Genomic DNA, 56939 nt, shown 5'->3' with positions numbered 1-56939 from the left:
CCCCCAACCCCTCCCCTGAAGGGGAGGGGCTTGCTAGAGCCGCGACCGTCGTGTCGACTAAGTCGACATAGGCCAGCCCCTCGGCGAGCTTGAGCGCGGTCTCGAAGCTTTCGGCCAGGCGGGTGGCGATTTCGCCGCCGACCACGAGGCGGTCGACCACGACCTCGATGTCGTGCTTGTACTTTTTGTCGAGCGCCGGGGCTTCCTCGATCAGGTAGGTCTCGCCGTCGATGCGGACTCGCTGGAAGCCGGCCTTCTGCCACTCGGCGAGCTCCTTGCGATACTCACCCTTGCGGCCGCGGACTACGGGCGCGAGGAGGAGCAGGCGGGTGCCCTCGGGCAGCGCGAGGACGCGGTCGACCATCTGGCTGACGGTCTGCGCGGCGATCGGCAGCCCGGTCTCGGGCGAATAGGGGATGCCGACGCGCGCCCAGAGCAGGCGCATGTAATCGTAGATCTCGGTGACCGTGGCGACGGTCGAGCGCGGATTGCGGCTGGTGGTCTTCTGCTCGATCGAGATGGCGGGGGAGAGGCCTTCGATGTGGTCGACATCGGGCTTCTGCATCATCTCGAGGAACTGGCGCGCGTACGCGCTCAGGCTCTCGACATAGCGGCGCTGGCCCTCGGCATAGATGGTGTCGAAGGCGAGCGAGGATTTGCCCGAGCCCGACAGGCCGGTGATCACCGTTAGCGTATCGCGGGGGATGTCGATGTCGACGCCCTTGAGATTGTGCTCACGCGCGCCGCGGACGGAAATGGTGGTAAGTGCCATGCCGGTGGTTCTAGCTTTGTTCTGCGAGGGATTCCAGTAGGGGATGTAGGAACGCCGCGGGCCATGCGCCAGTTGCGAAGGTCGCGGAGGCGACCGGCAGCGATCCCGCCGCGTTGGCGCGCGTGTCTCTAGTGACGCGCTAGCGGACCGCGTCCGCCGCCGCGCCGATCGTCTCGCGCGCTTGCGATTCGGCGCCCTGCAACTGCGCCTGATAGCGCTTGAGCCGAACCTCCATCGCGTCGTGGCGCTGTTTCATCAGCGCGCGCGCCGTGTCGGCGTAAGGCAGCGCCTCGTCGCGAAGCGACCGACCAGTCAAGTCGTTGCCCATGCGAAGGTTTTCGCCGGTGACCATGTTGCTGATGCAGAGGGCAGCGTGGGTCGACGCGTTGGACGTGCGCAAGGCGTTGCCCGTAAGCGCGTTGCTCTTGCGCAGGGAATTGCCGGTCTGACGGTTGGATTCGCGCAGTCGCGCGAGCGTCTCGTCATATTCGGCGCGGCTGTTGACGTTGACGAAGCTGCCGCCGCCCGCATCGGAGACCGATTTCAGCGCTGCTGCCTCGCTAGAGGGCAGGCCGAAGCCGATCACATTGACGATCGCGCGCGTCATGCCGCCGTTGATCCGCCGGGCGACCGCCACCGGATCGCCTCCGCAGGTCTCCTCGCCATCCGAGACGACATAGATGACCTGCTCACCTGGAGTAGCGGAGCGGGCGAGCAGCGCCTCCGCCTTGGCGAGACCGGCAGCGAGCGGCGTCCAGCCCACCGCGCGCACGCGGGAAACAGCGGCGCCGAGCTGCGCACGGTTGTTCGACATCGGGGCGAGCAGGTCGACGGCTGCGCAGGATTTGGCCTTGCCCGCCTCGCTATTGTCGCCCTGCTGCCCGAAGACGAGCAGCGAGGCCTCCACGGACGGGGGCAAGCCGTCGACGAAGCGCGTCGCCGCCTCGCGGGCAAGATCGAGCTTGGTCTGGCCGCCGATGCGGCCGGCCATCGAGCCGGAACCGTCGATGGCGACGACCACGCGAACCGGCGGCGCGCGCAGCCCGATGCCTTCATCCGATCGCCGCTCCAGCGTCGGCTGTTCGAGCCCGACCTCCGTGTAGCACTGATCCGGATTCTCGGTGGTGAATTGGCCGACATAGGCGCGCGCCTTGGCGATCTCGCCGGCGCTCGCGCCGCCCAGCGACGCCGAAGCATCGTTTTTGGTTTCCTTCCCGCCACCGCCGCATCCGCAGACCGCCAGTGCGAGGAGACCGGAAACGCAGCGACGAGCGATATCCATCGGACAAGGTTAGCACCACGTTTTGCGAACCGCAAAACGCAGTTGGGCGAGTCTCCGGCGACAGGGTTCTTGTCGCCAGGGTGACGGGGCGGGGGTACGGCCGGGCGCCACGCTTGCCGCGCCAGCGGGGGCCACTTCGACCCCGAAACCGCGGGTTACGTAGCGTTGCTGTTCCTGCGCGCCTGTGCAGCTGCTATCTTGCCGCCGAGGCGCCGGGGCAGGGTTCGGCGCAATGAGGGGGGTTGTATGCGCATTGGATATCGGCGCCTTCGCGCGCGCGTGCTGAGTCAGTCGTCGGTGGCTGTACTGGTGCTGGCTGCGGGACTTACCCTTGCCGACAGTGCCGCCGCGCAGACCTGCGGCTCGGGGACGGCGAGCGGCACCGCATCGACCGCCTGCGGCACATTGTCAGAGGCAACCGGCAACGAATCGACAGCCCTTGGATGGCGGGCCACCGCAAACGGCAATGATTCGACGGCGGTGGGGCACCAGTCCTCTGCCGACTTCGACCGGGCGACCGCGATCGGCGAGGGCGCGGTGGTGAGCGGCGACCGGGGGACTGCGGTGGGGTCCGTCGCTTTCGCCGGCAAGAACGCCACCACGCTCGGCACCGCGGCCGAAGCCTCCGAATCGGCAATCGCGCTGGGTCGGCAGACGCAGGCATCCGCCCAGGCGATCGCGATCGGCAGCTGGTACGATTATAATTCGGACGGCTTCATCTTCGCCGAAGAGATTACGGGCGCCTACGGCACGGACGCGATCTCGGTCGGCAACCGATCCTATTCGCTCAAGCAGAGCGTCGCGATCGGGGGGCTGGCGCTGGCCGGCGACCAGACGGGCGAGATCAACGCCACGGCGCTCGGCTACGCGGCCAAGGCATGGGCGGGCAACAGCACGGCGCTGGGGGCGCTGGCCGAGGCATCGGGGGCGAATGCGCTCGCGGTCGGTTATGACTCCGAGGCAACCGGATTGCGCAGCATCGCGCTGGGCAATGCCGCGCACGCCGTTGGGCAGGACTCGACCGTGCTGGGCTCGGGCGCCTGGGCGGTGGACGCGCTGGGCACCGCGGTCGGCGCGACTGCGGTGGCCAACGACGCGCGGACGACCTCGGTGGGCGCCTTCGCGCAATCCTTCGGTCAGAATTCGGCGGCGTTCGGCGTCGGCGCGATCGCCAATGGCGGCAATTCGACCGCGATCGGCACGACTGCGCGTGGTGCCGAGCGCGCGGTGGGCATCGGCACCGAAGCCAATGCGATCGGCAATGGCTCGGTGGCGATCGGCAATGTGGCGCGCGCGAGCCAGACCAATGCGATCGCGATCGGCGGCTGGGCGGACCTCGACGGCGACGGGGTGGTCGAGTCGGACGAGATCGTAACGGCGTCTGGGTTCAATGCCGCCGCGCTGGGCACCCGCGCAATGGCGTCGGGGAACGACGCGATCGCCTTTGGCAGCGATGCGCGGGCGAGCGTGGCGGATGCGCTGGCATTCGGGCGCTCCGCGAGCGCGTCCGGGATCGACGCGCTGGCGTTGGGGCGGATGTCGAGCGCGACCGGAATGGGCTCGGTCGCGCTGGGCGCGGGTTCGGTGGCGAGCGCGAACAATGTCGTCTCGGTCGGCAATGCGAGCCAGCAGCGCCAGATCGTCTACGTAGCGGCCGGCGCGGTGACGGCGGGCAGCACCGACGCTGTGAATGGCGGGCAGCTTCACACGACCAACCAGAATGTCGCCGCGGCGCAGGCGACGGCGGACAATGCGGCTACGGCCGCGGCAACCGCGCAGGCCACCGCCATTACCGGCGTTGCCAACGCGGCGACTGCGCAATCGACCGCGGACACTGCGCGCGCGGAGGCGGCTTCGGCGCAATCCACCGGGAATAGCGCGCTGGCCAATGCCGCCGCTGCGCAGGGTCGCGCCGATGCAGCCTTCGCCAATGCCGCGACGGCGCAATCGAGCGCGGATACCGCGCATAGCGAAGCGGCGGCGGCGCAATCGACGGCGAACGCCGCGCTCGCCAACGCGGCGACGGCGCAGAGCCGCGCCGATTTCGCCGCGGACCAGGCCGCGCTGGCGCGGGGCGAGGCGAGTGCGGCGCAAGTGCGCGCCGACGCCGCGCGTGCCCTCGCCCAGCAGGCGTTGGACAGCGGCGCAGTGACGGCGCAGACGGCGCGCGCTGCGCTCGACAATGCCGCCGTCGCGCAGCAGGCGGCCGATACCGCGCGCGGGCGTGCCGATGCGGCGCAGGCGGCGGCGGCGAATGCGGCGGTCGATGCGCAGGTCGCACGATCGGTGGCGGACAATGCCACGGTCAACGCCGCCGCTGCGCAGCAGACCGCCGATCTCGCGCTGGCGCGCACCGACTATATGGCGATGAACATGCGCGGCGCGAAGCCGGTCGCCGGCGGCGCGAATGCGATGGCGATGGGAAGCGGCGCGCAGGCGCGGGGCGACAATGCCGTGGCGCTGGGTACCGGCGCGGTTGCCGAGAACGGCGCGGCGGTGTCGATCGGCGCGGGCAACCGGGCATCGGGCGCCGGGGCGGTGGCGATCGGCGATCCCAATGTCGCGGCGGGCCGCGGCGCCGTGGCCATGGGCGCGGACAATAGCGCCACCGGCACCGGCGCGGTGGCGATCGGGGCCGACAGCGTGGCGAACGGGCAGTCCGCCGTCGCGCTGGGCTTTGGCGCGAAGGCGCAAGCTGCGGGCAGCGTCGCGATCGGCGAGGGTGCGGTGGCGAGCCGGGCGGGGCAGGTCGCGCTGGGCAGCGCAGGATCGACCTATACGCTGCCCGGGATCGCCTCGACGGCGAGCCGGGCGGCGCAGGCGGGCGCGGTGCGCTACGTCACGTCCGACGGTGCCGGCAATCTGGCGGTTTCGGATTTCGGGCCCGATGCGCTGGCGGCGCTCGACCGTCAGCTCGGCGTCGACCGGCGCGAGATGCGCCGCGGGATCGCCACGGCGGTTGCGATCGGCACCGCGCCGATCCCGTCCGAGCCGGGGCGCACCAGCTATGTGCTGAACGGCGCCACATATCGCGGCGAGCAGGCGGTCGGCGGCGGCTTCGCGCACCGGCTGAACCTCGAGGATCCGGTCGCGCTGACCGCCGGCTTCTCCTATGCCGGCGGCGGCAATACCGCGCTGCGGCTGGGTGTCGCCGGCGAGTTCTGAGCGCGGGCGCTGCCTATTCCAGCGCGCAGCCCTGCAGCACCGTCGTACCCGCCAGCGCGCCGACGCTGCGGCAGGAGACGGTGATGCGGTCGCCCTTGGCGAGTTCGGCGAGCTGCCCGCGGGTGCCCGAGGGGAAGTTGACCAGCACGAAATTGAAGCGGGTGCGCCCTTCGAGCGACAAAGCCGGGGTCGGGCCGGGGGTGACCATCGTCGCGATCGTCCCCGAGACGGTGACCGGTCCGTCATAGCGCGCGCGGGCGCCGTCGGGATCGGCGTGGAAGGCCGAATCGAGGCTGGCGGCGGTGGTGGTCGTGGTGTCGGCATCGGCTTCGGCGGGCGTGGCTTCTGCTTCCGCGGGCTGGGCGTCGGCGGCCTTGTCGCTGGCGGCGACTTCGGCGCGTTCGGATCGCTCCGCGCGCGTGGTGTTGTCGCCGGCGATCGGACGGGCGCCGTCGCGCTGGGTCCACCAGGCGATGGCAATGACCGCCAGCGCGACGACGATCACGATCGGCAGGATCAGGCCGCCCCGCCCCGGGCGCGAGGCGGGATGGACGGCGGGCTGGGGCGCAGGTCCCGGCATGGGCCGCGCGGCGGCGGCCGGGGACTCGGCGGCCGGGGTCGCGGTGCCGCATTTGGGGCAGAAGCGCGCGTCATCGGGAAGCGTCGTGCCGCATTGGCTGCAAAAGGCCATCTTACCCTCCGTCCAAGTTGCCGCGAAGGACGCGGCAGGAATTGAATCGTTCCGTACTCGTATTGAGCGAGGCCGGTGCGCCGCCCGCAGGCAGGGGCTCAGTTGGCCAATTGAGACAAGCCCTGGAAGATTTCGGCGGCACTTTCCCCGGTGAGCCGCTTGCACCACCGATCGAGTATCCACACCACGAGCAAGCCGAACACCGCGATGCCGATCAGGCCCATGACCTGTCCCAACCCGCTCAGCAGCACGAAGCCGAGGAGCGCGCCGGCGATTCCGCCGAAGAACTCGCCGATTGCGAACAGGATCAGCAGGAACCACCGGCCGCGGCGCACGGGGGCGGGGCGGGGCTGCTTGTAGCTGCGCAGGGTGGCGCGGGGGCGCTCGCGGGCCGGGCGCGGCGGCGCCAGCGCAGGGCGGTCCGCCAGCGCGCGCGCGGGCGCGAGCATCGCCCAGCGCAGCGAGCGATAGAGCGCGGAGACGATTGCGATCAGCAGGCCGGCCATCAGGAGCATGCCGCCGGGCTCGTCGCCGCGGGGAAACCAGGTCGTCGTCACAAGTGCGGCGGCGATGACCGCGAGCCCGAATGCGGCGGTGTGGAGCAGGAAGCTCACGCCGCCCCGCGCGATGTAGCGGTCGATTTCCGGCTCGGTGACGGGCAGCGCCGGCCCGGTGCCGTTGGCTCGATAGACGAAGCCGTCGCCGAACCGCTCGAACTGCAGCGCCATGCCGGTGCCGAACAAGGAGAGGATGCCCATGATCGTCCTCCATCTTCCCGCGCGTCACGCGCGGGGTTGAATCAGGTGCCGGTCTTGCCGGCTGCCGCGATGCTCTCGCGCACGCGGGCGAGCGCCGCCGCCTCGACGTCGCGCTGGCCCATCGCCGCCCAGGAGCCGCTGACGTCGAACATGCAATGGCCGTGGACGGTCGCGACCAGCGAGCGCGCCAAAGTGCCGATCGCGTCGTCGGGTGCGCGGCCGAGCGTTGCCGCCACTTCGCGCACCACCACCTGCATCAGCCGCGCCCGGGCCTCGGCCTGGTCGGGCGAGATCGCCTCGGGCGGCGCGCGGTGCTCGTAGATCGCCGACCAGCGCAGCGGGTTGCTCCGCGCAAAGGCGAAATAGGCGGCGACCAAGGCGGCGATCCGATCGGTGCCGGCCTCGACCAGCCGGGCCTCGAGCGAGTCCGCCCACAAGGCGAAGGTGCGGGTGTTGATCGCGGTGACCAGCCCGTCGACATTGCCGAAGACATTGTGGACCGTTCCGACCGTATAGCCGACGCGCTTGGCGACCTCGCGCGCGGAGAAGCCGGAAAAGCCGGTCTCGGCCATCAGCGCCTCGCCCGCCTGCAGGATCAGTTCGTGCAGTTCCTCGCGGCTGTGATCGGATCGTCTGCCCATGAAGTCTCGCTCGTCGGTCTAAGGGTCGACCGCCGCCGGCGCGACGGCCGGCGGCGATCCCGTTCGTGGCAGTTTAGCGTGCGCGGCGGAACAGCACACCGCTGCGCGGCGTCGTCCGGTTCGACGCACCCAGGCCGCCGAGCGAGGTGATGATCCCGCCGCGCGTTCGGGTGAGGGTGAACAAGGGCGCGCCCGAACGATAGCGGCCGCCGATATTGCCGGTGCCGAATTTGTAGAATTTCACCGTGATCGAATTGGCGCGCGGCGTGACCGTGCACTGGATGCGGCGGTTGGTCTGGAAGCCCTGGCCGGTCAGCGTGCAGCCGGTCGAGCCGTTGCCCGGGCCGATCGCGAGCGTGTAGGTGATGAATGCGGCGATGCTGTCCGACGGCGTCGCGCCGCCGTGACGGCCGACCTCCTCTTCCCAGACATAGCGGCCGGTCCAGCCGGCGACCTGGGCGCTGGCGGCGGCGGGGAGCGTCACCGCCGCGGCAGTGAGGGTGAGGGCGATCGATTTGGTCCAAATAGGAAGCTTCGTCATGTTGCGTCTCCTTGGATTGCGTGGGTGAACGTTTGGACGGGCGCCCGGCCTCAGCGGCTGAGCAGCGACATCCGCCCGGTGAGCGGGGTGATCGCGAAATCGGCACCGCCGCGCGGCGACGGCCACATCGCGACCTGGAAGCGCTGCTTCGCGGCGCAGGCATTGACGGTCCAGATCTCGTAATGGCCGCCTAGCGCGACGGCCGGCCGGGTCGGCCGCTGGGGCGCGAAGCTGCGCGGCATCACGTCCATATGCGCCGAGAACAGCATCGAGCAGCCGCCGCTGCGCTTCGAATAGGCGGCGATCTGCTGGAGCATATCGCTGGCGAGCTGCTGGCTGGCGAGCGTGCGTCCGGTGACTTTGACCGGGGACGCGGCCGCCGGCTGGCTCAGCGCGGCCGTAGCGATCGCGGCGGCGGCGATGAAGTGCGTGCGCATCATGGTCCTTCTCCTTCGTCACGCTCCGCTAAGGGGCGGAGGCGGTGACCGGCTTGGCCACGAGGAGATAATTGATCAGCGCTCAGTTTGGTTCAATTGATCGGCGATCAATTGTGTGTGGGACGCGGTGGGGCGTTGTTCGTGGGCGCCCCCTCACGCCGCCGCGGTCAGTGCCTCGGTGACTTCGCGGACCTTTGCGGCGCGCTCTTCGGCGGGACACAGCTCGAGCGCGTCCTCGAGGTCGGCGGCGCGGGCGCCGAGGGCGGCTTCCTTGAACATGCCGGCCGAGCCGGCGAGCTTGTGGAGCAGGCCGCGCAGCTCGGCGATCGAATCGTCGTCGAAGCGCTCGGCGGCGGCGATGCCTTCGGCGCAGGCGCGCAGCTCGGCCTTGCGCGATTCGTAGCGGGCGCGAAGGTCGGACGAGATGGCGAGTTTCGGGGCGGGAGCCGACGGCGCGTCGCCGGCGGGCGCGGAGGTGGCGCGCGTCCAGCGGCGGATCAGCTTGGCGAGGTCGGCGAGCTGGACCGGCTTGGCGATATGCGCCTGCATTCCCGCGGCGAGGCAGGCGGCGACGTCGTCGGCATAAGCGTTGGCGGTCAGCGCGAGGATCGGCAGCGTCTCGGGGGTGAAGCCCGACTTGCGAATCTGCCGCGTCGCCTCGATGCCGTCCATCACCGGCATCTGCATGTCCATAAGCACCAGGTCGAAGGGCATGCCGGCATGTGCCGCGTCCTTGACCGTCTCGCAGGCCTGCGCGCCGTCCGGAACGGTGACCGATTCGTGGCCGAGCCGGGCGAGCATCGCCTCCATCAGCGCCTGATTGACGTCGTGATCCTCGGCGAGGAGGATCTTGAGCGGGCGCTCGGGCTGGTCCTCGCGCGCGTCGCCCGGCGCGGCGTGCGCGTCGGCGGGGTCGGCGAGACGCAGCGGCACGCGCAGGGTGAAGCGGGTGCCGACGCCGGGCTCGCTGGTCAGCGTCAGCGAGCCGCCCATCAAGGTAGCGAGCTGGCTGCTGATCGCGAGGCCGAGCCCGGTGCCGCCGAAGCGCCGCGCGGTCGACTGCTCGGCCTGGACGAACTGCTCGAAGATCGCGGCCTGGCGGTCCTTGGGAATGCCGATGCCGGTGTCGGCGACGGTAATCTCGATATTGGCGCGGCGATCGTGCCAGCCACGCCGCGCCTCGATCGAGACGCTGCCCGCCTCGGTGAACTTGACCGCGTTGCCGAGCAGGTTGAGCACGATCTGGCGCAGCCGCAGCCCGTCGATCAGGACGAACATCGGCAGCTCGGGCTCGACATCGAACCAGACGCGCAGGTTCTTCTGCGCCGCGGCGGGCTCGATCAGCTTGACGCAATTGCGCAGCGCGTGGCGGAAATCGACCCGCTCGGGCGCGATCTGCATCTGCCCGGCCTCGATCTTCGAGATGTCGAGGATGTCGTTGAGCAGCCGCATCATCGCCTTGCCCGAATCGACGATGAGCTGGGCGTGGCGTTCCTGCTGCGGGGTGAGGTCGCTGTTGAGCAGGAGATCGGCGAAGCCGAGCACGCCGTTCATCGGGGTGCGGATCTCGTGGCTCATATTGGCGAGGAAGCTCGACTTGGCGCTGGCGGCGGCTTCGGCGCGGTGGCGGGCGATCTCGAGCGCGAATTCGAGATGCTTGCGCTTGGTGACGTCGCGCAGCGAGGCGATGACTTCTACGGGCGCATTGGTCTGGGTGTCGCGGACGAGGCCGCAATTGGCTTCGATCCAGGTCTCGCCCGGGGTGCCGCGCTTGTGGATGCGATTGGTGGTGACGCCGTGCTCGATCTCGCCGCGGACCAGCCGGCCGTAAAAATCGAACAGCGAAGGCTTGTCGTCGTCATGCACCAAGGTTGCCATCGACGCGCCGACGGTGAGCTCGGGGGCGACGCCGAGCACCGGCTCGGTGGAGGGCGAGGCGTAGGTGATCGTGCCGCCGAGATCGATGCGGAACACCGCATCGGTGGCGTTCTGGGCGAGCAAGGCGAGCTGCGCCTCGGCGATCTCGCGGCGCGCGATGTCGCGCTCGAGCTGGTCGTTGGCGGCACGCAGCGACAGCATGCGCTCGCGCCGGTCGCGCACCACCAGCAGGGCGAGCAGCAGGACGAGGAACGCGCTGCCGAAAAAGGCGATCTCGAGGGGAAGCTCATAGGCAGCGGCGCGGGCCTGGCGCTTGTCGAGCAGGCGCTGCTCTTCGCCTTCGATCTCGCCGATCACCTGGAGCAGGCGGACGCGAGTCTCGCGGGTGGCGGGGCGGCCCAACAGCTCGAGCGCGTCGGCGGTGCGGCCGGTGCTATGGAGCCAGATCGATCGTTCGGACCCGGCCAGCCGCTCGCTGATCAGCGCTGCCAGCCGCGCGACACGAATGCCCTGGCCGGGATTGTCCGAAGTGCTGCGGCGCAGCGCCTCGACGTCGCCGGGAAGGGCGCGGCTCGTCGCGGCAAGGGTGGCGCGGTCCTCGGGGTCGCTGGTGAGCAGATAGCCGCGGCGCGACATCTCGGCGCGCAGAGTCAGGATGCGGACCTTCGACAGACGCTGGCCGACCTCGAAGGTATGACGGACCCAATTCTCTGCATTCTGCTTCTGCCAGGCGAGCCAGAAGCCCGAACCGGCACAGCAGATCAGCAGAAGAAACACCGCCGCGATCAACGTCCGCGACCGGCGCCGATTGGCATCCGTCATCATTGGGTTCCCTGAAACGCCCACCTTTACATATAGAGCATAATCTCCAAACTTCCGATTAGCGGTGACAACTGCCGGTCCCCGGGATTTCTCCCGGGTTGCGACCCGAAGGGAAAACTGGGCGTTATAATGGAGAGGAGGCGCCGTGGCGCCGGCGGAGGATCGAGGAACTGGAATGGCGCGGATCATCATCGCGGACGACGACGAACTGGTGGGCGAGATGGCGCGCGACGCGCTGATCGCGGCGGGGCACGGCGCCGGGCTGGTGCATAACGGCGCCGACGCGCTCGCGATCGTCAAGGCGCGCCGCCCGGACCTGCTGATCCTCGATTGCAACATGCCCGAGATCTCGGGCGTGCTGCTGGTGCAGGAATTGCGCAAGATGCCCGAATATGCCGATCTGCCGGTGATGATGCTCACCGGGCGGCGCAGCGAGCGCGACGAGGAACTCGCGCGCTTCGCCGGCGCCAACGACTATATGAAGAAGCCCTTCGACCCGGACGAACTCGTCTTCCGGGTGGAGGAACTGCTGGCGGCGCAACGCTGATGGCGCGGATCATCTATGTCGAGGACGACGAGCTGGTCGGCGAAATGGTGCAGCAGGTGCTCACCGAGGCCGGACACCTGATCGGGGTGATCAATCACGGCACGCTCGCCTTCGAGACGATCGCGTTCAAGAAGCCCGACCTCGTCATCCTGGATCGCGGGCTGCCCGGGATGAACGGCGTCGACATCCTCACTGCGCTGCGCCGGCTGCCCGGGCTGTACCTCACGCCGGTGCTGATGCTCACCGCCAAGGGCGGCGAAGCTTCGGTCGACGAGGCGATGGAGGCAGGCGCCAACGACTATCTGGTCAAGCCGTTCGAGCCCGAGGAGCTTGTCCGCCGCGTCGACGAGGTGCTCAGGAACAATCTGTTCCGGCGCAGCGGCTAGGGTCCGTACTCAACACCCGCAATGGTCGTGACGGAGCCGATTTTGGCGCACAGGGAGGAATGAGGAGGGAGCGATGCGATGTCATCGTGACCGACGAGTGACGTGGCTGTGCGCCAAAAGCGGCCCGCCGCTTCGCGGTCGCCCGGAGACGAACGCTGGACTGCGTCAGTTCACTTGCACGGGCCACCAGCCCGCGCCGCGCGACCTTCCTTGCCAGCGCCCGTCTCCGGGCGATCACGGCCGTTGTGGGTATTGAGTACGGACCCTAGACTGCACTTTCTCTCAGGTTTTGCTGTCAATTCGTTGTAAGCGACAGTCATCCGTTGTTCAGCGCCTCGGGCGGATGCTGGCGGCAGAACAGGAATGGGAGGCGGGCATGCACTGGGCAATCGCGGCGCGGCTGGGCACGATCGGCGGCGCGCTGGCGCTCTCGGCCTGCATGATGCCCTATGACGGCGGCTACGAGGCACCGCCGCCCGCCGCTTATAGCGCAGTCGAGAGCCCCGACCTCTACGCGTTCATCGACCGGGCGGACTCGATGTGGGAGGCGATCGGCAACGCGCCGCCCGATTACGCCTTTTCCTTCGAGGGTGCCGAGCCCTGGGCCTGGGAGCTGCAGGACGGGCAGCGCATCGTCGTCGAGGAGACCGCCGACGGCATCCAGAGCTATTATTTCTCGCCCGACGCGCGCGGGCCGTTCCTCGCGGTGCGGCCGGGGATGAGCTTCGGGTTCGACGGCGAGACGGTGGCGGTGGTCTATGGCCCCGATGGCGGCGCGATGCCGCGCGAGGCCGGGGTCGCGAATCTCGGCGAGGGCGCAGCGCTTTACGCGCGGGGGCGGCAGCTGCTGCGCGCGATGCTGCAGTCGCAGCGGCGCGAGGTCGACAGCCAGGCGTGGATCGACACCGGCCCGATCCTCTGGGGTAGCGTGGCGCTGTGGGACGAGGGTCGCCGCCGGCATCCCGGCTGGGGCCACCACCGCGACGGCGCGCGCGACGCCGAGTGGCGGCATCGCTTCGAAGCCGAACGGCTGCGCCGCGCGGCGCTGGCCGAGCAGTTCCGCCGCTGGCGCGAGGGCGGCTTCCAGGGCCCGCCGCCGGGGCATTTCCACCGTCCGGGCGAGGGGCATGCGCCTGGTGCGGGCAGGCCGGGCACGCCGGGCCGGCCGTGGACCGGCCGGCCGCCACAGCCGGGACAGCAGGGCGGCCCACCGGGCGGTCAGCCGGGCGCGGGCAGGCCAGGCGTTCCGGGGAGGCCGTGGATCGGTCGCCCGCAACAGCCGGGCCAGGGCCGGCCGCCCGGCGCGCAGCCGGGGCGGCCGCCTCGCCCCGAGGGCGGGTGGCCTTGGCGCGGCGGCGGGCGTCCCGACCGCCCGAACCCGCCTGCTGCAGGGACCCCCGATGCACCTGCCGTGACGCCGGTGCCGGCGCCGGGTGCCGGCGTGACGCGGCGCCCCGGCTGGGTCGGACGTCCGCGGTTCGAGCGCGGCGATGGCGAGCGCGGTGGGCAGGGCCGCCCGCAGGCGGCGCCGGTCATGGACGGTTCCGATGTCGGCGTGCCGCGACCCCGGCCCGACGGCCCGCGGCGCTGGGGCCGTCCCGGCGGCGCGGGCAGTGGCGACGCACCGCCGCGTCCCCGGCCCGAGGGGGTGTGGACCCGACCTGAGCGGAGCGCACCCGCCGTGGCACGGCCCCCCGCTGCGGCGCCGGCACCGCGCCTCGCGCCACCCGAGCGCAGCGCACCTGCCCCGCGACTCCAGGCCTCGGCGCCAGCGCCGCGCGCTCCGTCACCGCGCTCTTCCGACAGCGGGGTCCGCGAACGGCGCGTGCCCGAACCGGACTAACGGTTCTAGTTGCGGGCTGTGGAAAGCGGTCGGTCGGCTGACGCCCCAATCTCGGCCGTCTAGGCCGCGTTACCTAGATCGCAATTGCGGACGCTCGTGCTCCCGCTTAGGCATGCGAGATGCGTGCGAATTATCAGACAGTTTTCGATCTAACGCTGCAAACCGACTTAATTCATCCGGCCTATTGGTTCATCGGCATCTTCGTAGCTGCCGGCATCCTTCTTGTCGCTCTGGCTTGGTTGGCAGTCCGGAAACGTTGGCGTTGGCGTCGTTCACTTCCGTCCTTTGCAGCCTTATGGATTATCATCTGCACGTTCATAATCGTAACGGATGTCCGTGACACGGCAGCCATCCGAAGGGCCGTAAAACTTGGTGAGATTCAAACAGTGGAGGGCTGTTTAGACTATTTTCGTCCCGGAACTCCGTCCGGGACGAAGACGACGGCGGGCAATGAGGAATGGAGCGTAAATGGGCTCGTATTCAGCTATGGAGCTGGAGAGCGCCGGCCTTCCTTTCACCTTGTCTCAACTGCCGGAGGCGCAGTTCGAGCAGATTCCAGAGTGAGGGTCGGCTTTGTTGTGAGCCCCGAATATGGGAGGCGCGAGATTATCAAGCTTGAGCTTGCGTCCCGCGCGTGTCCAGCAGCACGTTTAGTTGAACCGCTCGCGCAGCCGTAACGCAACTTCCGCTTTCCCTCATTTCGGGCCGGAAGCAGACTTACGGCTTCCCACCCGAACCCGGACGCTCCAAATCTGTGTGCGGGCGCAAAAAAAGCGGAGTGGCAGCCTTTTCCTGATTGCGGCCGGCTTTCTTCAAGCCCTCTCCCGCTTTTGCGGGAGTGGGTTGGGTGAGGATCTTCTTCTTTTGCCTCGTCAGCCCAGCCGATCCGCGTTCAGCGCCGCAGCGAGCCCCAGAGCAGGGGCTTGGCATCGGTCGCGTCCTCGCGGAGCTTCGACGCACGGCGACTTGTCTGTCGGCAGACGGGCGTGCGCATGCGACACGAGTAGAAGAAAGAAGACCCTCACCCAACCCTCTCCCGCGAAAGCGGGAGAGGGCTAGAAGGCAGCTAACCACCCATTTGCCGCGGTTGCGCAGCGCTCTGCTGAGTGCCTGTCCCCGCCCGAACAGCGTGTCGGCGCCCGATCACGCCGGCTTGAACGGGATCAGCGTCTCGTATTGCGCGAGCGCCGGGGCTGCCGGGATGATCGCGCGGTGCCGGAGCAGATAGGTGTGGCGGACGATCTCGGCCTGTTGCTCGAGCCCGTATTTCTCAAAGGCCTGGCCGGGCTTGAGCGCGTAATCGTAGCGGCAGAAGGGGTGGCGCTTGATCGGCAGGAAGATGCCCTTCTGGTGCTGCCAGATATGCGTCATCTCGTGGACGAACAGTCCCTGCACGCCGAGCGGCGACTGGCTGAAATCGTGCGTGTAGATGCCGCTCTTGGGGTGGAAGTGAATCGTGCCGCGCGGCGCCATCGTGGTGTTCGACGGCTGGAAGAAGATCCACTTCTTGTTGGCGACGCGCGCCTGCGCATAGTCGATCGCGGCGCCGAAGACCGAGGCGCACATGCGGATTTCGCCTTCGGTGAGGGGGCGGCTGGTCATGCGCGCAGCATGACGGCTTGCCCGATGCTTGTCACTGGCGTTTCGGCACGCACCCGCGGCCGTCAATCCGCAACCTTGCGGTCATTGTCCGTCACGGAACGGCAACCCCCACGTCACCGGACTGGCGCAAAACGCTTCTAACGCGCCCCTCGGCTGCACCGGATCGGGCAGCAAAAGGGGGAAGACACATGGTTCGTACGTCGGTTTCGCTGCTGGCCCTGACGGTTTCGCTGCTAATGCCCGCCGCCGCGATGGCGCAGGGGGCCGAAGCCTCCGATCCGGCCGCGTCCGGTGCCGCCGCGGCGAACGAAGCCGACGACACCTCGCCGATCGTGGTGACGGGGCGCGAGACGCGCACCTCGGTGGTGTTGCCCGGCGCCGAGATGCAGAAGATCCTGCCCGGCGTCAGCCCGTTGAAGGCGATCCAGACCTTGCCCGGCGTGCTCTACATCACCGCCGATCCCTGGGGATATAACGAGCAGAACGCGCAGACCTTCATCCACGGCTTCGCCGCCAACCAGCTCGGCTACACGATGGACGGCATCCCGCTGGGCGACCAGAGCTACGGCAATTACAATGGCCTGTCGCCGCAGCGCGCGGTGATCTCGGAGAATGTCGGGCGCGTCGTGGTGTCGACCGGCGCGGGCGACCTTGCCACCGCGTCGAACAGCAACCTCGGCGGCACGGTCGAGACCTATTCGTCGGATCCGCGGCCGGCGTTCGGGCTGGAGGGCGCGCAGACCTTCGGCAGCTACAGCACGTCGCGCAGCTATCTCCGGCTCGACACCGGCACGTTCGGGGGCAACAATTCGGCCTATGTCTCGGCGGCGCGCCAGCATGCCCGGGCGTGGGATTTCGACGGGATCCAGGGCGGCTGGCAGGCCAATGCCAAGTTCGTCCACGACGATGCGATCGGCAAGCTGACGCTGTACTTCGACTATAACGACATGACCCAGCCGAACGAGGACGCGACCGTCTTCTTCAAGCCTTCGGCCGGGGGGACGGCGACGCCGGTCCAGCTCTACACGCCCTATACCAAGCCGTTCTCCTATCCGGACTTCGACTTGTACCGGACCAGCTATCTGAACGCGCTGGGCAACTCGCCGGCGGCGGAAGGCAGCAACTACCGCAATTATTATTCGGACGCGCAGCGCACCGATTATCTGGCCTATGGCCGCTATGACGCGAAATTCTCGGACAATGTGACGCTGTCGACCACCGCCTATTTCCACCACAATGACGGCGCGGGCGTCGTCGCGGGGCCGCTCGGCCAGTCGATCACCACCGCGCAGCCCTATCTCGACCCGGCCTATGCCAGCCTGCCGGCCAATTGCCGGTTCGGCGGCAATGCCAATGGCGTGCGTCCGGCAGCGTGCACCGCGCTGACCAACGCGCAGGCGGCAGCGGCCGGGGCGGCCCTGGTCGCAGCGACCGGCGGCTCGGGACTGATCACGCGCACCACCGAATACCGCATCGATCGCTACGGCGTGCTCTCGGCGCTCAACCTGGAGCTCGGAGACCATACCATCGAAGTGGGCGGCTGGTTCGAGCATAACAGCACGACGCAGTGGCGCCGCTGGTACGGCGTGAATGTCAACGATCCCGATTCGAGCACGCCTTACATTCGCCCGCTCGACGCCGCGAAGCCGCTGTTCACGCAATATCAGGGCGAGGCGCGGATCAACCAGCTGCAGCTCCATGTCCAGGACAGCTGGCAGGTGATCGATCCGCTGCGCGTCCAGTTCGGGTTCAAGACCAGCGCGCAATGGGCCAATGGCTGGTTCCCGGTGCAGCCCAGAGCGGGCTCGCTATCGGGGCTGACCGGCGGGCTGCCCGAGGGCAAGATCGACACCAAGAACTGGTTCCTGCCCGCGGTCGGCGCGACCTGGGACTTCAACGGGCACGAGCAGGTCTATTTCAACGTCCAGAAGAATTTGCGGCAGTATCAGGCGTATCTGGCGGGCGGCGGCGGACCCTGGTTCACCGGCAGCCAGGCGGCTTTCAATGCCTTCGCCGACGAGGGCAAGCCCGAGAGCAGCTGGACCTACGAGGCGGGCCTGCGCACCAACCGTACTTTCGACGGCGATATCGGGCTGAGCGCGCAGATCAATTACTATCACGTGGTGTTCAACAACCGCCTGCTCGCGATCTCGACCAACCCGGGCGGCATCGCCGGCGGCGGGATCACCGGGGGCACCTCGATCCTGGTCAATGTCGGCGACGTCCATACCGACGGCGTCGACGCGGCGCTTACCCTGCGGCTCGGCCGGACCTTCTCGCTGTACAATGCGACGTCGTACAATCTCTCCGAATATCAGAGCGATTATACGTCGACCGCTTCGGGGATCGGCGCGGCGACGGGGACCTGCATTGGCGGCTATCTGGTCACCGGCGGGGTGGTGCCGACTTGCGGCAAGCGGCTGCCCGGCACGCCCAAATGGATGAACAAGACCGTCGCGACTCTGTCGGTCGGGCCGTTCGAGGCGCAGGCGATCGGCGACTATGTCGGCCGCCGCTACGCGACCTTCACCAACGACGTCAGCGTGCCGTCCTTCTTCCTGAACTCGCTGCGCCTCGCCGCGAAGCTGCCCGACGGCACGCTGCCGCTGCGCAAGGCGGAGATCGCGCTCAACGTGACCAATTTGACCGACGAAAAGGGCGAATCGACGCTGTCGATCGGCTCGGCGACCAATGGCTGGTCGGCCTATCCGATCGCGCCGCGGCAATGGTTCCTGACCTTCTCGGCGGCGTATTGAGGCTGCCGGGGGCGGCAGAGCCTCCCGCTTGTTCGGATAGGGGCGGGGGCGCCCAGCGACCTTCTAGACCTCCCGGCGCGGCGAAGGAGGAAGACCGTCACGTAACCCTCTCCCGCGGAAGCGGGAGGGGGTTAGAAGCCGGGCCAGCTATATGAGCCTATGCCTTAGTTGAGCAGCACGCCGGGCAGCGCATTGGGCTTGGCGGCGAATATCGGCGCCGCGAGGGCCTGATCCCGAGTGACGAACCTCGCCGCCTGTTCGGCGAGTGCGGCGACTTCGGCGCTGAGATTGCGGGCGGCGGCCGAGCTTTCCTCGACCATCGCGGCGTTCTGTTGCGTCGCCTGGTCCATCGTCCCGATCGCGGCGCTGACCTGGGTGATCGCGGTCGATTGCGCCTGATTCTCGGCGGCCATGCCGCCGATCAGTTCGTGGACCGCGCGGACGCCTTCCGAAATGTCGGCGAGCGAGCCGTCGACCTTCTGGACCATCGCGACCGCCGCGCCGATCTCGGCCTGGGTGGCGGTCAGCTGGTCGCGGGCGCGGCCGGCCTCTTCCTCGGCGCGCATCGCGAGCGCCGAGACCAGGTCGGCGACGACCGCGAAGCCGCGACCCGCCTCGCCGGCGCGCCCGGCCTCGACCGCGGCGTTCATCGCGAGCACGCGGGTCTGGAAGGCGATCTTGTCGAGCCCTTCGATGACGCTGTCGATGCCGCGCGCGCTGTCGCTGACGCGAGTCATTGCCTGGACGGCTTCGTCGGTGACTGCGCGGCCGTCCGACACGATCGCGATCGCCCCGTCGGCGCGCTCGACGGTGCGAGTGGCATCGCTGGCATTATGCTTGAGGCGGTCGTCCATCCGCTGGATCGCTGCCGAAGTCTCTTCGAGGCTGGCGGCGTTGGTCTCGGTGCGACGGGCGAGATCCTCGGAGGCGCGGGCGATCTCGGTGGCGCCGGCGCGGATCGAGGCGGCGCTGGCAGTGACGGTGCCGATCAGCGCGCGCAGGCTGGCCAGCGCGTCGTTGAAATTGGCCTTGAGCGCGGCATAGGCCGAGGGGAAGTCGCTGCGGATCTCGGCAGTGAGGTCGCCATGGCTGAGCGCTGCGAGGCTCTCGCTGAGCGTGGTGGTGACCGCCGCCTGCTCGCGCGCGAGGCGGGCGTCGGCGGCGGCGCGCTCGACCGCGGCCATGCGGAACTGCTCGACCGCGAGCGCGATCGCCCCGAGCTCGTCGGCGCGGTCGCGGTGCGGGACGATCGCGGTCTCGCCCTTGGCGAGCCGCGCGGTGACTTCCGAGACTTCGACCAGCGGGCGGACGACGCGGCGCAGCAGGACGAAGGCGCAGGCGGCGATCAGGCCGAGCAGGAGCGCGGCGAGGATTCCGAGGATCACGATCGTCGTGGTCAGCAGGCTGCTCGCGTCGCTTTCTACTCCGGCCTGATAGGCAGTGGCATCGGCGACGAGCTTGTCGATCTGGACGCGGTGCTCGGCGTAACGCTGCGACAGCGCCGCATAGCTGCGCGCGGCGGCGGCGCGGTCGCCGCGGGCGATAGCGGGCAGGTAATTGTCCTCAAGCTCGCGCCAGAAGGCGGCGGCGGGGCCGTGGGTGGCGCGCGTGACGCCCTCTTTCAGCGCGGGATCGAGGTTCGACTCGGTCCAATAGGTGTGGCGGGTGTCATATTCGTCGTGGAGCTTGCGCAGGCGCTTGCGTGCCTCTTCGAGCCGCTGCGGCTGCTGGAGCAGCAGAGTCGCCTCGAGATAGGATTCGATGACATATTCGGGCGGCGGGAGGATGTCGGCGATCAGGTCGGCGGCCTGGCGCGACTTGACCTGCATCGCGCCGCCCATGCGGATCGCATCGACTCGCGTCGCGGCGATCACGCCGCCCAGCAGCAGCAACGCCAAAAGCGCGGCACTGCCCGCGCGGACCATGTTTGCGATCTTCATCTTCGTCGTCCGCTCCCCCGGGCACCGATATCGCCATTATAGAGGGCGTTGCGGCGGACTGTGCCGAAGGGGTTGTTTTAGCCGCGGCAGGGCGATTCCGGGTTGGTGCGCGACACGTGCGGGCCAATACTTGCAATAGGATCGTCACAATTGTCAGGTCGCGGTCTTTGCAAGTATTCCGTGACGACATCGATTAATCGTGCAACAACCACGGATGAATAGTGCCGCTTAACTGCGGATCGCCAGTATCGGATTGCTCGCTCTGCGCGGGCGGGGACCATGCATTGGGAGCGATCGACGATGAGGGCCTATACCACCAGCTTCACTTATGTTTCGCCGCCGGTCTCGACGGCCGCGGACCCGATGGATTTCGACGATCTGCGCTCGGGCAATGTCAGCCCGACGCAGATGTACAACAACTATTTCACGGGCAACAACGATACGGTGGACGGATCGAACAAGGCCGATGTGATCAACGCGCAGGGCGAATCTGACGCGGTCTATGGCCATGGCGGCAACGACATCATCTTTGGTGAGAAGAATCCCGATTCAGGCTATCCGGCCGCGGGCGTCGCTGGGAACGACCTGTTGTACGGCCAGGCGGGCAACGACACGCTTTCGGGCGGGCTTGGCGATGACATCTTGTACGGCGGATCGGGCAACGACCGGCTGTACGGCAACGTCTCCTACGACTCGGCGAACGAGCTGGGCAACGACACGCTCTATGGCGGATCGGGCGACGACTGGCTGTACGGGCAGAATGGCGATGACGTGCTGATCGGCGGCACCGGCGCCGACTTGATCTATGGCGGCACGGGCGCCGACCGCTTCGTCTATTCGAGCGCAGCGGATACCGGCGACTGGCTGCTCGACTTCGCGCGCGGCACCGACACGCTCGACCTGAGCGCGTTCGACCTGGATCCGCTCAATTTCGTCGGCGCATTGGCGTCGGCGGGCGATGTCGCGCCGGGGCAGGTCGGCTATTTCCCGGGCTATGGCAGCGAAATCTATCTGTACGTCGATACCGATGGCGTGGCGGGCGCCGATCTCGAGATCCGGCTGGTCGGAGTCACGCAGTTCGCGGCATCGGATATTTTCTGGTGAACCGGTCTTACGAGAGAGACGCTGCGTAGAGGCTCGCGGACAGGCCCCACCCAAACCCTCCCCTGAAGGGGAGGGGCTTTACCTGATGATTGCCGTGCAGTGGACGCGTGCTGACCTAGGCCGCCCGCAACCAGTCTTCCGCTTTGTCGAGCGCGGCGGGGTCGTCGACGTCGATCCAGGACAGGTCGCTGCAGTCGATCGTGTGCGCGGCGCCCGCCGCGGCGAGGACGCGCATGCCTTCGGTGAGCGAGGAGGATTCGAGGCTGTTCAGCGCGGCGAACAAGGCCGGGCCGATGGCGAAGACGCCGGTGTCGAAACAGTCATAGTCGGGCAAATGCTTGCCGATCGCCACGATCGCCTCGCCCGCCGTGCGCACGCAGGTGACGTCGTCCAAATCGACCAAGTCGCTTTCGATATTGCGGTCGATCGCGAGGCGGGCGCCGCCGCCGGTGCCCGCCGCGGCGACGCGCGCATAGAGTGCGGGGTCGACGAGATGGTCGCACATCGCGAGCAATGCGTCGGCACCGGCTATCGCGTCCTCGGCGGCAAGGACCGAGACGCCGTTAGGCTGGCGATAATCGGCGGTGCGCACGGTGTCGACCGCGAGCGGCCAGTCGCCCGCGGCGAGATAGGCCTCGATCGCCTCGGCCTCATAGCCGAGCACTACCACGACCCGAGCCAGACCGGCCGCGGCAAAGCCGTGAAGCGCGTGCGCGATCAGCGGCTTGCCGCCGACCGGGCACAGGGGCTTGGATGCCGCTGCGGAACGAAGGCGGCTGCCTTCGCCCGCGGCGAGCAGGATCGCAGTGGTGATCACGCGGTCAGGCGGCGGCGATGAACTGCTCGACCGCGGTTTGCGCCAGGTCGTCGGTCATCTGGGTACGGGGATGCTTGCAGAAATAGGCCGAGGCCGCGTCGATCGGGCCGGCGAGGCCGCGGTCCTTGGCGAGCTTGGCGCAGCGGATCATGTCGATCGCGACGCCGGCGCTGTTCGGGCTGTCTTCCACCGATAGGCGCAGTTCGAGGTTCATCGGCACGCCGCCGAACATCGAGCCTTCCATGCGCAGGAAGCAGACCTTGTTGTCGTTCTGCCACGGCACGTAATCCGACGGGCCGATATGGACGTTCTCGTCCTCGAGCCGCTCGGCCGCAACCGACTGGACGGCTTCGGTCTTGGAGATCTTCTTAGACGCCAGGCGGCGGTGGTTCGACATGTTGAGGAAGTCGGTGTTGCCGCCGGTGTTGAGCTGGTAGGTGCGATCGAGCTTGACGCCGCGCTTGGCGAACAGGTCGGTCAGCACGCGGTGGACGATCGTCGCGCCCAGCTGCGCCTTGATGTCGTCGCCGATGATCGGGACGCCCGCGTCGGTGAAGCGCTGCGCCCATTCGGGGTTGCTGGCGATGAACACCGGGATGTTGTTGACGAAGGCCACGCCCGCCTCGAGCGCGCACTCGGCGTAGAATTCCGATGCTTCCTGCGACCCGACGGGGAGGTAGTTCATCAGCACGTCGGTCTTGGTCTCGCGCAGGACGCGGACGACCTCTTCCTTGGTAGCTTCGCGATCGTTGGCGACGACGAAGGTGCGGTCGTCGTTATAGTCCGACATGTGTTCGGCGACGCCGTCCATGACGCGGCCCATCTGGACCGTGGTGCCGGTCGGCTCGATGCTCTCGCAGAACACCGCGGTGCAATTGGGCTTGGCGAAGATCGCCTCGGCAACGTCCTTGCCGACCTTGCGCGCATCGACGTCCCAGGCGGCGACGACGTGGATGTCGCTGGGGCGGTAGCCGCCCAGGTCCCAGTGCATCAGGCCGACGGTGTCGTTGGCGCCGTCGCGATAGTGCGACAGGCCCTGGACGAGCGAGCTGGCGCAGTTGCCGATGCCGACGATCGCGATGTTGATGCTCTTCATTGCAGTTCGGGTCCTCTGGATGAATGATGGGATTGGGTTGCCGCCCCGAATTCTCGGAGGAGGCGGATTTCGACGGCACGATGCCAGATCAGGCCGATCAGCAGCACCAGCGTGAGGGGGACGATCTCGAACCACCAGAACAGCCGCGGATCGGCGGCGAGGCAGGCAGCGAAGATCGCAAAGACGCGGGCATTGGCGGTGAGCAGGCGCATCCAGCGCATCGGGCCGAGCGCGCGCGCGGCATAGGCCTGGCCGAAGGCGACCGGATCGGGCGCGCGGCGCATCGCCTCGTCGAGGCGATAAGCGATGCGATCCATGCTGCCGGCGACGGCGTCGTAAAGCTGGACGAGCGGGTTGCGGCTCGGCTCGGGCGGAGTCGGCGCGAGGCCCTTGCAGCGGCGGTGGAAGCGCGCGCGCTCGCTCTCGTAGAGGTTCGACTGGACCGCGTGGAAGATCGCGGCGACCACGGCGAGGATCCAGCCCTCGCGCGTGCCGAGCGAGAAAGCGAGGACGAGGTAGAGCAAGGCGAAGACGCCGTGATCGCACATCCCGTCGAGCGCGCGGCCCAATGCGCTGGCGGTGCGGGTGGCGCGGGCGATCATTCCGTCGAGCCCGTCGGCGATCAGCCAGCCGACCGAGAAGAGCAGGCCGAGAAAGGCGAATCGCCAATCGTGCCACTGGGCATAGGACGCGGCGGCGAGCCCGCCGAGCAGCAGGCCGAGCACCGAAGTTGCATTGGCCGAGATGCCGCGCGCGAGGAACCAGGGAAGCAGGCGCCGCCCTGCCGGGTGAATGATCCAGAGGTTGGTCGGATCCTCGATCCGGCGATCCCGCGACCCGTCCGGCGGAGGAGTTGTCATCGGCTCGTCACATACAGCGCGCGCTGTGCAATCAGCAAGTCATTTGCGTTGAATGTGCATGTAATACGGAACGCGGGAGGGGTGGCGGCGGTTTTGACGCGCCCGGCGTAACTGTAACGATCACTGTCATAATTCGACGGGGCGGGGGCTAGGGCTGTCGGACATGGCGCCCGGCGGGGGCTAACCTCTGCGTGGGGGGCTCGGCGGATGGCGCGACCAACCTCGGGTGCTACAAGCTGCCCTAGATCGTAGACTCATAAAGCCGACCGACAGCTGTCGCCCTAAGCCGGCCGTTTAGCCCAATGCGAGCGAAGCCTGAAAGGGCCGTCCGTTGGCACATTGCCTGACGAGCGATGGCAGCGCCTCGATGATGCTTTAGGAAGCGCTGCCGGCCCTCCCAGAGGCTGCTATTTGTTGATGTACGTCTTGGCTCGTACCCAGTAGAAAACTTTCGCCGACAAATAGCAGTCGAAAAAGAACATGATGCTCGGATAACTTGAACAGGAGGCGCTTGGCCGAAGCACTTGCCATGGGGCAAAGGAGCGGCGCCCAAGCGCGATTTCGTCGCGACAGACCTAACGAGAGCCTGCGCTTGCTGTGGCACTCCGACAAATCACTATTTACTGTGGCTTCGTGGCGGGCCTCGGTGTGGCCTTCGTTTTCGCAGCTCTCTCAGCAGCGCGCTGCTGCTCGACTATCGCATCGTTGCGCGCCTTCTCTTTGACCGCTTTCGCCCAGGCATCTTCCTGCGCCTTTCTCGCCGCTGCCTTTGGATCCTGATAATCCTGCGCCGAAACTGGCAGAGCCGAGTTGGCTCCTAGCGCCGCGAGCGCAATCAAGACGAATTTGATCTTCATTCCTGCCTCCTCAATTTATGCGGCCAACCGGCCGGCGATGAGGATGATTACAGGGAGGAGCCCGCTTGGGGCGTGACGGACGTCACGCGAACTATACAACCCGGACAGGAAAGGCAGGCTAAGCTACAGCCGATACTGGGGATCCACCTTCAGTTGTCCTAAGAAAAAACTCGTTCATACTAGTTGGCGCTGCGCACCATCATTTGAATGAGCACTCTGAATTCCGGTCCACGAAATCATTGGCGCCGGTAGTTTCATTGGAGAAGGTTCTGCTTCGCGTTGCCACATGCCGGCGCCTGCAACGAGCGGTAGCAGTCATTCATGCCAGCCCCTCGCCGAGATCCTCGTGGACCATGTCGACTTCGCGGACGCCGCGGGCGCGGCGGGCGGTGTTGACCAGGGTGCGCAGTTCCTCGCGGCGGGCGCGGGCGCGGGCGACGTCGCGTATCACCAGCGGGCCGTCGCGCGTGGTCTCGTCGGACGAGGTGATGCTGATCGTGCCGAGATCGGCCATCTGGTTGACGATGCTGAAATCGATGCGGACGTCCTTGATCCGGTATAGCTCGATCTCGTCGATCGATTTGCGGACGATGCCCTTATGGAGGATCAGCCGGTCCTCGGTGACTTCGTAGGTGGTGGCGAGGTTGGCAAACCATTTGCTGAGCAGCAGGCCGAGCCCCGCGACCAAAGCCACCGGGAACAGCCACGCCCAGGCGGCGACCGGGCGCTGGGCGAGCGCCCAGATCGAGCCGGCGAGCCCGGCGAGAATGAGCAGGATCGTCCCCCAGCCGGCAAGCGAGCCGCGCAGCCAGCCGAGCGTGGACGAACGGAAACGGTCTATGGCTTGCGGCATGATGGGCCTCCCTTGCAGGAGGAGGATAGCGCGGATCGCCGCGGCTTCAACTCAGGCGGTATATTTGTCGCAGGTCGAGCGCGTCGCGGCGGGAGCGGGGTTGAACAATTGCGAGAGATCGCGGCGGTCGCGGACCAGGAAGGAGGCGACGTAGCGGATCTTGGCCGGGCTCATGAAGGCGCCCCCGAACAGCCGCTGATAGTCGTAATTGACCTCGACGAAGATCAGCGCCGCGCCGCTCACCGACGTAACCATCGCGCCCGGATCGCCCATGCCGGCGGAAGTGGTGCCGGCATTGGCCTTGGTGGCATCGGTGCCCGCGGTGACGCTGGTGGTGCCGTAGCTGGAATCGTAGCCGGCACCGCGCTTCATGCCGAAGCAGCGTTGCCAATGGATGCGCTGGACGGGCGCGGTGTCGTAGCTCTGCTGGATGTTCTCGAGGCTCGACATCGTGACGCGACCGTTCGTGCCGAGGCCGAAGGATTCACCCTGCAGCCGTGCGGCCTGGAGCGCGTTGTTGATGTCGAGCTCGCGCAGCTGAACGGTGGAGAGCGAGGTCATCGCGCCCATGCGCGAGCCGTTGTCGGCAAGGCCCGAGGCGATCTGGCTGACCCGCAGATTGACGATCGCGAGGTTCGCGGTCTCGATTCCGTAGCAGCCGAGCAGGAGCACCACCGGGAGCGCGAGCGCGAACTCCATCATCGCGACGCCGCCGGTGGCGGCGGCGAAGCGGCGGAGCGGGGCGAGGAACGACCGGCGCTTCACTTGCAGACCGTGGGCGGGTTGTTGACGGTCTGGGTGGCGTAGGGCTGGTTCATCAGCGTGGTGCTCGCGCTCAGCGTGGCGGTGCCCGGCCAGCCGAACCAGCGGGCGACGGGGAAGAGCCGGGTATAGTCGATGGAGGCGGTGTAGACGGTGACGTCGTTGGCGCCGCCCTGGCCGGTCCTGCCGGCATCGTCGTCCCAGCGGCCGTTGCCGTTGACGTCGGTGAAGCACTCGCCCGGGTCGCGGACGCCGCTATTGTTCGAATCGACGAAGGGCTCGGGCGCGATCGCACTGAAGTTCGAATAATTGAGGCGCGTCGGAAAGCCGCTCGAGAAGGAGGCGTTCCACGCAACGGCCCGGACGCGCTCGAGCACCTTGGCGTCGATCGACGCCGGCGTCGCACCCTGGATGCCGCCGTCGCGGCCCGCCTTCTGCACCGCGCCGGTGAGCACCGCCTGGACATAGGCCTGATAGCCGAGCTCCATCAGCCCCATCATCAGCGCGAGCATCACCGGCGCGAGGATGGCGAACTCGATCGCAGCGACGCCGCGGCGATCGCGGGCGAGGCGGGCGCGCAGGCGCCGTGCCGCGATCATTGCGACACCCGCAGCATCGCCACCTGCTTGGCGATGTTGGCGAAGGCAGTGGCGAGTCCCGAACCGGTGGTGGTGTAGAGCGCCTGGCTGCTGGTGGTGGCGCACGACTTCATCTCGGTGGTCGCGCTCGAATCGATCGTCACCGTCCAGACCTGGATGTTGCGCGCCTTGGCCGCGGTGCACTCCGCCAGGAAGCGGGCATTGTGATAGGCCTTGAGGTTGGTGAAGTCGCCATTGCTCACCCGCCGATCGTAATATTCGTTGCCGTACATGCCGTAGACGCCGGTGTTGGGCGCCATGTCGCCGTCGGTGAGGAAGACGATCACGCGGTTGGGCGCCTGGCGTGCCGGCCACGCCGCGGTGTCGCCACCGAAGATGCCCGAGGGCGAGATCATCCGGGTGCCCCAGATCATGCCGACATCGTGATAGGTGCCGCCGATCGGACGGAAATCGGCCGCGTTGACGAAGTTCGACACCTGGGTGCGCGTCATCGTGTCGAGCCGGGAGACCGGCTTGCCGCAAGAAACGAAGCCCGACTGGAGGTAGGCGGTGGCGCCGATATTGGGGTGGCTGCTGCTGTCGCCGGTCGAGGTCGCGGTGGCGGTGCTGCCGTAATTGTTGCGGGCGTAGAAGAGCTCGGGCCACATCGGACGCCACTGCGTGTCGATGCTGCTCCCCGGCACGAGATCGGGATCGAGATCGGCGGGCAGCGAGGTCTGGCTGAAGGTCATCGCCCCCGGCGTGGTGGTGCGCTCCTCGATGCACCCGGTCCAGCGGCTCGTCGCGCCGTTGGTCTTGCTGGGATCGGGGACCGCGACGCCCGACACGAAATTGCGCACGTCGAAGTTCGACTGCTGGTAGCGCCAGGTCGGCGTGCCGAACGACGTGCCGGTCTGGATGCGCGATTCATAGTTCCACTGGCTGTTCGCGCTGCCCGTGCCGCCGACCATATAGGCGGGCGAGACCGACAGGATCGCCTTTCCGGCGTTCACGGTCGAGGTATAGGTGACGAAGCCGTAGCGGATATGGGTCGACGGGTCGGCCGCGGAGGCGAGCGTATCGTAGAAGCTCAGCACCGCCGAGCGCAAAGCGGCGATGCGCGAGCCGCTCTTCTCGGGCACGTAGTAAGCGGTGCTGCCGGGATAGCCGGCGACGCTGTCATTGCCGCTGGCGGTGCCGTCCGCCGGACGCGCATAGCTCGTCGTGCCGGCCGAGCCGACATAGTTGTTGCAGGTATTGTCGTCGTCGCTCGGCAGGCAGGCCATCGAGCCGGTGGTGTCGAGCACGAAGATCACGTCGGTGTCGGCGACATCGTAGCTCGCCTGGCAGGTGACGTTGATCTGCTGGTTCGAATAGCCGAACATCGTCATCAGCGTCATCGGCACGGTTGCCGTGGCGGTCCCCGCGACCTGCGCGTCGGCGGTCTTGGTCGGCGTGAAGCTGGCCGTGGCGGTCTTGAACCAGCCGGTGCGGAAATTGTTGTTGAAGAAGGTCTGCGCCTGGGCGGCGGCGGTCGCATCGAGCGTGGTGTTGGTGAGCGAGGTGTCGGTCATCGACTTGCGGCCGGCGAGCACGCCGGCATCGCAAGCCTGCTGGAGCCGGGTCTTGATGACCCACAGCCGCGCCGTGTCGATCGCGCAGCCGCAAAACGCCGCGAGCGGGATGAGCATCGCCGCCATCATCGCCAAGGTCGTGCCCCGGGTGTCGCGCGCGAGCCGCGTCATGAACCCCGAATGCTGTTGCCGATCTTGCTTCAAGACTCGCTCCGCACTGGGACCGGTTAAGGTCCGCTACTCGGAGCGCGTTCTGCGCTGGAACTAAAAACAGTTCGTTTCCAGGTGTTTAAGGAGTTTTGCCCTGCGGGACTCTACGTATGCCCCGTTAACGAGCCGGCGGCGGATCGCCTGCGCCGACCACTTCTGCCTGAAGTGCCAGCTTCTTGCCGCCGGCAAAGGCCAGCGCGAGCGGTACGCGGGTTCCCGGCTTCACTGCGGGGCCGAGATCGAACAGCATCACGTGGCGGCCCCCGGGAGCGAATTCGATTCTGTCCTTTGCCGGCACGGCGACGTCGCGGAGGGGGCTCATCGACTTGACGCCGCCCTTGTCGCTGGTCTCGTGAAGCTCGGCGCGCAGCGCCGCGGGGGTCGAGACCGCGAGCAACGTATCTGCCTCGGCGCCGCCATGGACCGTGAAATAGGCCGCGCCGGGACGGCCGGCGACCGCGGGGAGACGCACCCAGGCGTGGTCGGCGTCCAGCTCGGCAGGCTTGCCGCAGCCGGCGAGCAACAGCGCCGCCGCAACGATCCCCGGAAATCCACGCATCCGCCCGTCTCCCAATTCGGGAAGGTTCCTAGAATTGCGACCTTCTTGCGGCAAGCGGAAGCGCACCTATATCGCTTTCGCAACTGCTCATCCTGCGTTGCCGACACGGGGCGCGGGGCAGGCAAGTTTTTGATTTTAAACACTTGAGAATCTGGGGGCCAACGAGGGACCATGGCTAAAGTTATCGGAATCGACCTGGGTACGACCAACAGCTGCGTTGCCGTGATGGAAGGCGGCAAGCCCAAGGTCATCGAAAATGCCGAGGGCGCGCGCACCACGCCGTCGATCGTCGCCTTCGCCAAGGACGGCGAGCGGCTGGTCGGCCAGCCGGCGAAGCGCCAGGCGGTGACCAACGGCGACAACACCATCTTCGCGGTGAAGCGCCTGATCGGCCGCCGCTTCGACGACCCGGTGACCAAGAAGGACACCGAGCTGGTGCCCTATTCGATCGTGCGCGGCTCGAACGGCGACGCCTGGGTCAAGGCGGGCGGCGAGGATTATTCGCCGTCGCAGATCTCGGCCTTCACGCTGCAGAAGATGAAGGAAACCGCGGAGAGCTATCTCGGCGAGACCGTGACGCAGGCGGTGATCACCGTTCCGGCCTACTTCAACGACGCGCAGCGCCAGGCGACCAAGGATGCCGGCAAGATCGCGGGCCTTGAAGTGCTGCGCATCATCAACGAGCCGACCGCGGCGGCGCTCGCCTACGGGCTCGAGAAGAACGACGGCAAGACGATCGCGGTCTATGACCTCGGCGGCGGCACGTTCGACATCTCGGTGCTCGAGATCGGCGACGGCGTGTTCGAAGTGAAGGCGACCAACGGCGACACCTTCCTGGGCGGCGAGGATTTCGACTCGAAGGTCGTCCAGTTCCTCGCGGACGAGTTCCGCAAGGCCGAGGGCATCGACCTCACCAAGGACAAGCTCGCGCTGCAGCGCCTGAAGGAAGCCGCCGAGAAGGCGAAGATCGAGCTGAGCTCGGCGCAGACCACCGAAGTGAACCTGCCGTTCATCACCGCGGACGCCAATGGGCCGAAGCATCTGGTCAAGGCGATCAGCCGCGCCGATCTCGAGCGCCTGGTCGACGACCTGATCCAGCGTACGCTCGAGCCGTGCCGCAAGGCGCTGGCCGATGCGGGGCTCAAGGCCAATCAGATCGACGAAGTCGTGATGGTCGGCGGCATGACCCGCATGCCCAAGGTGCGCGAAGTCGTGAAGCAGTTCTTCGGCAAGGACCCGCACACCGGCGTGAACCCCGATGAGGTGGTCGCGATCGGCGCGGCGATCCAGGCGGGCGTGCTCCAGGGCGACGTGAAGGACGTGCTGCTGCTCGACGTGACTCCGCTGAGCCTCGGCATCGAGACGCTGGGCGGCGTGTTCACCCGGATGATCGACCGCAACACGACGATCCCGACCAAGAAGTCGCAGGTCTATTCGACCGCCGACGACAATCAGGGCGCCGTGACGATCCGCGTGTTCCAGGGCGAGCGCGAAATGGCGGCGGACAACAAGATGCTCGGCCAGTTCGACCTGGTCGGGATCCCGCCGGCGCCGCGCGGCGTGCCGCAGATCGAAGTGACCTTCGATATCGACGCCAACGGCATCGTCAACGTGTCCGCCAAGGACAAGGGCACCGGCAAGGAGCAGCAGATCCGCATCCAGGCCTCGGGTGGTCTCTCGGACGCCGACATCGAGCAGATGGTCCGCGACGCCGAGCAGTTCGCCGAAGAGGACAAGAAGCGGCGTGCCGGGGCGGAAGCCAAGAACAATGCCGAGAGCCTCGTCCACACGACCGAACGCCAGCTCGCCGAGAATGGCGACAAGGTCGACGCGTCGCTGAAGAGCGAGATCGAGGCGGCGATCGCCGAGACCAAGACTGCGATCGACGGCGGCGACGCCGACGAGATGCAGGCCAAGGCGCAGAACCTCGCCCAGGTGGCGATGAAGCTGGGCCAGGCGATCTACGAGAAGCAGGCTGCCGAGAACGCGTCGCCGAGCGCGGACGGCGGGGCTGCAGCGGGGAACGAGGCGGGCGGCGAGGAAGTCGTCGACGCGGAGTTCTCCGAGGTGGACGACAACAAGGCATAATGTGATGCGTGCCCCCGCCACCCCCGCCCCGGCCGGGGTGGCGGCGAGGGCGGGGGCCTGAGTAGATGACCACCGAAGTCGATTATTACGAGTTGCTCGAATGCGAGCGCACTGCGGACGATGCGACGCTGAAGTCGGCGTATCGCAAGCTCGCGATGAAATACCACCCGGACAAGAATGGCGGGTGCAAGGACCACGAAGAGAAGTTCAAGGCGGTCAGCGAGGCGTATGACTGCCTCAAGGACCCGCAGAAGCGCGCGGCGTACGACCGCTTCGGCCATGCCGCGTTCAAGAACGGCATGGGCGGCGGCGGCGGCCACGGCGCGCAGGATTTCGGCGGGTTCAGCGACATCTTCGAGAGCGTGTTCGGCGAGTTCATGGGCGGGCGCGGCGGCGGCCGGCCCAATCTGCGCGGCGCCGACCTGCGCTACGACATGGAAATCAGCCTCGAAGAGGCTTGGCACGGCAAGACCAGCGAGATCACCGTCGACGTGTCGGGCGTCTGCGACAGCTGCGCAGGGTCCGGCGCCAAGCCGGGGACGCAGGCACATGCCTGCAAGCAATGCAACGGGCACGGCAAGGTGCGCGCCCAGCAGGGCTTCTTCATGGTCGAACGGACCTGCCCGGTCTGCCACGGCGCCGGCGAGGTGATCAGCGATCCCTGCCGCGACTGCCGCGGCGAAGGCCGGGTCGACAAGACCAAGACGCTCAAGATCAACGTGCCGCCGGGTGTCGACGAAGGCACGCGGATCCGGCTGAGCGGCGAGGGCGAGGCGGGTGCGCGCGGCGCGCCGTCGGGCGACCTCTACATCTTCCTTCACGTCTCCAAGCACGCGATCTTCGAGCGGCAGGGCACGACCCTTTTCGCAAATGCCCCGATCAGCTTCACCACCGCGGCTTTAGGCGGCGAGATCACCCTTCCTGGGCTCGACGGCGAGCAGATCGCGGTCAAGATCGCGCCGGGCACCCAGCCGGGACGCGAGGTGCGCCACCGCGGCGCCGGCATGCCGGTGCTCCAGGGGCGCGGGCGCGGCGACCTGGTCGTGCGGCTCGACGTCGAGATGCCGAGCAAGCTCACCGCGAAGCAGCGCGAGCTGCTCGAGGAATTCCGCGCGACCGAGACCGGCGACGAATGCCCGCAAGCGAGCGGGTTCTTTGCCAAGGTGAAGAAGGCCGTCGGGGGATAAGGCTGTATCCGCGTCTAGCCTAAAGTCCCTCTCCCCTTGCTAGGGGAGAGGATAGCGAAGCTTGGCAGCTTGCTGCCTAGCGTAGCTTGGTGAGGGGTAGAGCGGCGCGTTGCGCCGCGGGGGGGGGGGGGGGGGGGGCCCCCCCGCGGCTGCTGTGCAGCCGCATCCCCTCACCCAGCTCCGACTAAGGCTTTGCTTCGCAAAACCTAAGTCTGCGCAACCCTCTCCCCCTGTAGGGGGCGAGGGAAGTGAAGGGGCTGAGTGCTGACGCGGCACCGGGATCTCCGGCGATTGCCTATCGTCGTCTTTCGCGATAGCCTTCAGCATCCGGCAGCCTTTGGGCGCGCGCTGCCATTGCATTTCTGGCCGGCGTCGCGGCAACGACCGCGCGTGCGCCGGCGAGAGCGAGGGCGCGCATGACCGACGACGAACGTCAGACGCTGACACAGACGCTCGACGCGCTCGACCGGCTGATGCGGATGTTCCAGGCCGAGCGGATCGTGTATCTCGCCTGCGCCTTCGCGTCGTTCGCACTGCTGATCTATGCCGGAGTGCTGATGTTCAGCAGCGGCAAGATCGATCCCACCCAGCTCGGGCTGATCTTCGGCGCGACCGGGCTGACCTCGGTCGCCGGAGGACGCGTGGTGCTGTTCCTCAACCGTGCGTTCAATCTCGTCGAGGACATCGTCCGCCGGCTTGCAGGGCTGCCTGGCCGTGCTGGCTGAGCAGGACGCCAACGACCTGATCGCCGGGCTCGAGCGCGCTTCGCAGCGTTCGCGGCCCTATATCGTCTTCGGGCTCGTCGCGATCGTCGCCGGGTTCGTGATTCTGGCGGTCTATCTCAACCAGCAGCGCGCGACCGCTGAGCGGCTGCGCCAGGCCGCCGAGCAGCGCGCCGCCGAGCAGACGGTCAAGGTTGCGGACCTGACCGCGACGCTGGCCAATGCGCGGCTGGTGGTGCAGGAGGCGCATCCGGCAGAGCGTTCGGCGGAGCAGTGGCAGCGCCTCTCACGCTTGCTCACGCTGGCCAGCGGCGATGCGCGGGCGCTAGGGCATAGCGTGAGCGCCGAGGCGGCCGAAGCGGCGCCGGTCGCCGCCGGTGCCGCGCCAGCGCCGCTGCCCTCTCCCTCCGCAGCCGTCGACGCGGCGAGTGCCGAGGCGGCGCCATCGGTATTGCGGCTCTATGTGCAGATCGCCGACGAGAGCCAGCGTCCAGCCGCTCGGGCGCTGGCGAGCGCCTGGGCGGGACGTGAGATCGACGGCATCCCGGTCGTGGTGCCGGGGATCCAGCTGGGACGCAGCACGCCCGAAAATACCTTACGGTGCACCAAGCCCGCGGCGTGCCAGCGGCTCGCGCGCGTCTCGGACTGGGTCGGCGCCAGCCTTGCCAGCCCGAAGCTCAAGCCGATCGACGTCAGTCGGCTCTATGGCAAATCCAAGGGGATTCGTCCGGGAACGTACGAGCTATGGTTCGCGCCGGGCGAGATCGTGCTCGCGCGCTGAGCGACGGGCGCGGCGTCCGTTCCGATAGAGCCGATGTGCCGCAGGGTTGCCTCAATGGCCGTCGTCGCTCCAATGGGGCGGGTCGGAGGCGAGCTTGATCACGCCATAGGTGGCGCCGATCGCGTGCAGGTCCTTGTTGGCGTCACCCGAGCGCGGCGCGCCGACGGAGTGGACTCGGCCGGTCTTGTCGCGGAGCTGGAGCGTGCCGGTCCAGTCGATCGTCATGTCGATCGCGCGGCCCTCGATATGGCGCGAGGTGAGCGAGGGCTGGAAGGCGATGCCGAACAGGTCGACCATCTGCTGCGCCCCCTGCTTCGAGGCGGCGAGGTCGCCATGGTCCCAGACGATCGCGCAGCCGGGGAGCGCGGGGACGTCCCTGGGCGCGATTCCGCCATGCGCGATGCGCCAGCTATAGTGCATCAGCTGCGCGCGGGTGCGGTTGCGCAATGTCGCCGAGACCTTGACGTTCGCGCCCGCCGCCTTGAGCGCGGCGACGAAGGCGGCGACCTTTTCGCGGAAGCCGGGGACGAGATCGGCGATCGCCGCGCTGTTGGGAAAGCGGGCCTGGTTGGCGTGCCACCATGTCGCGCCGCTGCGCTGGGCGGGGGCGGCGGGCGGCGGAGCGGGCGCGCGGGTCGAGAGCGCGTTCCAGGTGCGGCCGCCGGGATCGATACGGCCATCGGGCTTGGTCGCGCCGAGTACGCGGGTCTGGAACGCCTCGATCGCGGCGATCGTGAGCGGACCGCAATTGCCGTTGGTCGGCAGCGGCTTCTGGCCGGTGTCGCCGAGCCAGTCGTTGAGCAGATGCTGGACGACGAGGACGTCGGCGAGGGTGTTGGCCGCGCCTTTGCCTACCGGTGCTTCGATCGCCATGCTGTTCCCCCGTCTGCCCGGGGGCAAGGATAGGCGCAAATGGGGTTGTAGGAAAGTTGGCGGAATTCGGAAATCCTCCCCCGCCAGGGGGAGGTGGCGCCGAAGGCGACGGAGGGGGAGGACTCACTACGCTCGGTGATTCCTCCCGCTCCGTCAGCTGCGCTGACACCTCCCCCTGGCGGGGGAGGATTGGGCGTTAGCGCAATGCTTGGCTGAGGGCCTGGGCGAGGCTGGCCAGGGTGTAGGGTTTCTGGATCACTTGCGCGCCTTCGTGCTCGGGGGGCAGGCGGAGCTGCTCGCCATAGCCGGTGGCGAAGATGAAGGGCACGCCCTTGGCGCGCAGCGTGTCGGCGATCGACAGGCTGGTCTCGCTGCCGAGATTGACGTCGAGTACGGCGACCTCGAACTGGTCGCGCGCGATTTCCTGCTGCGCCTGGCGGACGCCAGCGGCGGTGACGACACGCGCCGCGCCGAGGCGAGTGAGGATGTCCTCGGCGTCCATCGCGATGATCAGGCTGTCCTCGACGAGCAGGGCCGCGCCAGTGAGCACGCCTTCGCCCACTTCATGGGCATCGCTGGTGATGCTGACCGCGGCGACCGGCGGGCGGGCGGGATCGTCGGCCTCGACATGGCGCGCCGGGATGCAGAAATCGGCCTCGAGCCCGGTGAGCGCATAGCGGACCTCGGCCTTGCCGCCGAGATCATAGGGGATCGAGCGCTGGATGATCGTCGTGCCGAAGCCCTGGCGCCGGGGCGGCTGGACCGCGGGGCCGCCGCGCTCGCGCCATTCGATGTTCAGATCACCTTCCTCGTCGAGATGCCATGCGACCTGGACGCTGCCATTGTCCGACAGCGCGCCATATTTGGCCGAATTGGTCATCAGCTCGTGGAACACCAAAGCCAGGGTCGAGAAGGCATTGGGGTGGAGCAGCACCGAGGGGCCGGAGCAGACGAGGCGCTGGCTCTTGCCGCCGAGATAGGCCGCGGCCTCGGTCTCGATCAGCCGGCCGAGCGGCGCGGCGCTCCAATTGTCCTGGGTGATCTGGTCGTGCGCGCGCGCGAGGCTCTCGATTCGGCCTTCGAGCAGGCTGATCGTGCTGCGCGTGTCGGCCTGCGGGTCGAGCGACTGGCGGACGAGCCCGCGGATCAGGCTGAGGATGTTGCGGACGCGGTGGTTGAGCTCGGCGATGAGCAGTTCCTGCCGCTCCGAGAAGCGGCGGCGCTCTTCCTGCGCGTCGTCGCTGAGGCGCAGCACGACTTCGATCAGCGAGGCGCGCAGCATCTCGGCGACGCGGATCTCGGCGGCGGAGAAGGGCTCGGAGCGGCCGCGGACTTCCTGGCTCCACAATTCGAAGCTCTTGCGTGGGGTGAGCCGCGGGCCGTTGGGGCCGAGTTGCGCGGGCTTGTGCGGGTCGCCCGCCCATTTGACCGTGCGCACCTTTTCCTGGCGGAACAGCAGCACGTAATCGCGCGGGCTCCGCGAGATCGGGATGGCGAGCAGCCCGGCGGCGATGTCGCTATAGGCCTCGGCGGGCGCGAGCGTATCGGCGAGCCGGTCGGTCGCGAAGATGCGGCCCGCGGCCATCGCGCTCAGCCGGCGGACCAAGGCGGCGAAGGCCTCGGGCGGCGGAGTCAGCCCGCTATGCGCGCACTTGCCGTCGATCCAGATCGCGATGCCGTCGCATGGCACGGTCTCGCGCAGCATCGCGCCGAGCCAGTCGGGATTGTCGAGCAACGTCGCGTCGCCGGCCACTGCGGCGAGCAGCCGGTCGCTGCTGGCACGGGCGTTGGTCTCATAGGCCTGGAGCTGCTTGCGCTCGCGGCTCTCGAGCTTGAGCGCGAACATCTGGCCGAACAATTCGGCAACCGAGCGGCGCTCGAAGCTCGGGCGGCGGGCGCTATAATGGTGGCAGGCGAACAGCCCCCAAAGCTGGCCCTCGACGATGATCGAGATCGACAGCGAGGCACCGACACCCATGTTCTTGAGATATTCGATGTGGATCGGCGAGACCGAGCGCAGCACCGACAGCGAAAGGTCGATCGGCGCGCCGGTCTCGTCGCGGCGAGGCAGGATCGGCACCGGAGTCGCGTCGATATCGGCGATGATCCGGAAGGGCGTGCGGACGTAGAGCTTGCGCGCCTGTTGCGGAATGTCCGACGCGGGATAGCGCAGGTCGAGGAAGCTGCCGATCCCGGCGCGCGCGGACTCGGCGACGACTTCGCCCGAGCCGTCGGGATCGAAGCGATAGACCATGACGCGGTCGAACCCGGTCAGCGCGCGGACCTGGCGCGCGCCTTCGCGGTAGAAGCTGGTGGTGTCGCCGGTCGCGTCGAGCCGGCCCATCATCGCGCGGATCGCCGAGCCGGCATCGGCGGCAGCCTCGTCGCTGCTGTCCTCGCCCTCGATGATCAGCACGTCGCCGATCATGTGGAGCGCGAAATCGAGGCGGCGGCCATTGGGCAGGGTCAGCCCGAACATCCGCTCGACAGCATCGGGACCGCGCAGCATCGCGAGGCGGTTGCGCAAGGTGTGGACGGCATGCTCGCCGAACAGCGGGATCGCCGAGGTGCCGAGCAGCTCTTCGGCTTCGACTCCGAAGAAATCGTGGATGTTCGCCGAGGCGCGGCGGATCAGCCAGTCGGTCGACAGAGCGAGCAGGAACCCGAAGGGCTGGATCGCCCCGAGTTCGTGGATCGGCTCCCGATCGCAATTGGTCAGGTCGACCTCGAAATCACCGCTATCCGACAAACTCAGTCCTTAGCCCAGCGTAGCGCGGAACGCTCGAACGCCGCGAAGACCTGGTGGGCAGCGGCTAGGGCGGACTGCAATTCATCGGGCTGATATAGGATAGTATCTATGCGATCCAGCAAATTTCGCCATTTCTCAGGCGGTTGATCTGCATCAAGATAGGCGCGGGGGAAGCCCGAAGGAACCTGGCGGGCGAGGAAGCGGCCCCCGAGCCGCGAGCCCTCGAGGACGTAGAGCGCGCCGGCGAGGGTGGCATCGGTTCTAAGCTCCCAAGCGTCATCCCCGCGAAGGCGGGGACCCATCTCCGACGCGTCGTCCCGGGCAGAGAGTGTGGGAGATGGGCCCCCGCTTTCGCGGGGGTGACGGATAGGGCGGAGGAAGGCGAGGTCTTCCTTGAGCAGGTGACCGCGCTTGCGCGTCTCCCAGTCGGGGGCGATCCGCTCGGCACCAGCCGCGTCTAGCGCGTCCTCGAGCGGCAGCAGCACTTCGGCGTGCGCACGCAAGAAGGCGGCGTAGCTGTCGCGGTCGGTCAGGTCGAACGCGGCGAAGGCGGCGTCGACCCGGTCGTGCGCCTCGGCGGTGCCGGCGCGAAGCGCCTTGTGGGTGTCGTTCAAGCGAAGACGCGATCGAAGATCGTGTCGACCTGCTTGAAGTGATAGCCGAGGTCGAACTTGTCCTCGAGTTCTTGCGGAGAGAGCGCGGCGGTGACCTCGGGATCGGCCTTCAGCAGTTCGAGCAGCGACAGTTCGCCGTCGCTCTCCCACACCTTCATCGCGTTGCGCTGGACGAGCCGATAGCTGTCCTCGCGGCTGACCCCGGCCTGGGTGAGCGCGAGCAGGACGCGCTGCGAATGGACGAGCCCGCCCATGCGGTCGAGATTCTTCTGCATCCGCGCAGGGTAGACAAGGAGCTTGTCCATCACGCCGGTGAGGCGGGCGAGGGCGAAATCGAGCGTGATCGTCGCGTCGGGGCCGATATAGCGCTCGACCGAGGAGTGGCTGATATCGCGCTCGTGCCACAGCGCGACATTCTCCATCGCGGGGATCGCCGCGCTGCGGACCATGCGGGCGAGGCCGGTCAAGTTCTCGGTGAGCACCGGGTTGCGCTTGTGCGGCATAGCGCTGCTGCCCTTCTGGCCGGGCGAGAAATATTCCTCGGCTTCGAGCACTTCGGTGCGCTGGAGGTGGCGGACTTCGACGGCGAGGCGCTCGATCGAGCTGGCGATGACGCCGAGCGTCGCGAAGAACATCGCGTGGCGATCGCGCGGGATGACCTGGGTCGAGACGGGCTCGACCGACAGGCCGAGCTTCTCGGCGACATGCGCTTCGACGCGGGGATCGATATTGGCGAAGGTGCCGACCGCGCCCGAGATCGCGCAAGTGGCGATGTCGGCGCGGGCCGCGACGAGGCGCTCGCGGTTGCGCTTGAACTCGGCATAGGCCTCGGCGAGCTTCAATCCGAAGGTGACCGGTTCGGCATGGATGCCGTGGCTGCGGCCGATCGTCGGGGTGAGCTTGTGCTCGTACGCGCGGCGCTTGAGCACTTCGAGCAGCGCGTCGAGATCGGCGAGCAGGATGTCGGCGGCGCGGGCGAGCTGGACGGCGAGGCAGGTGTCGAGCACGTCGCTGCTGGTCATGCCCTGGTGCATGAAGCGCGCCTCGTCGCCGACCTGTTCGGCGACCCAGGTCAGGAAAGCGATGACGTCGTGCTTGGTCACTGCCTCGATCGCGTCGATCGCGGCGACGTCGATCGCGGGCTTGGTCGCCCACCAGTCCCAAAGCGCCTTGGCGGCGGCCTTGGGCACCACGCCCAATTCGGCGAGCGCCTCGGTGGCGTGCGCCTCGATCTCGAACCAGATCGCGAAGCGCGCCTCGGGGGACCAGATCGCAGTCATTTCGGGCCGCGAATAACGGGGAACCATGATAAGCCTTTCGCCGGGTTTGGCGCGCCGATAGCAAGCGCGCCCTAGACTTTCCAGCGGAAGCGGCCGGTGATCGGCCAGGCGAGCAGTGCGTCCTCTTCGCGCGCGCCCCCGCCGATATTGTGGACGATCAGCGGACCGCGGGCGCCGGGCGTGTCCGAGACGAGACCGATATGCGTGAAGCCGCGGCCGACGATCGAAGTGAAGATGTCGCCGGGCTGCCAGCCCTTGCCGTCCGCCGGGACGGGCAGCTCGGCGCCCATTCGCGCGAGAAAGCGCACGAGGTTGGGGACGCGGCGATGGTCGATGTTGCGGTCGGGGCGGGCGAGGCCCCATTTCCGGGGATAAGTGGCGAAGCTCTTGCGCATGTCGGCATTGACCAGCGCCTGAAGATCGATCCCGAACGCGTCGCGATAGGCGCGGATCACCACGTCGGTGCAGACGCCCTTCTCGCGCGGCACGTCGCCGTTGGGGAAAGCGAGGACGGTATAGGCCGGGTCGTAGCGCGCGGTGACGCCGACCTGTCTGCGCGCGGCGGCGACGAGCCTAGCGGTGCGTTCGCTCGCGGCGAGGCGCGTTTGCGGGACGGCGGCCAGCGCGCGAGCGGCGCCGCAACCGGTGAGACCGGCGGCGATGCCGAGGAGCAGGGTTCTGCGATGGATCATCGAGGGCATTCTGTATGCACCGTGGCTGCGGCGCCACAGCGCAAATGAATTGCGACGAGATGGTGTCCAATAAAGGCGGAGCGTGGGGCATGCGGAACTAGCTGCCGGTCCGTAGGTTCATAATCGTGAAGAGTGACCGTTTTATGCTTCGCCAGCGTAGTTCGGCTGAAGCAATCAACAGGAGATCGAATGATGCTGAAGGCAGTTCTTCTTGCCACGTCCATGCTCGTTGCTGCGCCGGCTTTTGCGCAGGACAAGCCTGCAACTGAAACCAAGGCGCAGCAGCCTGCGCCCTCTTCGACGACGACGGCCAAGCCCGAGACGCCGGCAACGACCGATGATGCTGCGCCGGGCACGCAGGGTTCGGGCGCCGTAGAGGAAGCGCCCGCCGCGGCGCCTGCGCCGGCGACCGAAGCCGCCCAGCCTACTCCCGCTCAGCCTGCACCGGCTCAGCCTGCACCGGCTCAGCCTGCGACGGCGCCGGCCCAGCCGGCAGCGCCTGCTGCTGCGCCGGCACAGCCTGGAGCCGCGCCGGCCGCCGGAACCACCGGTGCCGGCACCGCTACTGCGGCGACCCAGCCCGCGACGACTCCCGAACAGGTCAGCCAGGCCGTCGGTCGCGATTTCGGCACCTATGACAAGGACGCCAATGGCAGCCTCACTCAGGCTGAGTTCGGCACCTGGGTGAGTGCGCTGCGCAAGGCTTCGGAGCCGGCGTTCGTGCCGGGCTCGGCGGACGCCAATGTCTGGGTCGGCCAGGCCTTCGCCCAGGCCGATGCCGACAAGAACAAGACGCTGACTCAGGCCGAAATGGCGACCTTCCTGACGCCCAAGAAATAAGGCTTCCGCGCCCCGCACGCATGGCGCACTCCCGAGCGGCCGCCGGACCCCGTGTCCGGCGGCCGTTTTGCATTTGCGGCGAGGCTCAGCGCTCTGCCAGGCGGCGGGCCGTGGGGCGCACCGTCGCGCAAGCGGGTGTGCCGTCCGCGGCGGTACCGAGGATAGTGATCTCCAAGCTGCCGTCGGCGCGAATCGCGCGATCCAGCAAGTCTTCGCTGATGTCGTGGATGTCGACCTTCATCCGCCGCGACCAGGGCGAGGAAGGGTCGCCGGCCATCTGCCCGATGCGGATATAGACGAAGCGCCGCACCGGCCCTTCGCGGCGCACCTGATCGCCGAAGAATTTGGGGCCGGGGCCGACGCGGATCGGAAGGTCGAAGGAGAGCGGCTCACCTGCACGCGAGCATTTGGGATCGAGCGGCCGGTCGTCCTTGCCCTGCAGGCTGTGACAGACGCCGGCTACCGGCTGATCGATGATGATCCGCAGGGCGATCTCGATCTGATCGGTTTTGGCCATGCGGGATGATAGATCGAGGGCCCAGGGGAGGAAACGGCTAGATCAGCCCTTGCGCGCGCAGGCTGGTATGGCCCTCGGCGCCGAGGATGATGTGGTCGTGGACCGCGATGCCGAGGCGCTTGCCGGCCTCGGCGACCTGGCGGGTGATCTCGATGTCGGCGCGGCTGGGGGAGGGGTCGCCCGAGGGGTGGTTGTGGACCAGGATGATCGCCGCCGAGCCCAGGTCGATCGCGCGGCGGATGACTTCGCGGACATAGACCGGGGCCTCGTCGATCGAGCCCTCGTTCATCAGTTCGTCGCGGATCAGCATGTTGCGCGCGTTGAGGTGGAGGACGCGGACGCGCTCGATCGCGTGGTGCGCCATGTCGGCGCGCAGATAGTCGAGCAGCGCCTGCCAGTTGGCGAGGACCGGACGGGCGGTGACCTGATCGCGCAGCAGGCGCAGTGCGGCAGCGTGCGCGGCCTTCAGCGCGGCGACGCTGGTCTCGCCCATGCCGGAGACGCGGGCGAGCGACTCCGAATCGGCGGTGAGCAGCCCGGCGATCCCGCCGAACTCGGCGAGCAGTGCCTTGGCCAGTGGCTTGGTGTCGCGGCGGGGGATGGCGAGGGCGAGCAGATATTCGACGAGTTCGTGATCGAGCAACGCGTCGGGACCGCCTTCGAACAGGCGCTGGCGCAGGCGCGCGCGGTGGCCTTTATTGTCGGGCTCGTTCGCCATGCGCCGTGTATAATTCGGCGCGTGGGCAAGTCGAGGCTCGGGCTCAGGAATGGGCGGTCATGACGGCGAGCACGCGCTCGCCCTGCGCGGAGGGTAATTGCTCGAGCGCCTGGGCGAGCGCCACGCCGACGCGGCATTGATCGGCTTCGCTGAGCGACCGCGCGCCGGAGCCGTCGAGGAAGCCGGCGAGCTGCCGGTCATTGAGGCCGGCGCGCTTCATCTGCGCGACCAATGCCTGGCCGTCGGCCGGCGCCAGGGTGTCGATATTCCGCTTGGCGGGAGTCCTCTCGCCCGCGGCGATCGCGCGGAACTGCACGGCGCCGATGTCCGCGAGCAGCCTCTGGACCTTCAGCGAAGGCGTGCCGCCCGGCTGGATCGTGCTGAACGTATATTGCGCGCACACCTTCGGCGATTCCGCCGCAAGGGCGTTTATCAGCGCCGCCTGGCTCTTGCGAAAGGCCTCAAGCTCGGGCGCGGGCGCCAGCGCGAGTGCGCGGACATGCGCCTTGCGAAACGCCGCCATCCGATTGAAGCCGAGCAGGTTGAGCGCGGCCGGAGTGGCGCCGGCGCGATGCTGCGCGACCATCTCGGCCTTGAGGGCGGCATAGTCGGCCGGGAAATATTGGCGGAAGGCCTGGAACATCGGGCCGATCGCCGGATCGTTCTGCACGACGGTCTCGAAATCCGCCTCGAGCTTGCCGGGGCGGTTTTGAAATGCGTGAATCGCCAATTGGCCGAGGAACAGCCCGACAAAGGCGGCCACCACCGTGACCAGGATTTTGGCGATCGGGCGATTTCGGACGGCGGCCATGTATATTCCTTTTTACTTCGAGAACCATCCGCGTTGGCGGCGCGACTGCCTAGCCGGGAAGCTACGCGGACGTGAAGTAGGGACGGCGACCTGTCGGTTCGGGGGCCGGTGTTGACTCGGACCCGAGCCCTTCCTAAAGCGCCCCTGCCTTGGCGGGCTCGCCGCTCGGCACATGCGTCTGGCCTGCCGGAAACGGCTGAACAGGAGAGACAATTGGCTGAGAACGAGCCCGGACTGGACCCCTTGCCCGAGGATGCCCGCCTGAACGCGCTCGACGAGCGATTGCGGCGAGCAAAGACGGAAGAGGCGATCAGAACCGGTGCCGTGGATACCAAGGGCGATGCCAGCTATCGCCTCGGGAACCGCGTGCTGGCCGAACTGATCGGATCGATGGTCGGAGGGGCAGTGATCGGCGGTACGCTCGATTGGCTGCTGGGAACCTCGCCTTGGCTCCTGCTGGTGCTCCTGTTCCTCGGGATAGGCAGCGCTTTCAGGAACATCATCAGGATTTCGAACCAGCGCTCGAAGTAACTCTTCGGGCGCTTTGGCTAATGAAACGGATCAACGTGGCGGCTGAATCAGGCAAGATCGACCCGATGCACCAGTTCGAGGTGCAGACGATCTGGGACGGCTTCAACATTGCCGGACACCAGATCGCCTTCACCAACTCGGCGGCATGGATGTGCGTCGCGGCTTTGGTGCTGTGGGTGTTCATGCTCGGCGGCATGAAGCGGCAGGTCGTCCCCGGCCGCTGGCAGATGCTGGTCGAGAACTTCACCGGCTTCATCGATTCGATGCTGGCGCAGAATATCGGCAAGGAAGGGCGCAAATACCTTCCCTACATCTTCTCGCTGTTCATGTTCATCCTGTTCGCCAACGTGCTCGGGCTGCTGCCGCTGGGGCTGTTCGGTATTCACCCGTTCACCTTCACCAGCCATTTCACCGTGACCGGCGTGCTGGCGATCATGAGCTTCTCGATCGTGCTGATCGTCGGCTTCTGGAAACACGGGCTCAAGTTCTTCTCGCTGTTCGTGCCGCACGGCACGCCCTTGTGGCTGATCTGGCTGATCCCGGCGATCGAGTTCGTCTCTTTCATGGTGCGCCCGTTCTCGCTGGGCCTGCGACTGTTCGTCGCGATGATCGCTGGGCACATTCTGCTCAAGGTGCTCGCGGGCTTCGTGATCAACGCGGGTAATGCCGGACTCATCCCCGGGCTCGGCGTCGGCATCCCCAGCTTCGCGCTGATGGTCGGCATCTCGGCGCTCGAGATCCTCGTCGCCGGCATCCAGGCCTATGTCTTTGCGCTGCTCACGTCGCTGTACATCAACGACGCCGAGCATCTGCACTGAGTTTTCCGTAGAAACTACCAACCGAATACACGCAGGAGTGATTTAAATGGACGCAGAAGCAGCAAAGCTCATCGGTGCGGGTCTCGCGGCGATCGGCGCCGGCATGGCCGCCATCGGTGTGGGCAACGTGTTCGGCAGCTTCCTCGAGGGCGCGCTGCGCAACCCGGGTGCGGCCGACGGCCAGCAGGGCCGCCTGTTCATCGGCTTCGCGGCCGCCGAGCTTCTCGGTCTGCTCGCGTTCGTCGTCGCGATGATCCTGATCTTCGTCGCGTAACGTTTCCGGTTCGGGCCGGGGCCCACGCCCCGGCCTGCACTTGGATAGGAATCCAATGCCTCAGATCTCCCAACTCGCCGAAACCTTCGCGTCGCAGATCTTCTGGCTGCTCGTGACCTTCGGCTTCGTCTTCTTCGTCATCGGCAAGATGATGCTGCCCAAGGTGGTGTCGACCGTCGACGCGCGCGACCAGTCGGTCGCCGCGGACCTCGCCGCTGCCGAGGCGGCGCGTGCCGCCGCCGACCAGGCCGAAGAGAATTGGCGCACTGAGGAGAATGCCGCGCGCGAGAGCGCCCAGAAGCGCATCGCCGAGGCGCGCGCGCAGGGCACTGCCGCGGCCGAGAAGCGGCTCGCTGCGGCGCATGCCGAGACCGATGCGCGGATCGCGGCGGCCGAAGCGCAGATCGCCGCGGCCAGCACCGCCGCGGGCGCCGAGATCGAGGCAGTGGCGGCCGAAGCGGCACGCGACATCGTCGCACGCTTCTCGGGCGCCGAGGTTACGGCCGCAGAGGCCCAGAATGCAGTGAAGGCAGCGCTCAATGGCTGAGGCACAGGCACAGACGGCCGATCCGGTCGCGCAGAATCTGAGCGAGGCCGAGCACGGCGAGGGCATGGCGGTGCGCGACACCGGCGCACACGCGGTCACCGCGGCCGAGGGCGGCGTCGGGCCGACCGGCACGCATCATCCCGATCCGTCGCTGTTCGGCGTGCTCGACGCGACCGTCTGGGTGTCGATCGCGATGGCGGTCTTCCTGTTGATCCTGATCTGGAAGAAGGTTCCGTCGCTGATCACGCGCGGGCTCGACAACCAGATCGCGGCGATCCGCACCCGGCTCGACGAAGCCAAGGCGCTGCGCGCCGAGGCCGAGGCGCTGCGCGACGAATACACCATGAAAATCGCCGGGGCGGAGGCGCAGGCGCAGGCGATGCTCGCGCATGCCGACGAGGAAGCCAAGGCGGTGCTCGCCAAGGCCGAAGCCGACGCGACCGAGCTGACCGCACGCCGCGCGCGCATGGCCGAAGACAAGATCGCCGCTGCCGAGCGCGCCGCGATCCAGGCGGTCCGTACCAAGGCGGCCGAGGCCGCGACCCGCGCCGCCGCGGCGATCATCGCGCAGAAGCACGATGCTCAGGCTGACAAGGCGCTGATCGACAAAACGATCGCGGGGCTCGGTCGGCTCAACTGAGCTGCGGGCGCCGGGGGCCCCCGCTCTTCGCTGCCGGATCGGCTGGAAGCCCGCGTCGGGCGTGCTAAAGCCGGATCATGGCTATTACACCGCATGACAACCAGTCTTCTCGGCACGTTCGCGGGGAGGGCGCCGCGCGCTGGCTCGGGGTCGGCGGCGGCATCGCGCTGGTGCTGGCCGCGCTCGCAATCCTGTTCGCCTGGCATCGCGCCTCTGACGAGCGACGAGCGTCGCGCGACGTCAAGGCGCGCGTCGAAGCGGAGATGAATCGGATCGAGGCCGAGGCCGAGCGGATCGAACGCGAAGCGTCGAAATGATCCGGTGCGGCCCTATGCCGTTTCCGATGCGACTAGTTTGCGGTGATTTTACGTTTACGTAACTTGCCGATGTGCGTGATTAGTTACCGTTAACTCGGTATACGGTCTATTTTGGCCGCGAATTCATTTGCTCTTCTTGTTTGGCTGCGCAAAGCAGGGGCGATGATCAGGAAACGGTGGGATGTCGGCCGCGTCGCCTTGCTGTCTGGGCTGGCGCTTATCTTCGCGGCAATGGCCGGCACCTTCCTGCTTTTTCGCGCCGACCAGCACGCCGACATCGCGGTGGTGGAGACACTGCGGGTGCAGGAGCGGCTGAACAGCTTGCTCACCCGCGCGCAGGAAGCCTTGCTTGGGGAGAGCGGCTATCTGATCGCCGGCGACGCGCGCTTCATCGCGCGCCACCGGGCCGCGCGGCAGCAATTGTTCCTCGAACTTACAGCGTTGCGCCGCCAGGTTGCCCGTGACCCGGTGCAGACCGCGTCCGCCGCGCAACTCGAGCGCTGCTGGCGTGCCCGGCTGTCTTATGCCGATGCGCGCTTTGCGTTGTTCCAGTCCGGGCAACCGGACGAGGCGCGGCGCTCGCTTCGTGCGGTATTGGATCGGCCGGTCAGCGATCGCTGTCGCGCGGTGGTCGTCGCGATGAAGGTCGAGGAAGCGCGCCAGTTCGAACGCCAGCGCCTGGCGGCGGACCGGCAGGCGACGTTGCTTGCGGCCTGGCTGCTGCTGTGCGCGGCGGCGGTGACGGCGTTCGCGCTGCGCTCGACCTTCCGGGCGCTTTCGACCGCGCAGAACGCCTCTATCGCGCGCGACCAGCTGCTCAACGCCAATGCACGGCTGCACGAGGAGGCCGCCAGCCGCGAGGTCGCCGAGGCGCAGCTGCGCCAGCTGCAGAAAATGGAGTCGATCGGCCAGCTGACCGGCGGCATCGCCCACGACTTCAACAATATGCTGGCGATCGTCATCGGTTCGCTCGACCTTGCCCGACGGCGGATCGGGCATGACGTGAAGCGCGCGCAGGAGCATATCGATTCGGCGATGTCGGGAGCGCAGCGCGCCGCGCAGCTCACTTCGCAATTGCTCGCCTTCGGCCGGCGCCAGCCGCTCGCGCCGACCGCGTTCGACGCCAGCCAGCTGCTCCGCCGCTTGTCGGAGCTGCTGCGCCGGACGATCGGCGGCAAGGTCGACTTCCAGATCGATCCGGCGAGCGGGCTGTGGCCGGTCTATGCCGATGTCGGGCAGCTCGAGAGCGCGCTGGTCAACCTGTCGCTCAATGCACGCGATGCGATGGGCGACGGCGGCAAGCTGATCGTCAGCACCGCGAACGTGAAGATCGACCATGCCTATGCCGCGACGCATCCCGACTTCGCACCGGGCGATTATGTGCGGATCACCGTACGCGACAGCGGTGCGGGTATGCCTGCCGAGGTGCGCGACCGCGCGTTCGAGCCTTTCTTCACGACCAAGCCGACGGGGAAAGGCACCGGATTGGGGCTGAGCCAGGTCTACGGCTTTGCCAAGCAATCGGGCGGGCATGCCGCGATCGATTCCGAGCCCGGCAAGGGCACCCAGGTGCATCTGTTTTTGCCCCGGTACAAGGGTAAGCTGGCCGAGATCGAAAGCTGGCAGGCGGGGCCGGATACGCGGCTGCCTGGCGCCGGCGCGGAAGCTGGCGAGATCATCCTCGTCGTCGAGGACGAGGAGAAGGTGCGGCAGCTCGCGGTCGATGCGCTGCGCGAGCTCGGCTATATCGTGCTGCAGGCGCCGGGCGGCGAGGCGGCCCTGGCGCTGCTCGAGACGCAGCCGCGCGTAGACCTGCTGCTCACCGATGTGCTGATGCCCGGGATGCACGGCACCAAGCTGGCCGAGCAGGTCGCGGCGCTGCGGCCCGAGATCCGGTTGCTCTACATGAGCGGCTATCCCAGCGACGGCATCGTCAGCGACGGAGTTCTCACCGACGGAGTGTCCTTGCTGGCCAAGCCCTTCACGATCGCGCAGCTCGCCGCGCGCGTACGGCAAGTGCTCGACGAGAAGGCTTCGGCCTGATGTCTAAGCCTGAGGGAATGTCCTCAGCGTGGCTTGCGGAAGCGGTAGACGAACTGGTCGGTCTTGCCGCGGATAGTCGGGTCGAATACCCGGGCGGTGTGCGGGTCGGCCGGGTTGGCGAGGATCGGCAGGCTGCCGTCGAACTTGAACCCCGCGCTTTCGATCTCGGCACGCGCCGCGGCGGGATCGATGCGGTGCAGCGCATCGGGGGCCGCGAAGCCGGGATCGGCAGCGGCGACATGGTCGACCACCAACAGCACCCCGCCGGGCTTGAGATCTGCGTAGAGCCGCTTGGCCATTGCCGCGGCGAAACCCGGGGGCGACATCTTGAGGTGGAGGTCGTGCCAGTTCTGCACCGTGACGATCGCGTCTAGTGGTTCGGCGAACTTCACTACGCCGAGCGAATCGCTGAGCGGCGTGACATTGGCGTAGCCCGCGACCGCGGCCTTCTGCTCGTCGGCATAGGCCGCGCGATACTGAATGAATTCGGCGGGCTGATAGGCATAGACATGGCCCTTGTCGCCGACCGTCTTCGCGAGGATGCGCGTGAAATAGCCGCCGCCCATGATGAAATCGGCGACCTTGTCCCCCGGCTTGATCCCGGCAAAGGCGAGCAATTCGCCGGGATGACGAGCGGCGTCGCGTTCCTTGTCGGCGGCCGGGCGACCGGAATCGGCGAGCGCGGCGGTGATCGGCCCGGATACGGTCTGGGCATGGGTGGCGAGGGGCGCGGCGAGCGCGAGCAGGGCGGTGGTCACGAGCAGTTTCACGGCGACTCTCCCTAAGTGTGTGGTCGCACTATGACACGTTAATGTGACTGATCAAGTTGCCCGGAATCCCTGCCGCGCCTACATCGCCAAGGACGATGTCCGACCCCAATTCCCCCAATCGATTCAACGAGGAAAAAGCGACCTACGCCGTGCGCGGCGAGGGGGCACCCGATCTGGAGGCGGGCGTCGCGGCGATCCGCAACGTGCTGAAGACCTTGCCCGTGCGTCCCGGCGTGTACCGTATGCAGGATGCGCGCGGCGATGTGCTCTATGTGGGCAAGGCGCGGGCGCTCAAGAACCGCGTGACCAACTACACCCAGGTCACGCGGCTGTCGAAGCGGCTCCAGCGGATGGTCGCGCAGACGCGGTCGATGACGATCGTCACGACCAACAACGAGGCCGAGGCGCTGCTGCTCGAAGCGCAGCTGATCAAGCGCTACCGCCCGCCGTACAACGTGCTGCTGCGCGACGATAAGAGCTTCCCGTTCATCCTGCTGCGCCAGGATCACGCCTTCGGCCGCGTCCAGCTCCATCGCGGCGCGCGGCGCTACAAGGGCGATTATTTCGGGCCGTTCGCGGGGGCCGGCCAGGTGCGCAAGACGCTCAACGCGCTGCAGAAATTGTTCCTGCTGCGCAGCTGCACCGACGGCTTCTTCGCCACCCGCGATCGGCCGTGCCTGCTCTACCAGATCCGCCGCTGTTCGGCGCCGTGCGTGGGGCGGATCAGCGAGGAGGCCTATGGCGAGCTGATCAGCGATGCGCGCGACTTCCTGATGGGGCGGAAGACGCAGGTGCAGGCCAAGCTCGGCGAGGCGATGCAGGCCGCGGCGGAGAATCTCGACTTCGAGCTCGCCGCGATCCTGCGCGACCGATTGAAGGCGCTCACCTTCATCCAGGGCAGTCAGGCGATCAACGCCGAGGGTGTCGGCGATGCGGACATCTTCGCGCTCGCGTGCCGCCAGGGCGTGATGGGGATCCAGGCCTTCTTCATCCGCGGCGGGCAGAATTGGGGACATCGCAGCTTCTTCCCGGCGCACACCGCCGAGGTGCCCGAGGACGAAGTGCTCAGTCAGTTCCTGATGCAATTCTACGAGGAAGTGCCCCCGCCCAAGACGATCTTCGTCGACCGCAATCTCGAAGAGGCGAAGCTGCTGAGTGAGGCGCTTGCCGAACGCGCGGGGCACAAGGTCGCGCTGGGCGTGCCGCAGCGCGGACCGCGCCGGCGGCTGCTCGAACAGGCGCAGCGCAACGCGGTCGAGGCGCTCGACCGGCGGATGGCCGAGAGCACCACCCAGGCGAAATTGCTCGCCGAAGTCGCCGACCTGTTCGAATTGCCCGAACCGCCCGAGCGGATCGAGATCTATGACAACAGCCACATCCAGGGCACCAATGCGCTCGGCGCGATGGTGGTCGCCGGCCCCGAGGGGTTCCGCAAGGGCCAGTATCGCAAGTTCAACATCAAGCGGCCCGAGACGATCGCGGGCGACGATTACGGGATGATGCGCGAAGTGTTCTCGCGCCGCTTCGCGCGTGCGCAGGAGGAGGATCCCGACCGGCAGGGCGACACCTGGCCCGACCTGGTGCTGATCGACGGCGGCCGTGGGCAGCTCAACGCGGTCAAGGGCGTGCTCGAGGATCTCGGGATCGAGGACGTGTGCCTGGTCGGCGTCGCCAAGGGGCCGCATCATGGCCGCGACGGGCGCGAGGTGTTCCACCTGATGGACGGACGCGAGATCACGCTGCCGGTCAACTCGCCGGTGCTCTTCTACCTCCAGCGGTTGCGCGACGAAGTCCATCGCTTCGCGATCGGCGCGCACCGCGCGAAGCGGTCCAAGGCGATCGGCGCGAGCCCGCTTGATGAGGTCCCGGGCATCGGCCCGGCGCGGAAGAAGGCGCTGCTGATGCATTTCGGCACTGCGCGTGCGGTGCGCGGCGCGAGCCTGGAGGATCTGCGCAAGGCACCGGGCGTGTCGGCGGCAGTCGCGCAGCAGCTCTACGACTATTTTCACGCGCGCTGACGCCCCATACTGCATTGGCCCTGCACCGAAATCGCACGCGATCGGCTCTTGAGTGCGGCGCGAGAAAGGCGCTAGCTTCGAGACAGTTAGACGGGGGCGTTGCATGTTTGGGCGAATGACGGTTGCGGCGGTGCTGGTGTGCGCGCCGGCGATGGCTTGGGCGGGCGACAAGCCGCTATACCAACCGGCGCCGGCCTGGGTGAAGCCGGCACCCGAGGTCGACGTCTCGAAGCTCGGCGATGCCGACCCGATCATGCTGGTGCTCGATCAGCAGCAGCGCTTCGAGAACGGGCAGGTCTGGATCTATGGCGACATGGCGATGCGCATCGCCTCGCCCGCGGTGCTGACCCAGGCCGGGACGGTGCCGCTGCCCTGGGATCCGAGCAAGGGCGACCTGATCGTCCACCGGATCGAGACCCTGCGCGGCGGCGAGCGGATCGATGCGCTGGCCGGCGGGAAGCATCTCGCGGTGATCCAGCGCGAGCAGCAGCTCGAACGCGCGGCGCTCAACGGGATGCTCACGGCGACGCTGCCGGTGGAAGGGCTGCGCGTCGGCGACGTGCTCCGCGTCAGCTTCTCGACGACTCAGAAGGATCCCGCGCTGCATGGCCACGTCCAGGCGGCGGCTCCCTTGCTCGCCGCGCCGATGCGGCTCCAGTTCGGGCGAGTAAGGCTGCTCTGGCCCAAGGCGATGAACCTGCACTGGCGCGGTTACAGCAAGCTCCCCGAGCTCAAGCCGGTCGTGAACGCCGAGGGGTATAACGAGCTGGCGATCGATCTGCCGATTGCCAAGCCGGCGGACCTGCCGGGCGACGCGCCACTGCGGTACCGCCCGCTGCCGCTGATCGAGGCGACCGACTACGCCGATTGGGAGGACCTGTCGCGCGACATGGCGCCGCTCTACCGCACCGAGGACAGCATCGAGGCGGGCGGGCCGATCGCCGCCGAAGTCGCGCGGATCGCCGCCGCGACCACCGACCCGCGCCGACGCGCTGCGATGGCGCTCGAGACCGTGCAGGACAAGATCCGTTACCTGTACAAGGGCATGGACAATGGCGACTATGTGCCGCAGGCGCCGGCGCTGACCTGGTCGGCGCGCTATGGCGACTGCAAGGCAAAGACGCTGCTGCTGCTCGCCATGCTCCGCGCGCTGGGGATCGAGGCCGAGCCGGTAGTGGCGAATACCGAGCTGGGCGACTTGGTGCCGCAGCGCCTGCCGATGCCCGGCGCGTTCAATCATGTCCTCGTTCATGCGACGATCGGCGGCGAATCGCTTTGGCTCGACGGCACCGGCGCCGGCGCGCGGCTCGAGGATCTCGGCGACGTACCGCCCTTCCGTCACGTGCTGCCGCTGCGCGTGGCGGGCGCCGGGCTGATCGACTTGCCGATGCACGCCAATGCGCGTCCGATCACCGATGCCGAGGTCGAGCTCGACGGTCGCGCCGGGATCCTCTTTCCGATGCCGTACAGCGTCCGTGTGACGGTGCGCGGCACGCAGGCCGAGATGCTACGCGTCATTGCCGCGCAGGCGGGACAGGAACAGCTCGACCAGAGCGTCGACAGCATCGTCGCCGGCCTGCTCAACCAGCCCGACACCGTTTCGCGCAGCTTCAAATATGATGAGGCGAGCGCGAGCGCGGTGGTGACGGCATCGGGGCTCACTTATCCCGATTGGTCGAAGGACAATGGCCGCTATCGCGTGACGTTGGACAACGCCATCTCGAACCTGGGCTTCTCGCCCGATCGCGCGCGGCCAGCGTGGCGCGACATCCCGGTCAGCAGCGGCGACTATGCCGACACCCATGTGCGGACGCGCATCCGCCTTCCCGGCGGCGGTGCTGGATTCGAGACCGACGGCGACCGCACCCTGCCGGCGACGCTGGCGGGCGTGGCGCTCAAGCGCAGCGTGGCGCTGGAGGGCGGCTGGCTGACCGTGGACGACCGCACGATCACCGGGATCGCCGAGGTGGCACCGGCCGATATTCCGGCGACGCGCGCGCAGGTCGCGCAGGCCAAGGGGCGGTTGCTCAAGGCGGTCGCGCCGAAGGACACGTCGCCGCTGTTCCAGCAGGTAGAGGCGGCGCGGCGCGACAAGGCACTCGATCCGATCCTGGCGGTTTATGCGAAGCAGATCGCGCAGGCGCCGGAAAAGGCCGAGAGCTTCAGCGATCGCGCATGGTTTCTCGATCGCATCTACGACCGCAAGGGCGCGATCGCCGACCTGACCAAGGCGATCGCGCTGGAGCCGACGATCGATCGCTATCTGTGGCGCTCGCGGCTTTATTCGGCGCTGAAGGACGACACGCACGCCATGGCCGACGCGCGCGCGGCGCTCGCGATCGATCCGAGCTCGGCCGCGGCGGTGGGACGTGTCGCGACGCTTCTCGGCGATTCGGGCAAGCGCGACGAAGCGCTTGCGATGCTCGCCGAGCATGCCGACCAGGGCGGTGAGAACAAGAATAGCTATATCAACAGCCAGGCGTCGCTATTGGGCGAGGCCGGACGGTTCGACGAAGGCATCGCCCTGCTCGACACGGTGATCGCCGCGGCCCCGGGCAAGGCCGACCTCCTCAACTCGCGCTGCTGGCTCAAGGCAACCGGCAATGTCGCGCTCGACAGCGCGTTGAAGGACTGCACCAAGGCAATCGAGCTCAGCGAGAATCCCGCATCGGTGCTCGACAGCCGGGGGCTCGTCTATTTCCGCCTGGGGCGGACCGAGGACGCGCTGGCGGACTTCGACGCGGCGCTCGAACAGGTGCCCGACATGGCCGCCAGTCTTTATATGCGCGGCGTCATCCGCAAGCGTGCCGGCACTGCCGGCGGCGACAGCGATCTCGCGGCGGCTCGGATGATCGCCCCGCGGATCGACGAGGATTATGCGCGCTACGGCATCAAGCCCTGAGCGTGGTTGGGAGTTTCTTCACCACGGGGCCTTAGGGGATGAGCATGCCGACGCGCGTCTTCCTGACCATCGATACCGAGCTGATGTGGCGCCACCATTGCGCCGGGCTGGACGCCGCGACGGTCGTCCAGCGCTCGCTCGAGCCGGCGGGCGTGGGCGTGGGCTGGCAGCTGGCGCAGTTGGCTGCCCATGGGCTCAAGGCGTGCTTCTTCGTCGATCCGATGCCGGCCTTGGTCTATGGGCTCGAGCCGATCAAGCGCGTGGTCGGCGCGGTGCTCGACGCCGGGCAGGAAGTGCAATTGCACCTCCATCCCAATTGGACCGGCGCGCGGGCCGGCGACAGCGGCGCGGCCTCGGGCCTGTTCGAACTGGTCGATTATAGCCTTGGCGAGCAGGTCGATCTGATTGCCGGCGCGGCCGACATGCTGACCGCAGCTGGCGCGCCCGATCCGATCGCCTTCCGTTCGGGCTCCTATTCGGCGAGCGACGACACGCTCGCGGCGCTTGCCAAGCTCGAATTCGTCTATGATTCGAGCCACAACGGCTCCGAATATCCGTGGCCGAGCGCGATCGGCCTCGCGCCGCGCCAGATCGCGCCGATCGCGCATCGCGGCGTGATCGAGGTCCCAGTGACGCTGATCGAAGACCAGAAGGGGCATCTGCGCCACTTCCAGATCTGCGCGATGTCCGTGGCAGAGATGAAGGCTGCGCTGGACCATGCCGAGCGCGAGCGTCACGCGGCGGTGACGGTGGTGAGCCACGGCTTCGAGCTCGCCAACCGCGCGGGGACGCGGGCCAATGCAGTGCACGTCCGGCGGTTCGAGGCTTTGTGCCGGATGCTCGCCGAGCGCCGCGACGCGCTGGCCACGGCGCATTTCGCCGACCGGCCGGAAATGGCGCTGGGGCAGGACGACGCGCCGCTCGCGCCGAGCGTGTTGCGTACCCGGATGCGGCAAGCAGAGCAGCTCTGGTCCAACTGGGTCGAGGAGCGCGTGGCATGAAAGCGGTGCGCGAGTTCGCAGCGGCGCCGCGGACGGTGCGGCTCAAGTTCGCTGTGGGCGCGCGGACGCTGTTCAGCGTGCGCCGGTCGCTGGTGCGGGTGCCGCTGACCTTGTCGGAGGCGCGGGGCGGGATCGCGCCGGGTCTGCCGCCGATCGACGAGGCCGCCGACGGCTATCTGGTGACTTCGCTGCCCGAAGCGCACGCGGCGGAATTAGCGGCGCTTTCGGGCGCGATGCTGCCCTTCGTGCGGCAGCGTTACACGCGCTATTTCCTCGACTTCGTGGGGACGTATGACGGCTGGTTCGCTGGCCTGTCGTCCAGCGCGCGGCAGGGGCTGCGGCGCAAGACCAGGAAGATCGCGGCGGCATCGGGGGGCACGCTCGACGTGCGGCATTTTCGCACGCCTGAGGAACTGACGACGTTTCATCCGGTGGCGCGGGCGATCTCGGCGACGACCTATCAGGAGCGGCTGCTCGGCTCGGGGCTTCCCGAGGGTGCGGATTTCGTCCGCGCGATGCGGGAATCGGCGACGGTCGGCCAGGTGCGTGCGTGGCTGCTCTACATTGCGGGCGCGCCGGCGGCGTACCTCTATTGCCCGATCCACGGCGATACCGTGATCTATGCCTATGTCGGGCACGATCCGAAGTTAAACGACTGGTCGCCGGGGGCGGTGCTCCAGCTGGAAGCGATGCGGGACCTGTTCGGCGAGGCGCGGTTCGGCGCGTTCGACTTCACCGAAGGCGAGGGGCAGCACAAGCGCCAGTTCGCGACCGGTGGAGTAGATTGCGTCGACCTGTTGCTGCTGCGGCGGACACTGGCGAACCGGGTGCTGGTGGCGGCGCTGGGTGGGTTCGACGCAAGCGTTGCGGCGGCCAAGCGGGTGGTACGGCGCGTGGGGCTCGACGGACTGGCGAAGCGGATGCGGCGGGGCTAGCAATCCTCTCCCGAGGGAGAGGGGGACCAGCGAAGCTGGTGGAGAGGTAGTCCCCACGAACGCTGCCGTCCCCTTTGTGGCGACTACCCCTCCACCGCTTCGCGGTCCCCCTCCCCCTCCGGGGGAGGATTGGGTAAGGCCTTTTTTCATGCACCTCCGCGCCGAAGCCATTCTACTCAGCGTTCGCGCGCATGGCGAGCATGGGGCGGTGGTGCGCGCGCTGACCGAGAGCGACGGGCTCCAGCCGGGTTATGTCCGCGGCGGGCGGTCGCGGGCGCTGCGGCCGGTGCTCCAGCCGTCGAACCTCGTGCTGGGCGAATGGCGGTCGCGAACCGACGAGCAATTGGCCGGCCTCACCGTGGAGATGATCCACAGCCGCGCGCCCTTGTTCGGCGAGCCGTTGCCCGCGGCGGCGCTGCAATGGGCAACCGCATTGACCGCCGCGGTGCTTCCCGATGCCCAGCCTTATCCGCGGCTCTATTCGGCGCTCGACGGTGTGCTGTCGGCGATCGAGGCGGCGCCGGCCGCGCGGGGGTGGGCGGTGGCATTGGTGCGCTATGAGCTGCTCTTGCTCGCCGAATTGGGTTTCGGGCTCGATCTCGAACGCTGCGCGGCAACCGGCCGGAACGATGATCTGGTGTATGTCAGCCCGAAGAGCGGAATCGCGGTGAGCCGGCTCGGTGCGACCGGATATGAGCGGCAATTGCTGCGACTACCGCCTTTCCTGACCGCAGGCGGCGCCGCGGAATGGGACGATATCATGGACGGGCTGCGGCTCACCGGACACTTTCTCCAGCGCGACCTGCTGATCGGCAAGGGCAGCGAGGTGCTGGCGGCGCGGGCGCGGCTGGTGGACCGGCTGATGCGGGCGGTTGCGTAACGGGGCATCGGGAGGCAAAGCGGCATCGGACTCCCCTCCCTGCAAGGGAGGGGCTGGGGG

51 protein-coding genes and 1 pseudogene are annotated in these 56939 nt (G+C 67.7%); 24 read left to right on the top strand and 28 right to left on the bottom strand.

The genetic code is table 11. The features are described 5' to 3' along the window. Positions 1–772, bottom strand: a pseudogene (locus AC3WJI_RS12380) (excinuclease ABC subunit UvrA); the annotation flags it as partial. Between the two features lie 139 nt (positions 773–911). Further along, positions 912–2054, bottom strand: a complete 1143-nt coding sequence (locus AC3WJI_RS12375; protein WP_492757578.1) for a VWA domain-containing protein — start codon at positions 2052–2054, stop codon at positions 912–914. A gap of 246 nt (positions 2055–2300) precedes the next feature. Here AC3WJI_RS12375 and AC3WJI_RS12370 point away from each other — a divergent pair, with 246 nt between their 5' ends. Then, positions 2301–5219, top strand: coding sequence for a YadA-like family protein (locus AC3WJI_RS12370; protein WP_492757577.1), 2919 nt, complete (start codon positions 2301–2303; stop codon positions 5217–5219). A gap of 13 nt (positions 5220–5232) precedes the next feature. On the opposite strand, the gene AC3WJI_RS12365 is transcribed toward AC3WJI_RS12370, so the two are convergent. From AC3WJI_RS12365 to AC3WJI_RS12340, 6 genes are all read right to left on the bottom strand, one after another. Beyond that, positions 5233–5910, bottom strand: coding sequence for a zinc ribbon domain-containing protein (locus tag AC3WJI_RS12365; RefSeq protein WP_492757576.1), 678 nt, complete (start codon positions 5908–5910; stop codon positions 5233–5235). A gap of 98 nt (positions 5911–6008) precedes the next feature. Beyond that, the gene (locus tag AC3WJI_RS12360) at positions 6009–6668 is read right to left on the bottom strand and encodes a hypothetical protein (RefSeq protein ID WP_492757575.1); all 660 of its coding nucleotides are present in this window, start codon (positions 6666–6668) and stop codon (positions 6009–6011) included. A 41-nt stretch (positions 6669–6709) separates the two neighbouring features. After that, positions 6710–7309 carry a TetR/AcrR family transcriptional regulator gene (locus AC3WJI_RS12355; protein WP_492757574.1) on the bottom strand — a complete coding sequence of 200 codons (600 nt, stop codon included), beginning with the start codon at positions 7307–7309 and terminating at the stop codon, positions 6710–6712. Between the two features lie 73 nt (positions 7310–7382). Next, on the bottom strand, positions 7383–7850 hold the full coding sequence (locus AC3WJI_RS12350; protein WP_492757573.1) for a DUF5991 domain-containing protein: 468 nt from the start codon (positions 7848–7850) through the stop codon (positions 7383–7385). Between the two features lie 50 nt (positions 7851–7900). Continuing rightward, positions 7901–8290: a hypothetical protein gene (locus AC3WJI_RS12345; protein ID WP_492757572.1), complete on the bottom strand. Its 390-nt coding sequence runs from the start codon at positions 8288–8290 to the stop codon at positions 7901–7903. Positions 8291–8440: 150 nt separating this feature from the next. Continuing rightward, the gene (locus tag AC3WJI_RS12340; RefSeq protein ID WP_492757571.1) at positions 8441–10987 is read right to left on the bottom strand and encodes an ATP-binding protein; all 2547 of its coding nucleotides are present in this window, start codon (positions 10985–10987) and stop codon (positions 8441–8443) included. A gap of 175 nt (positions 10988–11162) precedes the next feature. Here AC3WJI_RS12340 and AC3WJI_RS12335 point away from each other — a divergent pair, with 175 nt between their 5' ends. From AC3WJI_RS12335 to AC3WJI_RS12320, 4 genes are all read left to right on the top strand, one after another. After that, complete coding sequence (locus tag AC3WJI_RS12335; protein ID WP_492757570.1) at positions 11163–11534, top strand: response regulator; 372 nt, start codon at positions 11163–11165, stop codon at positions 11532–11534. Next, complete coding sequence (locus tag AC3WJI_RS12330; RefSeq protein ID WP_492757569.1) at positions 11534–11920, top strand: response regulator; 387 nt, start codon at positions 11534–11536, stop codon at positions 11918–11920. Before AC3WJI_RS12335 ends, AC3WJI_RS12330 begins: the two co-directional genes overlap by 1 nt. 376 nt (positions 11921–12296) lie before the next feature. Then, positions 12297–13763 (top strand): hypothetical protein, encoded by a 1467-nt coding sequence (locus AC3WJI_RS12325; RefSeq protein ID WP_492757568.1) that lies wholly within the window; start codon positions 12297–12299, stop codon positions 13761–13763. Positions 13764–13882: 119 nt separating this feature from the next. Continuing rightward, entirely contained in the window at positions 13883–14440 is a 558-nt protein-coding gene (locus AC3WJI_RS12320; RefSeq protein ID WP_492757567.1) for a hypothetical protein, read from the top strand. Between the two features lie 466 nt (positions 14441–14906). Here the strand turns inward: AC3WJI_RS12320 and AC3WJI_RS12315 are convergent, their stop codons facing one another. Next, on the bottom strand, positions 14907–15365 hold the full coding sequence (locus AC3WJI_RS12315; RefSeq protein ID WP_492757566.1) for a vgr related protein: 459 nt from the start codon (positions 15363–15365) through the stop codon (positions 14907–14909). Between the two features lie 188 nt (positions 15366–15553). Between AC3WJI_RS12315 and AC3WJI_RS12310 the strand changes: the two genes are divergently transcribed. Further along, positions 15554–18121 carry a TonB-dependent receptor gene (locus AC3WJI_RS12310; protein WP_492757565.1) on the top strand — a complete coding sequence of 856 codons (2568 nt, stop codon included), beginning with the start codon at positions 15554–15556 and terminating at the stop codon, positions 18119–18121. A gap of 164 nt (positions 18122–18285) precedes the next feature. On the opposite strand, the gene AC3WJI_RS12305 is transcribed toward AC3WJI_RS12310, so the two are convergent. Beyond that, positions 18286–20061 carry a methyl-accepting chemotaxis protein gene (locus AC3WJI_RS12305; RefSeq protein WP_492757564.1) on the bottom strand — a complete coding sequence of 592 codons (1776 nt, stop codon included), beginning with the start codon at positions 20059–20061 and terminating at the stop codon, positions 18286–18288. A gap of 300 nt (positions 20062–20361) precedes the next feature. Here AC3WJI_RS12305 and AC3WJI_RS12300 point away from each other — a divergent pair, with 300 nt between their 5' ends. Then, positions 20362–21165: a calcium-binding protein gene (locus tag AC3WJI_RS12300; protein ID WP_492757563.1), complete on the top strand. Its 804-nt coding sequence runs from the start codon at positions 20362–20364 to the stop codon at positions 21163–21165. A gap of 115 nt (positions 21166–21280) precedes the next feature. Here the strand turns inward: AC3WJI_RS12300 and AC3WJI_RS12295 are convergent, their stop codons facing one another. The 9 genes from AC3WJI_RS12295 to AC3WJI_RS12255 all read right to left on the bottom strand — a co-directional run bounded on the left by AC3WJI_RS12295 (position 21281) and on the right by AC3WJI_RS12255 (position 29331). Beyond that, the gene (locus tag AC3WJI_RS12295; protein ID WP_492757562.1) at positions 21281–21982 is read right to left on the bottom strand and encodes a phosphocholine cytidylyltransferase family protein; all 702 of its coding nucleotides are present in this window, start codon (positions 21980–21982) and stop codon (positions 21281–21283) included. 4 nt (positions 21983–21986) lie between these two features. Continuing rightward, complete coding sequence (locus AC3WJI_RS12290) at positions 21987–23078, bottom strand: inositol-3-phosphate synthase (RefSeq protein ID WP_492757561.1); 1092 nt, start codon at positions 23076–23078, stop codon at positions 21987–21989. Further along, the gene (locus AC3WJI_RS12285) at positions 23075–23938 is read right to left on the bottom strand and encodes a CDP-alcohol phosphatidyltransferase family protein (RefSeq protein ID WP_492757560.1); all 864 of its coding nucleotides are present in this window, start codon (positions 23936–23938) and stop codon (positions 23075–23077) included. The genes AC3WJI_RS12290 and AC3WJI_RS12285 overlap by 4 nt, the downstream gene beginning before the upstream one ends. 620 nt (positions 23939–24558) lie before the next feature. Then, a complete protein-coding gene (locus AC3WJI_RS12280) occupies positions 24559–24795 on the bottom strand; it encodes a hypothetical protein (RefSeq protein ID WP_492757559.1) in 237 nt (78 codons plus the stop codon). A 319-nt stretch (positions 24796–25114) separates the two neighbouring features. After that, on the bottom strand, positions 25115–25648 hold the full coding sequence (locus AC3WJI_RS12275; RefSeq protein WP_492757558.1) for a PH domain-containing protein: 534 nt from the start codon (positions 25646–25648) through the stop codon (positions 25115–25117). Between the two features lie 51 nt (positions 25649–25699). Beyond that, positions 25700–26413 (bottom strand): TadE/TadG family type IV pilus assembly protein, encoded by a 714-nt coding sequence (locus AC3WJI_RS12270; RefSeq protein WP_492757557.1) that lies wholly within the window; start codon positions 26411–26413, stop codon positions 25700–25702. After that, positions 26410–27009 carry a TadE family protein gene (locus AC3WJI_RS12265; RefSeq protein WP_492757556.1) on the bottom strand — a complete coding sequence of 200 codons (600 nt, stop codon included), beginning with the start codon at positions 27007–27009 and terminating at the stop codon, positions 26410–26412. The genes AC3WJI_RS12270 and AC3WJI_RS12265 overlap by 4 nt, the downstream gene beginning before the upstream one ends. After that, the gene (locus AC3WJI_RS12260; RefSeq protein WP_492757555.1) at positions 27006–28733 is read right to left on the bottom strand and encodes a TadE/TadG family type IV pilus assembly protein; all 1728 of its coding nucleotides are present in this window, start codon (positions 28731–28733) and stop codon (positions 27006–27008) included. The genes AC3WJI_RS12265 and AC3WJI_RS12260 overlap by 4 nt, the downstream gene beginning before the upstream one ends. 157 nt (positions 28734–28890) lie before the next feature. Continuing rightward, the gene (locus tag AC3WJI_RS12255) at positions 28891–29331 is read right to left on the bottom strand and encodes a copper chaperone PCu(A)C (RefSeq protein ID WP_492757554.1); all 441 of its coding nucleotides are present in this window, start codon (positions 29329–29331) and stop codon (positions 28891–28893) included. A gap of 171 nt (positions 29332–29502) precedes the next feature. On the opposite strand from AC3WJI_RS12255, the gene dnaK reads away from it, so the two are divergent. From dnaK to AC3WJI_RS12235, 4 genes are all read left to right on the top strand, one after another. After that, positions 29503–31419 carry a molecular chaperone DnaK gene (dnaK, locus tag AC3WJI_RS12250; RefSeq protein WP_492757553.1) on the top strand — a complete coding sequence of 639 codons (1917 nt, stop codon included), beginning with the start codon at positions 29503–29505 and terminating at the stop codon, positions 31417–31419. 65 nt (positions 31420–31484) lie between these two features. Then, positions 31485–32606: a molecular chaperone DnaJ gene (dnaJ, locus tag AC3WJI_RS12245; RefSeq protein WP_492757552.1), complete on the top strand. Its 1122-nt coding sequence runs from the start codon at positions 31485–31487 to the stop codon at positions 32604–32606. 416 nt (positions 32607–33022) lie between these two features. Continuing rightward, positions 33023–33331, top strand: a complete 309-nt coding sequence (locus AC3WJI_RS12240; RefSeq protein ID WP_492757551.1) for a hypothetical protein — start codon at positions 33023–33025, stop codon at positions 33329–33331. Next, positions 33321–34109 carry a hypothetical protein gene (locus AC3WJI_RS12235; RefSeq protein ID WP_492757550.1) on the top strand — a complete coding sequence of 263 codons (789 nt, stop codon included), beginning with the start codon at positions 33321–33323 and terminating at the stop codon, positions 34107–34109. Before AC3WJI_RS12240 ends, AC3WJI_RS12235 begins: the two co-directional genes overlap by 11 nt. Positions 34110–34160: 51 nt before the next feature. Here AC3WJI_RS12235 and AC3WJI_RS12230 read toward each other — a convergent pair whose 3' ends face one another. From AC3WJI_RS12230 to AC3WJI_RS12210, 5 genes are all read right to left on the bottom strand, one after another. Continuing rightward, positions 34161–34982, bottom strand: coding sequence for a peptidoglycan-binding domain-containing protein (locus tag AC3WJI_RS12230; RefSeq protein ID WP_492757549.1), 822 nt, complete (start codon positions 34980–34982; stop codon positions 34161–34163). Between the two features lie 196 nt (positions 34983–35178). Then, a complete protein-coding gene (locus AC3WJI_RS12225) occupies positions 35179–37731 on the bottom strand; it encodes an HWE histidine kinase domain-containing protein (protein ID WP_492757548.1) in 2553 nt (850 codons plus the stop codon). A 2-nt stretch (positions 37732–37733) separates the two neighbouring features. Beyond that, a complete protein-coding gene (locus AC3WJI_RS12220) occupies positions 37734–38345 on the bottom strand; it encodes a biliverdin-producing heme oxygenase (RefSeq protein ID WP_492757547.1) in 612 nt (203 codons plus the stop codon). Then, complete coding sequence (gene purB, locus AC3WJI_RS12215; RefSeq protein ID WP_492757546.1) at positions 38342–39652, bottom strand: adenylosuccinate lyase; 1311 nt, start codon at positions 39650–39652, stop codon at positions 38342–38344. The genes AC3WJI_RS12220 and purB overlap by 4 nt, the downstream gene beginning before the upstream one ends. A 44-nt stretch (positions 39653–39696) precedes the next feature. Beyond that, a complete protein-coding gene (locus AC3WJI_RS12210; protein WP_492757545.1) occupies positions 39697–40317 on the bottom strand; it encodes a DUF1287 domain-containing protein in 621 nt (206 codons plus the stop codon). A 222-nt stretch (positions 40318–40539) separates the two neighbouring features. Here AC3WJI_RS12210 and AC3WJI_RS12205 point away from each other — a divergent pair, with 222 nt between their 5' ends. Further along, positions 40540–41157, top strand: a complete 618-nt coding sequence (locus AC3WJI_RS12205) for an EF-hand domain-containing protein (RefSeq protein ID WP_492757544.1) — start codon at positions 40540–40542, stop codon at positions 41155–41157. A gap of 85 nt (positions 41158–41242) precedes the next feature. Here the strand turns inward: AC3WJI_RS12205 and AC3WJI_RS12200 are convergent, their stop codons facing one another. The 3 genes from AC3WJI_RS12200 to AC3WJI_RS12190 are packed head-to-tail and all read right to left on the bottom strand — an operon-like array spanning position 41243 to position 43203. Next, the gene (locus AC3WJI_RS12200; RefSeq protein ID WP_492757543.1) at positions 41243–41674 is read right to left on the bottom strand and encodes a DUF5990 family protein; all 432 of its coding nucleotides are present in this window, start codon (positions 41672–41674) and stop codon (positions 41243–41245) included. Between the two features lie 37 nt (positions 41675–41711). Next, positions 41712–42392: a RadC family protein gene (radC, locus tag AC3WJI_RS12195; RefSeq protein ID WP_492757542.1), complete on the bottom strand. Its 681-nt coding sequence runs from the start codon at positions 42390–42392 to the stop codon at positions 41712–41714. Positions 42393–42435: 43 nt separating this feature from the next. Continuing rightward, positions 42436–43203 carry a hypothetical protein gene (locus tag AC3WJI_RS12190; RefSeq protein ID WP_492757541.1) on the bottom strand — a complete coding sequence of 256 codons (768 nt, stop codon included), beginning with the start codon at positions 43201–43203 and terminating at the stop codon, positions 42436–42438. 213 nt (positions 43204–43416) lie between these two features. Here AC3WJI_RS12190 and AC3WJI_RS12185 point away from each other — a divergent pair, with 213 nt between their 5' ends. The 7 genes from AC3WJI_RS12185 (at position 43417) to AC3WJI_RS12155 (ending at position 48373) form a co-directional block, all read left to right on the top strand. Further along, positions 43417–43734, top strand: coding sequence for an AtpZ/AtpI family protein (locus AC3WJI_RS12185; RefSeq protein ID WP_492757540.1), 318 nt, complete (start codon positions 43417–43419; stop codon positions 43732–43734). A 35-nt stretch (positions 43735–43769) separates the two neighbouring features. Continuing rightward, positions 43770–44552 carry a F0F1 ATP synthase subunit A gene (locus AC3WJI_RS12180; protein ID WP_492757579.1) on the top strand — a complete coding sequence of 261 codons (783 nt, stop codon included), beginning with the start codon at positions 43770–43772 and terminating at the stop codon, positions 44550–44552. A gap of 46 nt (positions 44553–44598) precedes the next feature. Beyond that, positions 44599–44826, top strand: coding sequence for a F0F1 ATP synthase subunit C (locus tag AC3WJI_RS12175; protein WP_044330387.1), 228 nt, complete (start codon positions 44599–44601; stop codon positions 44824–44826). Positions 44827–44881: 55 nt separating this feature from the next. Next, positions 44882–45373 carry a F0F1 ATP synthase subunit B family protein gene (locus tag AC3WJI_RS12170; protein WP_492757539.1) on the top strand — a complete coding sequence of 164 codons (492 nt, stop codon included), beginning with the start codon at positions 44882–44884 and terminating at the stop codon, positions 45371–45373. Continuing rightward, the gene (locus AC3WJI_RS12165; protein WP_492757538.1) at positions 45366–46013 is read left to right on the top strand and encodes a F0F1 ATP synthase subunit B family protein; all 648 of its coding nucleotides are present in this window, start codon (positions 45366–45368) and stop codon (positions 46011–46013) included. The genes AC3WJI_RS12170 and AC3WJI_RS12165 overlap by 8 nt, the downstream gene beginning before the upstream one ends. A gap of 77 nt (positions 46014–46090) precedes the next feature. Then, positions 46091–46330, top strand: coding sequence for a hypothetical protein (locus AC3WJI_RS12160; protein WP_492757537.1), 240 nt, complete (start codon positions 46091–46093; stop codon positions 46328–46330). Positions 46331–46492: 162 nt separating this feature from the next. Then, positions 46493–48373, top strand: coding sequence for an ATP-binding protein (locus AC3WJI_RS12155; RefSeq protein ID WP_492757536.1), 1881 nt, complete (start codon positions 46493–46495; stop codon positions 48371–48373). Between the two features lie 23 nt (positions 48374–48396). Here AC3WJI_RS12155 and AC3WJI_RS12150 read toward each other — a convergent pair whose 3' ends face one another. After that, complete coding sequence (locus tag AC3WJI_RS12150; RefSeq protein ID WP_492757535.1) at positions 48397–49143, bottom strand: class I SAM-dependent methyltransferase; 747 nt, start codon at positions 49141–49143, stop codon at positions 48397–48399. 95 nt (positions 49144–49238) lie between these two features. On the opposite strand from AC3WJI_RS12150, the gene uvrC reads away from it, so the two are divergent. From uvrC to recO, 5 genes are all read left to right on the top strand, one after another. Beyond that, positions 49239–51161 carry an excinuclease ABC subunit UvrC gene (uvrC, locus tag AC3WJI_RS12145; protein WP_492757534.1) on the top strand — a complete coding sequence of 641 codons (1923 nt, stop codon included), beginning with the start codon at positions 49239–49241 and terminating at the stop codon, positions 51159–51161. Between the two features lie 115 nt (positions 51162–51276). Beyond that, on the top strand, positions 51277–54063 hold the full coding sequence (locus tag AC3WJI_RS12140; RefSeq protein WP_492757533.1) for a DUF3857 domain-containing protein: 2787 nt from the start codon (positions 51277–51279) through the stop codon (positions 54061–54063). A gap of 44 nt (positions 54064–54107) precedes the next feature. Then, on the top strand, positions 54108–55064 hold the full coding sequence (locus AC3WJI_RS12135; protein ID WP_492757532.1) for a polysaccharide deacetylase family protein: 957 nt from the start codon (positions 54108–54110) through the stop codon (positions 55062–55064). After that, on the top strand, positions 55061–55999 hold the full coding sequence (locus AC3WJI_RS12130) for a GNAT family N-acetyltransferase (protein WP_492757531.1): 939 nt from the start codon (positions 55061–55063) through the stop codon (positions 55997–55999). Before AC3WJI_RS12135 ends, AC3WJI_RS12130 begins: the two co-directional genes overlap by 4 nt. Positions 56000–56147: 148 nt before the next feature. Continuing rightward, complete coding sequence (gene recO, locus AC3WJI_RS12125) at positions 56148–56879, top strand: DNA repair protein RecO (RefSeq protein ID WP_492757530.1); 732 nt, start codon at positions 56148–56150, stop codon at positions 56877–56879. Positions 56880–56939 lie beyond the last annotated feature (60 nt).

This window comes from Sphingomonas sp. FW306-1B-B10E (assembly GCF_058782005.1).
The sequence above is the reverse complement of the archived record's forward strand: the minus strand, read 5'-3'. Positions and strand labels throughout refer to the sequence as shown.

Coding starts and splice junctions, on each gene's coding strand:
- AC3WJI_RS12330 (WP_492757569.1), top strand. CDS start 11,534: ATGGCGCGGATCATCTATGTCGAGGACGACGAGCTGGTCGGCGAAATG.
- AC3WJI_RS12230 (WP_492757549.1), bottom strand. CDS start 34,982: ATGGCGATCGAAGCACCGGTAGGCAAAGGCGCGGCCAACACCCTCGCC.
- AC3WJI_RS12135 (WP_492757532.1), top strand. CDS start 54,108: ATGCCGACGCGCGTCTTCCTGACCATCGATACCGAGCTGATGTGGCGC.
- AC3WJI_RS12160 (WP_492757537.1), top strand. CDS start 46,091: ATGGCTATTACACCGCATGACAACCAGTCTTCTCGGCACGTTCGCGGG.
- AC3WJI_RS12165 (WP_492757538.1), top strand. CDS start 45,366: ATGGCTGAGGCACAGGCACAGACGGCCGATCCGGTCGCGCAGAATCTG.
- AC3WJI_RS12300 (WP_492757563.1), top strand. CDS start 20,362: ATGAGGGCCTATACCACCAGCTTCACTTATGTTTCGCCGCCGGTCTCG.
- AC3WJI_RS12375 (WP_492757578.1), bottom strand. CDS start 2,054: ATGGATATCGCTCGTCGCTGCGTTTCCGGTCTCCTCGCACTGGCGGTC.
- dnaK (WP_492757553.1), top strand. CDS start 29,503: ATGGCTAAAGTTATCGGAATCGACCTGGGTACGACCAACAGCTGCGTT.
- AC3WJI_RS12260 (WP_492757555.1), bottom strand. CDS start 28,733: ATGACGCGGCTCGCGCGCGACACCCGGGGCACGACCTTGGCGATGATG.
- AC3WJI_RS12210 (WP_492757545.1), bottom strand. CDS start 40,317: ATGATCCATCGCAGAACCCTGCTCCTCGGCATCGCCGCCGGTCTCACC.
- dnaJ (WP_492757552.1), top strand. CDS start 31,485: ATGACCACCGAAGTCGATTATTACGAGTTGCTCGAATGCGAGCGCACT.
- AC3WJI_RS12155 (WP_492757536.1), top strand. CDS start 46,493: ATGATCAGGAAACGGTGGGATGTCGGCCGCGTCGCCTTGCTGTCTGGG.
- AC3WJI_RS12290 (WP_492757561.1), bottom strand. CDS start 23,078: ATGAAGAGCATCAACATCGCGATCGTCGGCATCGGCAACTGCGCCAGC.
- AC3WJI_RS12325 (WP_492757568.1), top strand. CDS start 12,297: ATGCACTGGGCAATCGCGGCGCGGCTGGGCACGATCGGCGGCGCGCTG.
- AC3WJI_RS12285 (WP_492757560.1), bottom strand. CDS start 23,938: ATGACAACTCCTCCGCCGGACGGGTCGCGGGATCGCCGGATCGAGGAT.
- AC3WJI_RS12255 (WP_492757554.1), bottom strand. CDS start 29,331: ATGCGTGGATTTCCGGGGATCGTTGCGGCGGCGCTGTTGCTCGCCGGC.
- AC3WJI_RS12370 (WP_492757577.1), top strand. CDS start 2,301: ATGCGCATTGGATATCGGCGCCTTCGCGCGCGCGTGCTGAGTCAGTCG.
- AC3WJI_RS12335 (WP_492757570.1), top strand. CDS start 11,163: ATGGCGCGGATCATCATCGCGGACGACGACGAACTGGTGGGCGAGATG.
- AC3WJI_RS12360 (WP_492757575.1), bottom strand. CDS start 6,668: ATGGGCATCCTCTCCTTGTTCGGCACCGGCATGGCGCTGCAGTTCGAG.
- AC3WJI_RS12265 (WP_492757556.1), bottom strand. CDS start 27,009: ATGATCGCGGCACGGCGCCTGCGCGCCCGCCTCGCCCGCGATCGCCGC.
- AC3WJI_RS12320 (WP_492757567.1), top strand. CDS start 13,883: ATGCGTGCGAATTATCAGACAGTTTTCGATCTAACGCTGCAAACCGAC.
- radC (WP_492757542.1), bottom strand. CDS start 42,392: ATGGCGAACGAGCCCGACAATAAAGGCCACCGCGCGCGCCTGCGCCAG.
- AC3WJI_RS12275 (WP_492757558.1), bottom strand. CDS start 25,648: ATGCCGCAAGCCATAGACCGTTTCCGTTCGTCCACGCTCGGCTGGCTG.
- AC3WJI_RS12130 (WP_492757531.1), top strand. CDS start 55,061: ATGAAAGCGGTGCGCGAGTTCGCAGCGGCGCCGCGGACGGTGCGGCTC.
- AC3WJI_RS12280 (WP_492757559.1), bottom strand. CDS start 24,795: ATGAAGATCAAATTCGTCTTGATTGCGCTCGCGGCGCTAGGAGCCAAC.
- AC3WJI_RS12190 (WP_492757541.1), bottom strand. CDS start 43,203: ATGGCCGCCGTCCGAAATCGCCCGATCGCCAAAATCCTGGTCACGGTG.
- AC3WJI_RS12305 (WP_492757564.1), bottom strand. CDS start 20,061: ATGAAGATCGCAAACATGGTCCGCGCGGGCAGTGCCGCGCTTTTGGCG.
- AC3WJI_RS12175 (WP_044330387.1), top strand. CDS start 44,599: ATGGACGCAGAAGCAGCAAAGCTCATCGGTGCGGGTCTCGCGGCGATC.
- AC3WJI_RS12310 (WP_492757565.1), top strand. CDS start 15,554: ATGGTTCGTACGTCGGTTTCGCTGCTGGCCCTGACGGTTTCGCTGCTA.
- AC3WJI_RS12340 (WP_492757571.1), bottom strand. CDS start 10,987: ATGACGGATGCCAATCGGCGCCGGTCGCGGACGTTGATCGCGGCGGTG.
- AC3WJI_RS12200 (WP_492757543.1), bottom strand. CDS start 41,674: ATGGCCAAAACCGATCAGATCGAGATCGCCCTGCGGATCATCATCGAT.
- uvrC (WP_492757534.1), top strand. CDS start 49,239: ATGTCCGACCCCAATTCCCCCAATCGATTCAACGAGGAAAAAGCGACC.
- recO (WP_492757530.1), top strand. CDS start 56,148: ATGCACCTCCGCGCCGAAGCCATTCTACTCAGCGTTCGCGCGCATGGC.
- AC3WJI_RS12205 (WP_492757544.1), top strand. CDS start 40,540: ATGCTCGTTGCTGCGCCGGCTTTTGCGCAGGACAAGCCTGCAACTGAA.
- AC3WJI_RS12170 (WP_492757539.1), top strand. CDS start 44,882: ATGCCTCAGATCTCCCAACTCGCCGAAACCTTCGCGTCGCAGATCTTC.
- AC3WJI_RS12365 (WP_492757576.1), bottom strand. CDS start 5,910: ATGGCCTTTTGCAGCCAATGCGGCACGACGCTTCCCGATGACGCGCGC.
- AC3WJI_RS12315 (WP_492757566.1), bottom strand. CDS start 15,365: ATGACCAGCCGCCCCCTCACCGAAGGCGAAATCCGCATGTGCGCCTCG.
- AC3WJI_RS12350 (WP_492757573.1), bottom strand. CDS start 7,850: ATGACGAAGCTTCCTATTTGGACCAAATCGATCGCCCTCACCCTCACT.
- AC3WJI_RS12240 (WP_492757551.1), top strand. CDS start 33,023: ATGACCGACGACGAACGTCAGACGCTGACACAGACGCTCGACGCGCTC.
- AC3WJI_RS12355 (WP_492757574.1), bottom strand. CDS start 7,309: ATGGGCAGACGATCCGATCACAGCCGCGAGGAACTGCACGAACTGATC.
- purB (WP_492757546.1), bottom strand. CDS start 39,652: ATGGTTCCCCGTTATTCGCGGCCCGAAATGACTGCGATCTGGTCCCCC.
- AC3WJI_RS12140 (WP_492757533.1), top strand. CDS start 51,277: ATGACGGTTGCGGCGGTGCTGGTGTGCGCGCCGGCGATGGCTTGGGCG.
- AC3WJI_RS12345 (WP_492757572.1), bottom strand. CDS start 8,290: ATGATGCGCACGCACTTCATCGCCGCCGCCGCGATCGCTACGGCCGCG.